This is a genomic window from Marinomonas transparens (assembly GCF_016463975.1).
Classification (GTDB): Bacteria; Pseudomonadota; Gammaproteobacteria; order Pseudomonadales; family Marinomonadaceae; genus Marinomonas; species Marinomonas transparens.
Genome location: NZ_JAEMNX010000015.1, coordinates 1 through 57,671, shown reverse-complemented (window position 1 = coordinate 57,671; position 57,671 = coordinate 1). Strand labels below are relative to the sequence as shown.

Sequence of the window (57,671 nt, the reverse complement as noted above, 5' to 3'; positions counted from 1 at the left end):
TAACGAACCTGTTAGATACTCGACAATTGAAGGTCGAAATGTCGAATTGCCAATTTCGATCTCGATTGGTCTTTGGTTCCTTACGAGTCGATGTTTACACGAATAATATGGATATTCTTACCGAACTCGGTGACTACTATAAAAGCTATGTTGAAGACACTGCTATTGAGCAAACGATTAGCGTTTATATTATTGATCAGCCTGCGGTAGAAGATGATCTAGATTGGTTAGAGGTTCCTAGAGAAGCGGGTAAGCAAGGTCGAAAAGAAGGCTATCTAGAAAGTGCTTCTGGCCGTTGGATTAAGAAGTTTAAAACCAATATGTTGATGCTACAGCGCCAGCGTGACCCTATTGTTGTAGGCCCTTGTCTCGATAACCTTGCGCAGGTTATTAACTTTATTAATAACCAGTTTATCAATGTGCATTTACGCCGTGATTGGGTATTAGGGCATGCCTCAGGTTTTAGTGTCGCAGGGCAAGTAACCGCGATTGCGGCTGGGTCTGGCGGCGGTAAATCGACCTTAATGTTGCGTTGTTTGGAAGACGCTTCAAGGCAGTTTCTGACGAATGACCGACTTCTGATGGAAGCGACGAGTGAAGGCGTCAAAGCGGTGGGGGTTGCCAAGTTGCCGAGAGTGAATCCGGGCACCTTGTTGCATTCCCATAATGATAGGTTAAAACATATTTTGCCGCTTAATGAGCAGGAAAAACTCAGTCAGTTAGCGCAGCAAGCCCTGTGGGAATTAGAGCAAAAGTACGATGTGCAGATCGAGGATGAGTATGGTGAAAATAGGGTGCAGTTACAGGGGGAATTGAAAAATTTGATCATGCTGGATTGGTCTTTGGCGTCATCTGAGCCCACTTGTTTGACCTTGGTTGATCTTGAAAAAGAGCCAGACACCATTGAGGGGTTGCGTAAACGTCCGGGGCCATTCTATCAAGACAAAGTGGGTGTATTCAGTGACTCAAATGACTGTCCGTCGGTGGCTGAATACTGCCAGATGTTGAAGACGGTGCGGGTATTTAAATTAACGGGCGCCATCGACTTTGATGTGGCGTTTGAGTTGATCAAGGGAATGGATCAGCTATGAGTCGGGTGTGCGCACTGATTCGCCATGGCGCTTATGAACAGTTGTCTAATGTACCGAGTGCTTTACAGCCTTTTCCCTTGACCGATTCGGGTGAGTTGGAAGTGCGCGAACAAGCCCGTGCTTTTGGGTGTTGGTTGCGGGAAACAGGGCAAAAACTTGACCCTGTTATTGACACCTCCACCTTGCTAAGAGCGTGGCAAACAGGGCAGATTTATCTTGAAGAGCTACAAGATTTTTTCCTTGCTAAGCCACAATTACGCAGTTTTTCAGCGCTTTGTGAGCGCAGTGTGGGGGCCGTCGCCAATTTGACGATTACTGAGATTGAGCGCGTTTTAGCGCTGGACCCACGTTTTACTACGCCGCCGAAGCATTGGAAATCCAACAGTGACTATAAGCTCCCTTTTGATGGTGCTGAGTCGCTATTAGAAGCTGGTGAGCGTGTGGCTCGCCATGTGTTGGCTTGGCGTGACAGTACGAGCCAAGGGGTTAAGTTGATCGTGGGGCATGGTGCGGCGATTCGGCATGGGGCCTTTCATCTTAATCTTATGACTATGGGGGATATTAAAGGGCTAAGTATGTTTTATGGGCATCCTGTGGTATTTGAATTTGTCGATAATCAGCCGACCCGAAAGCGATTTGGTGATTGGAAACAGCGTCACATTCTCAATATGAATCAAGATGTGCCAGATTAATCGTGCTCAAAACAATAGGTGAATCATAATCATGCAAAGTCCTCTTCCTGCTGTTTCTGTTCGTTCAGAACACGCTGATATTATTGCCCGCCTACCGAATGAGTGGGCTCCGTGGCCTGACGACAGTGGTTCGACTAATGCCATGGCCCGTGAAACAGGGCAAACCACGGCTCATCATATAAAGCGCAAGCTGAAGTGGCCAAGTCGCCCTGTGGTGTTTATTTCAGACCCCCATGCGGATGCGACGGCTTTTGAAGCGTCTTTGGTGGCGGCGGGGGTGGTGAAGAAAACCCATGATGGACTTTGCCAGTTTAAGCTCACCAAAACGGGACGACGTTCTGAAATTATCATTGGCGGAGATTGTTTGGATAAGGGGCCAAGCAACCTTTCTTTATTGCGCAGTGTGAAGCACCTTTATCGATTAGATGCCCGTGTCACCCTGTTAGCGGGCAATCATGATTTACGTTTGATCATGGGGTTGCTGGCGTTAGCGCGTCAAAAGGACATAGGTAATCAGCATTTCTTTGTGCGCATGGGTAAAAAAGTCATTCCCTTGTTTAAAGAGGTGTTCGAGCAATACTTAGCAGATACCCATTGGCAGAAGAATATTCCCAGTGAAGATGCCTGTCGAAAAGAGCTATTCCCAAGTGACAAATGGTTTGAAGAGTTTCCCTACCATGCGGCGGGTCAGTTGACCTCGGAAGGGGTTGAGCGAGAAGTGCGCAAAATGCACTCTAAAACGCACAGTTTTGAAAAAAATTGTCATGCTGCTGGTCTGAGTCTACGCCATGTGTACGCGGCTTCGTTACAGTGTCAAAAACTGTTTCTGCATAAGAAAGGCGAGTTTCATTGGTTCTATCGCAAGATGAAGCTGGTGGCGAAGCGAGGCTCGTTTTTATTTCTGCACGCGGGTTTGGATGACACCATGGGCGAGCTGTTGTTAAAAAATGGCACAGGCTATGCCAATAAGGCGTTCCATCGTAATTTGAAACATAGGGATCTGTTTGGTTTTTATTACAGCTCCATTGCCAATACCTTTCGAACCAAGTATCGAGATGCGGATCTACCCTTGACGGAGCGCGGTGTTAAAGCGGTGCATAAAGCCGGTATTCATGTGGTTGTTCAAGGCCATATTAATCGGCAAGAAGGCCAGCGAGTGACGGTGAAAAAAGGGTTGGTGCATGTGGAAGCTGACATCACATTAGACGAGCATTCCCGCCAAAATGAAGGACTGGAGGGTTTTGGTATTGGCGCCACCTTGATTAATAAGCATCAGGGCTTGATTGGGATCAGCTGTGATTATCCAACCGCCAAGGTGATGAAACCAGATGCATTACGTCAAATATATGGGTAGGTCATTATGAAATCGAAAACCGAGTTTAAACACGAAGCCCTATTAGATGCCTCTGATATTCAAGATTTGCTTAAGTCCATTTCTAAAGGATTAGGTAAGGGCAAGTTGGAGTTTAGTGATGACAAAGGCACGCTTGCCTTAGAACCACAAGGGCTATTGTATTTGAAAGTCAGTGCTTCGGAAGAAGATGACCGCCAACAGGTGGATATTAAAATCCGCTGGGAAAAACACCCGAAGAAGTTAAGTAAAGAACTGCCTAAAATAGGCAGTTGAGACGAGATAAAATGGGTTTTCGTAGCGTAAAAGCACCTAATTGGATGATGGTTAAGTGCTTTTTTAAGACATCATTCAGCCGCCATCTATATTCGTGACCATCATTGCCTGCGGTTTTCATGTAGAAAATGCTTCTTTACAGCATAAAGAATATGTCCTTGGTATTTATATCTAAAGCCATACCCCAATCATGTGCAGTAGTTTGTGATCTTTCTAGCGTTGGGCCGTAATTTGTGTCGATGCTACCCACGACAACAGGGTAACCGTCTTTTAAAGCGCTCTGTAATACCTAAGTTGATCCTCTTTGCAGTGGTCTAATAGAACCGCATACAATGACACTTTCATCTTTTTTCCATTCGAGTTGTTTTAATTGCTTGACAAGTGAGAGGGAGTCTAATTAATATCACGAATGAATAATTAATCGAATATGAATAAATATTCATTTAAGAATGAATTATAAAAATTATAAGATGATTTCTTGGAGTGATATCTATGCTGAGAAGCCAATTTGGTGCGTTGTTCTCATTAAGTGGTGTAAATGGCCCATTGGTTGGCTTGTTACTGCTTTGTGCTTTTCTTTTCTTTACGACAGAGTCGTTCTTCTCGTTACGAAGCGTCGTCAATGTTCTTGATCAAATCACCGTGTTAGGCATTCTTTCCGTTGCTTCTATCTTGTCGCTGTGTGGCATGGTGATGGGTTATTTGGCGAAAGAGATGGGCTGACTAATGGAAGCTGCGATAGCCGCTGGCTTGATTGCCTCGGGGGGAGTTGGACTGGTGTCTGGGAGAGGATTGTCTTTTTTGTGTGCCAGCCTTTGTTGCGACGTTAGCCATGATGTCTGTGGCACGCGGTTTGTCGTTTTTTTGTCTGACAGGAATAAATATTCAAATAGGAAAATAAATCCAAGAATGGTATTTGTTTGATTTAATAGGAGAATTTATGAACCCTTTTCAACTTGATATTGAGGGGCTGGAAAATAAGGCTCGCTCGATTAGGCGAAAAATAATCAGGTTAAATGCGGACAGTCCTGCTGGCGGCCATACGGGCGCGGATCTTTCGCAAGTAGAAATTGTCACGTCTTTGTATTTTCGACTGTTAAATTGCGCTCCTGATCGGGTGACGGATGATACTCGTGATATTTATATTCAATCTAAAGGTCATGCGGCGGGTGGTTATTACTGTTGCCTAGCTGAGGCGGGCTATTTTCCAGAAGACTGGTTGCCGACTTATCAACACAACGATTCTAAATTACCCGGTCATCCGGTACGCCAAAAGACCCCCGGGGTGGAATTAAATACCGGTGCGTTGGGCCATGGTCTGCCTGTTGCGGTCGGCTTGGCCTTGGCAGCGAAGCGCGATGGCAGTCCGAGAAAAGTGTATGTGTTAACCGGTGATGGCGAATTAGCCGAAGGCAGTAATTGGGAAGCGGCTTTAGTAGCGGCCCATTATAAGCTGGATAATCTTATTGTGATTAATGATAAGAACAAGCTGCAACTGGCAGGGACAACGGAATCGATTATGAGAACCGATCCACTGGACAAAAAATGGCAGGCATTTGGTTTTCATGTCGCTCAATGTGATGGCAATAATGTCGCGTCCATAGTGGAAACCTTAGAAGGACTTAAAGCGCAAGGTCAGCCCAATGTGGTGATTGCCAATACCACCAAAGGGGCTGGGGTGTCTTTTATTGCGGGTCGTCCTGAGTGGCACCATAGGGTACCAAAAGGTGAAGAAGTGGAACTTGCATTAAAGGAGCTAGCGGATGTCTAACAGTGAACATTTTGCCACTGTCATGGTGCAGTGTTTTATCGATGCGGTGAACAAAGGGGTAGATTTGGTTCCTGTGGTGGCGGATTCAACGTCGACATCGAAAATCAAACCCTTTACTGAGGCCTTTCCGGATCGCTTGGTGAATGTTGGTATTGCGGAGCAGGTGATGGTTGGTACAGCGGCTGGCTTAGCGCTTGGGGGCAAAGTTGCTGTGACCTGTAATGCGGCACCGTTTTTGATTTCCCGCAGTAACGAACAGGTGAAGGTGGATGTTTGTTATAACAATACCAATGTGAAGTTGTTTGGCCTGAATTCAGGTGCCAGTTATGGCCCGCTGGCCAGTACTCATCATTCTATTGATGATATTAGTATTATGCGTGGCTTCGGTAACATTCAAATCTTTGCTCCCGGTTGTCCCCGTGAATGTAAGCAAATTATTGACTATGCGATAACCCATGAGGGCCCTGTCTATATTCGAATGGACGGTAAGGCCTTGCCTGAATTGCATGATGAAAATTATCAATTTGTCCCAGGTGAACCCGTTTTGCTTCGTCAGGGCAAACAGGTGGTGGTTTGTGCGTTGGGTTCCGTGGTGCATGAAGCGGTGGCCGCAGCGAATACTTTGAAAGCTCAGGGCATCGAGGTGTCTGTGGTGAATGTGTCCTCTATTCGTCCTCTTAACCGAGATGCACTTGCTCACATGTTGGGTCAATCAAAGCATGTCGTTACGGTAGAAGAGCACAATGTGAATGGTGGACTGGGCAGTCTTGTGGCAGAAGTGATATCAGAGCAGGGCATCGGCGGTAAGTTGGTGCGTTTAGGGGTCAAAGACGGGGATTATGCCGCCGCTGGAGACCGCCCCTATACCCGTAAAATGCTTTCTATCGACAGCGCAGGTATTGTTGCTGTCTGCCAACGGCTAGTGAGCGAACATTGAATCGTTGGCGAGCATTGAAGATTGAACATAGTGCATAGAGTACAGAGTGCATAGGGTAAAGAGTGAGGCGGTGAATGCGTAAGGTAATTTTAGCCATAGATGAAGGCACGACGAATGTGAAGTCATTGCTGCTGGATCAGCAGGGGAATGTGATTGGTAAGGGCTCTGTGCCTTTATCGATAAGCTTCCCTTCTGCCGGTTTGGTGGAACAAGACCCCCTAGAAATGATTGAGAAGATGAAAGATTCGATTGCTTTGGCGGTGGGCTCTGTTGTTTGCGCTGAAGGCTCTATTGATTCAGCTGAAGGCTCTAACGAAGTGGCGATTGAAGCGGTAGCCATCAGTAATCAGCGGGAGTCTGTGGTGTTGTGGGAACGCAGTACTGGCAAACCTCTGACTCAGGTGATGAGCTGGCAGTGCCGCCGTTCCGAGTCCTTGTGTGAAACCTTGCGTAAAGATGATGCCTTTAGTCGTTACGTGCAGAAATCGACAGGTTTGACCCTAGACCCCATGTTTCCAGCCACAAAAGTTTCCATGGCGTTACAGCAGATTCCTGATGGTCATGCCCGAGCAGAGCGAGGGGAAATTTGCGTGGGCACCATTAATTCTTGGATGGTCTGGAACATGACCAACAATGTCTTTATTACCGATGCGTCGAACGCGTCTCGCACTCAGTTGTTTAACATTGATGAGCAAGTTTGGGACACGGCTATTTTAGATCGATTAGGCATTTCTGCCGCGACCTTACCTGACGTGGTGCCTTCTTCCCATGTGGTGGGGTTGAGTCGTGAGTTTGGAGTGCTTAAGTCAGGCATTCCTATTGCCTCACAAATTGGTGATTCCCATGCGGCTTTGTATGGCCATGGTGGTTATCAAAAGGGCGTGGTGAAAGCGACCTATGGCACAGGCAGCTCAGTGATGGCGGCGATGCCAAAATTACCCACTATTCGCAGTGAGATCAGTACCACGATTGCATGGGACGATGCGACGCTATTTTATGGGCTGGAAGGCAATATCACCCATACTGGATCCGCGATAGATTGGGTGCGACGCATGCTCGGTGTTGAGGACATGGAGGCCATGTGTGAGCTTGCCGCGCAGGCAAGCGCGGACCAGTCGGTTTTTTTTGTACCAGCTTTATCTGGGCTGGGTGCACCCTATTGGGATCTGGAGGCAACGGGGATTTTTTGCGGATTAAAAAGCGCCACTGAACGAGCGGATATGGCGCGTTCTGCTTTTGAATCGGTACTTTTTCAGGTGGCGGATGTGTTTCATGTGATCGCAGAAGAGTTGCCCGAGAAGATTGAATACCTAAGTGTCGATGGTGGTCCTACGCTCAACGATTGGCTTATGCAGGCGCAAGCTGACTTATTGGGCGTTACTATTCGACGTGGTGATGTGGCTGAAGTATCGGCTATGGGAGCGGGTTATCTTGCCGGTCTTGCGATTGGTTGGTGGCAAACGACAGAAGAGCTGGCGCAATTAGAAGGTCAGGCCACCCTGTTTACCCCCAGACAAGAGAAGCAAGCCTACTGGCAAGCTCGTTATGCGCAGTGGGCTTTGGCCGTTAAGAAGTGTCGCTTGGCCCAATAATGACAAGATGGGCAAGCTCTCTTATTTTGTTTATTTATCCTAGGGGAGGGCTGGTTCCCTAGGCTGATTTAATGACCGAGGTTCCTATTGGTCATAAGGTCTTTTAGAGAGAGTATCAAACTAGATTTAACGATTAAGCTTTGCTTTGAGTTATTTTTAAATAATGATTATCTATTTGATTTTATTGGTTTTTTATCTTTGTTAGGAAGCTTTTTATTGTCTCTAATTCGACTTAATAAAACGACTTTTTAATATTTTTCTATAATGATGTAGACATTTTTTAAGAGGTTGTATTACACTAGGTTTGCATAAATAGCACGTCTTGAATAAATATTCACTGAGGAAAATAATATGAATAAAAAAATCCTTGTTTCTGCTTTGTTTGGTTTATCTGTTGTTTTTTCTGGAGTGGCTTCTGCTAGTGGTCTGATCGCCATTATCACGCCTTCCCATGATAATCCTTTTTTTAAATCTGAGGCCATGGGGGCAAAGGCGAAAGCCGAAGCTCTAGGCTATACCACTCTCGTTGTTTCCCATGACGATGATGCGAATAAGCAAGACCAACTTATTTCCACCGCCATTGCGCGAAAAGCCAAAGCCATCATTCTCGATAATGCCGGTGCTGATGTGACCATCGGTGCTTTAGAAAAAGCCAAAGCGGCGGGTGTACCTGCCTTTCTTATTGACCGAGAAATTAATAAAACCGGTGTGGCTATCTCCCAGATCGTTTCTAACAACTATCAAGGTGCCCAGCTGGGTGCAGAGAAGTTTGTTGAGCTAATGGACGGTGAAGGCACTTATGTTGAGTTACTCGGCCGTGAATCAGATACCAATGCTAGGGTTCGTTCTCAGGGTTACCATGATGTCATTGATGACTATTCAGATATGAAAATGGTGGCTCAACAAACGGCGAATTGGAGTCAGACAGAAGCCTTTACTCGTATGGAGTCTATCCTACAGGCCAACCCTAATATCAAAGGGGTGATTTCAGGTAACGATACCATGGCGCTAGGTGCTGAAGCGGCGTTAAAAGCGGCAGGTCGTAGCGATGTGATTGTGGTCGGCTTTGACGGCAGTGATTACGTGCGTGATTCGATTTTGGCAGGCGCTAACATCAAGGCCACTGTGCTACAGCCAGCTTGGGAGCAAGCGCAAATGGCCGTTGTGCAAGCCGATAAATACATTAGAACTGGCAGTACCGGATTGGATGAAAAGCAGCTTATGGATTGTGTGCTGATCGACGAATCTAATGCGCATAAGCTAGATACTTTTGCATTGAAATAATGTCCTTCTGAAGGCAAAGGCTAAGTTGTGGCTTTTGCCTTCTTTTAATGCTTGGAAATTATCTGTGTTAAAGGATGTAGATAATGTATAAGAGTTTTGTTTCAAAAGTCTGTCAGCTAAACCTATGTCAGCTAAACACACGCCTGCTCAAAACTATTTTGCTGAGCGTGGTGTTTGCCAGCCTAACGGCTTGCCACGTTGTTGACTTGGATGAAAACGGCAAGCCTATTATTCCTATGTCGGCGGCGGATGCGGCATTATTTAAAAATATGACACCTGAGGCCATTACTGAAAAAATCTGGCCGTCCGTTAAACAGGATGCCCGTGATAAAGCGGTTGAATTATCAACAGTAGTAGAAAATGCCAAGCTAGTGAGCTTTGTACGGTTTCAAGGTGTGGTGTTAAAGCTGGATGAGTCAAAGCTAAAAAAATCGCTGATTGTCGAAAGTTCTGGCTATCAAATTGCCCTGCAAGTGGGTTCTATTATTAAAGGAAATTCGATTCGAGATGCCATGTCGTTTCTTTCTTTTGATCAGTTTAAAAACCAAATTCAATTTGCACGCTTATCAAAAGCGCTGAATAAACAATCCATTCGTCAAATTACTCAGCCCGATGCTAGTTGGGTGGGGGAAACCGTCGATGTCTTAGCCGCGGTGACTATTACGTCAAATAAGGTGACTCACGCCGTTCCTTTAGAGATTAAAAAGGAGGGCTTGTGATGGCGGTAGAAAATGAAGACGTCATCCTGAAGGCGGAAAATATCTCCATGGTATTTCCCGGCACCAAAGCCTTAGATCAGGTTGATTACCAGGTTTATCGCGGGGCGGTCAACGTCATCATTGGTGAAAATGGTGCCGGCAAGTCGACTCTAATGAAGATTATTTCTGGTGTTCAGCAGCCGTCAGAAGGTCAGCTTTATCTAAAGGGCGAAGCGATTAATATTACCAGCCCACGATTTGCCGCGCAGTGTGGCATTGGCATGGTTCACCAAGAGCTGAATTTATCTGAAAACCTAACGGTCGCCGAAAACATTTTTCTTGGTAGAGAAAAGCAAACTGGCTTAGCACCGATTGATAACCAGAGCCAAAACCAAATAACCAAAGAAGCCATGGCTCGCCTTAAACAAGACATTGACCCCACCGAGCTGGTCGCCAATTTAAAAGTCGGCCAAAAACAGTTGGTTGAAATTGCCAAATCCTTGGTCGGCAATGTGGATATCTTGATATTAGATGAACCTACCTCGGCATTGAGTAAAAAAGAGGTGAAGATTTTATTTGATGTGATTAATGATTTGACGGAGCAAGGAGTATCCATTGTTTATATTTCTCACCGTCTAGAAGAACTGATGGAAATTGGTCAGTACATTACAATTTTAAGAGACGGAAAATTTCAATCCGAGGCCTTGGTTGAAGACATCGATGTGGCTTGGATTGTCAGGGAAATGCTCGGCAGTGAACCAGTCACCAATTTTTTAAAGCCTGACCGGTCTTTTGGTGATGTGGTGTTACAAGCAAAAGGCATTACGCAGATAAATGAAGCCGAAGTCAAAGTGGTTGATGATGTGTCTTTTTCGCTTAGAGCTGGTGAGGTGGTCGGCATCTACGGTTTGATGGGGGCAGGCAGAACGGAGTTGTTTGAGTGTTTATTGGGGAAGGCGACTTACACGGGTGAGTTTTCCCTAAGCGATAACATCATCAGTGGCAAAACCAGCACACCAGAGCGCATCAAAATGGGCATAGGTATGGTGCCCGAAGATAGAAAAAAAACAGGTATTTTTCCGATCAGCTCGGTGTCAAATAATCTGACCATGTCGAGTTTATGGAAACGGCTTAAGGGGTTTGTCATCGCGGAAAGTGAAGAAAAAGAATCTGTCGCGCAAGCCATTAATGAGCTCTCTATCAAGGTGTCTTCTCCACAGGTCGAAATACAGGCACTAAGCGGTGGTAATCAGCAAAAAGTGGTGATTGGCCGGTCCTTATTAACGGGCCCGAAAGTGCTGTTGCTTGATGAGCCAACACGGGGGATCGATGTCGGCGCGAAAGGTGATGTATTTGAAATGATGGTGAAGTTGTCAGAACAAGGTATTGGTATCTTATTTTCGACGTCCGACTTAAAAGAAATTATGGCGGTTTCTGACCGAATTTTAGTCATGTCCAACGGCAAGATGACGGCAGACGTGTTGCGAAGTGAAGCGGATGAATCAAGTTTGGTTTTTGCCAGTGCTCAAGGATTTTAATGATGAACATGAATAATAAAAAAGTCTCATACAATGCCAATAATATTGGTTTGATCTTATTAAAACTGCGCACCTTTATTGCGTTATTTATCATACTGGGTTTTTTCTCTTTCACCGTGGATGGTTTTTTAGCGCCAACCAGTGTGATTATTATGATTAAACACATCTCGATTAATGCCTTTCTCGCGCTGGGTATTACCTTTGTCATCATTACCGCGGGCATTGATTTGTCGATTGGTGCGACCTTGGGTTTTTGTGGCATGGTCGCTGGGTATTTAATCTCCAAAGGACTGGTTATTGCGCCATTAGGTATAGCGATATTTCCTAGTGTTTGGGTGGTGGTGCCCGTCGTCATTATTATTGGCGGATTGATTGGCGCGTTAAACGGACTGATTATTACCCGCTATAACGTGGCGCCCTTTATTTGTACGTTGGGCACCATGTATATCATTCGTGGTGCGGCTATGCTGTTGTCGGGTGGTGAAACCTTTCCGGCGTTACAGGGCAACCCAGAATTAGGCAATACCGGCTTTGACATTATTGGAGCGGGGCACTTCCTTGGCTTACCAATCGCCATTTGGTTGATGTTCATCATGGCTGGCATTATTGCCTATATTGCTAAAAAATTGCCTTTTGGTCGCCATGTCTATGCCATAGGAGACAATGAAAAAGCCGCAGAGCTTTCGGGCATTAAGGTGAATAATGTCAAAGTTTGGGTGTATACCATTGCGGGATTATGCGCTGGGGTAGCGGGATTAGTGGTTACGTCGCAACTTGTTGCGAGTCATCCCGCGACAGGGACGGCTTTTGAAATGAATGCCATAGCGGCTGTGGTGTTGGGCGGTACTTCCTTAGCGGGGGGGCGAGGCACCATATCTGGCACGCTGATTGGCGCCTTTGTAATAGGCATTTTAGCCGATGGTTTGGTGATGATGGGAGTCAGTGAATTTTGGCAGATGGTGATTAAAGGTTTGGTGATTATTGTGGCGGTGATCATCGATCAGATGCAAAACAAGTTGCAATATAAAGCGGCCATTAGTTCTCAAAAATTGGCATCTTAATTTATAGGTTAAGCCATGAGTAAAATGATTCATAAAAATGAAAAAGAAAAGCAGAGAGGTTTATTAAATAAAAACAATAAGGCAAGAAGCAACTGCCTAAATTTTTATCACTTTTGAGTGTCCTTTGGAGAATAAAAATGAAATTAATAAAAGACAAAAAGATTTTAGTTGCCGCTGATTGGGCTGGTTTTCCGCTTAAAGAAGTTATTGTTAAGTATTTGGAAAGCAAAGGTTGGGAAGTAACAGACATTGGTGTGAAAGACCCCGATGATCCAGATGTGGAAATGTTCCATCGCATTGGTTTACGTGCAGGCTCAAAGATCACTGAAAAAGAGTTCGAGCGTGCGATTATTTTCTGTGGTACTGGTATGGGCGTTCATTTAGCTGCGGCTAAGTGTCCAGGTGTGCGTTGTGGCGTGGTGGAAAGTGTTCCTGCTGCCCGTCGTTGTGTGATTGGTAATGATGTTAACGTGTTGTCTCTGGGAGCTTGGTATGTCGCGCCAGAAATGGGTAAGGCCGCTGTTGATGCATTCTTGAGCACAAAATTTGGCGATGACCATGAATGGTGGCCGGACTTTTATGAATATCATAAAATTGCTGTGGATGAGATGGAAGCATTTGATTACGACGAATACAAAGCCAATAATTTTGAAGTGCACAAATTAGGTGACTTGACCCTAAGTCTAGTAGATAGACCTGAAGAACAGTAAGATGATAATCCCCAGCTTTTTGCTGGGCTTGTAATTGGCTGGTGGAAAAATAAGGAAGAGTTGTCAGCACTCGAAAGTGATGGAACTCTATTCCTCCCCAGACAAGGAAAATATGATTACTGGCAAAATCGTTATCAAAGGGTGGTCGTTGGCTGTTAACAAGTGTTGCTTAGGTTAATGCTTTAAGATTGCTTCTGCAGTAACCCGATCGGTAATCAACACGTCGATGTAATTTCCTGACAGCGCGCCTTTTATCGCTTCTACCTTATCTGCTCCGCCCGCTAGGGCGACGACCAGTTCACAGGCTTCTAATTGTTCTAGTGACATGCCGATGACGGGGTCGTCTTTCAACGCCATCATGGGAGTGCCGTTTTTATCATAATAATGTAAACAGATATCGCCAACGGCACCCTTGTCAGCGAATTCTTTAAGTAGTTTGGTGTCGTAATAGTTGCCAGAGTTACGTAGCAGGTTAGAAGGTTCGAGCATGCCAATGCCGACAATGGCAAGATTCACTTGATTGAACATGTCAACCACTTCGGATACCTCTTCGGTACTGAGTAGTTTGTCTTTTTCCACTAAGGATTGCTCAATACTTTGAGCGGGTAGCATATAAGCTGGACAAGACAGAATATCGGCCATGTTTTTGGTCAAAATGGTGGCTTGAATATTCCCGTTATGGCCGACACCACCAAGCAATTGAATTAGGCCTTTCGCCTTGGCTTTGGTGGCATGCATCTGGTCAACCATAGAGCGAATGGTGTCACTCCAAGAAGAAATACCAATTAGGTCACCATCGCGTAATGAGGTATCTAAATAATGGGCAGCGGAAGAGCCAATGACTCTTTTTATCTGCGCATCGCTCGGGTTGTCTTCGATATCGACCACGATCACATTGGGCACGTTAAAACGTTGTTGAATTTGGGATTCTAAGCCAATGAATACTGAAGGAGGTTGGATAACACTGATTTTTACTATGCCTTCTTTTAGGCAGCGGGTAATGGCTCGGGATACTTGAGACTGGGATAAACGCAGTGTTTTTGCGATGTCCGCTTGTTTTAAACCATCTTGGTAATACAGTGTGGCTATTTTTAACAGCAGCCTTTTTTCGTCAGCTTTTGACATTATTATGAAGTCTCTAAACAGTCGTATTTTACGTCTAATAATAGCAACGATCATACCATAAAATACGACTGTTTAACCTGATGATGTTTTAAGCCAACTGCCTAGGTGCGTTTTTACCATTTTGATGGTTGAGTAGGTTATCTATGGTGGTTTCTGCTATATGGTTTAGGGCTTCTTCGGTGAAGTAGCCTTGGTGTCCTGTGACAACGACATTGGGAAAAGTCAGCATGAGTTGGAAGACGCTGTCTTGAATAATGCGGGAGGACATGTCTTCAAAGAAAATAGCGCCTTCCTGTTCGTATACATCCAGTCCTAAGTAACCAATTTTTTTGCTATATAAGCCATCGATGGCTTCTTGGGCGTGAACCAGTGCGCCACGACTGGTGTTGATGATCATCACGCCGTCTTTCATTTTGGCTAAGCTTTTACTGTTGATTAAATGATGAGTAGAAGCATTCAAGGGGCAGTGTAAGCTAATGATGTCGCTTTCTTGGTAGAGACTTTCCAAATCTAGGTATTCACAACCTAGGTCGATGAGTTCCTGTGACGGCATGATGTCGTAGCAGATAACATGACAGCCAAAGCCTTTCATAATATGGCAAAATGCCGCGCCAATACGGCCTGTACCAACACAGCCGACGGTTTTACCTTGCAAGTTAAACCCTAACAAGCCTTCTAAGGCAAAGTTGCCCTCTTTTACCCTGTGGTAAGAGCGATGGGTTTTTCGGTTTAACGTCATAATAAGGGCAACAGCATGCTCTGCCACGGACGTTGGACTGTAATCGGGGACATGGAAAACATGAATGCCGACGGCCTTTGCCGCATAGAGGTCGACGTTATTGAAACCCGCACAGCGCAATGCAATGGTGTTGATGCCCTGTTCTTTTAGCTTGTGAATGACTTCGGAGTTTACGTCATCGTTGACAAAGCAGGACACAGCATCAAAGTCTTTTACCAAGCTGATGGTCTCCATGCTGAGACGGCTCTCGAAATAGGTCATTTCTAAATGAGTGCCATGAGCGCATGTTGATAGAGTTCTTTTATCATAGGGTTTGCATGAGAAAACAGCGATTTTCATTAAAGTCATCCAGTCCTTTATATTTCAATACTTGTTATAGCCTAAAAAGTTATAGCGTGTTTAATTGGTGTTTCATAGTTTGATATGAAACAAGAAAACAAAGGCATTTTTTGTTGTTAACGGTGAAATACAGGTGGAAAGTATTCATCGGGGGAAGTTAAGGAAGGTGTGAATAAGTCTACTAAGGCTCACAGGACGTGACCTAAAAGCCTGAATTTTTTGTTGATCACCTCGAAAATAGGCTCACTATTTAGGTTCGTTACTCGCCTCGAATAACAGGCTTTTATCCACATGCTGATGTCTATATGGATATAGGTTATTAGGGCAATGCAGGGGCATGAGGACTTGTTCACCCATTCCTTAATTTCTACTTGGTTTTAAATGGGTAAAAATTTGTTGTTTTTTCTTTTGTTTTTTCTTAATAAAGGAAAAAATATTTTCCTCTAGACTACACTTTATGCTTATAAACTATTTTCTATTACTTTAGTAATTGTTTGATTTTTATTGTTTTTCTAATATGAAGTTTGCCATTGGAGGCAACATATGAGCGGGAAGTTCTCTAAAAATATTTTCCATCCGTTGGTTTTTTTTACACTGCTTATTAGTCTGAGTCTTACAGCATTTGTAACGAATATTGTTTATCAAAGTAATACGATGCGTATTGCTAAAGCTACAGAGCATGCCTCCAAGAATGCGATGCAGGCTGTTATTTCTCGAATTCAACTTTATAAATATGGCTTAAAAGGCGCCCGAGGGGCCATTTTAATGGCAGGAGAGCATGACATAGATAGGGCTACTTTTCAGCGCTACGGTTCAGCTTTGAATATAGACACGGCATTTCCAGGAGCGAAGGGCTTTGGCTTTGTTCGTCGTGTGTCTCAGGTTAACGAGGAAGGGTTTGTTGATATTACGAGAAAAAGTGGTTGGCCGTTGTTTACCATTAAAGAGCTGTCCCCCAATATTGGTGAGCGTTACGTGATTCAGTACGTTGAGCCTATTGCCAGAAACGAGCAAAGCATAGGACTGGATATAGCGTCTGAAAAAAAACGCCGAGACGCCGCCCGTGCAGCACTGGAGAGTGGTGAAACTCGACTTAGTGCGCCTATCTTAGAAGAGCAATCGACTGGAAAACTTGAACAGTTTTTTGTGATTTTCTTGCCTATATATCGCGGCGATGTTGTACCAAGCTTGCTTGAAGAGCGGTTGGAAATGGGCTTTGGTTGGAGTTATGCGCCTTTGTCGATGGACGGGGTATTAGCGGATTTAGAGATAGATACCAGTCGTCAGCATTTCGAGCTGTTTGATATAACGGATTCAGAGGAAGGGGAACGTTTTTATACTAAGGGGCAGTTAATTACCAGAGTGTTTGAACATGCTGAAGAGTATTCTATTTTTGGCCGAAAGTGGCGAGGAGGAGTCGCCGTTTCTCCGTTGTTTATTGAAGATCTTAATTTACCTAGTATTTATAAAATTGCGGCGACAGGTGTGCTGATTAGCTTTTTGGTTACTTTTTTACTTGGGGCGATTAGAGTGAATATTACCCGCCGTCGAGAAGTAGAAACACAACAGTCTATGATAACGGCGGTGGTGGAAAGTTCTGCTGACGGTATTATCAGTAAGACGTTGGATGGCAAGATTACCAGTTGGAACCGTGGTGCTGAGCGACTTTTAGGGTTCAGTAAAGAGGAGGCGATTGGCAAGACAGTTATGGAGCTTCTGGTACCAGATTCGCTTCGTTATGAAGAAGAAAGGGTGCTTGCTAGTTTAAAGAATAAAACCGCGATTATGCCTTTTGAGACTTGGCGCAAAACCAAGTCAGGGGCTGAGATAGCGGTTGCCGTTTCCGTATCACCGATTATCAATCATTTAGGCCAAGTTGTTGGGGCTTCTAAGTCGGTTCGTGATATTTCCCATCAGAAAGAAGCCGAAGCAAAAATTCGTGAACTCAATACGAGTCTTGAGAAGCAAGTAAGAGAGAGAACGACCGAATTACGGGAGTCCAATTTACTTCTGAACAATGTTTTAGATTCGTCTTCGGAAATTGCCATTGTGGCCACAGATCTGAATGGCATTATTAAATTATTCAATTCAGGCGCTGAAAGAATGTTGGGTTATTCTTCTGAGGAAGCCATCGGTAAACTGACGCCGCTAGATTTTCATCTCCAATCTGAGGTGGAAGCTCGCCATAAAGAGTTGCAGGCGGAAACTGGACGAAGAGTGCCGGAAGGCCTCGCGACTTTATCTTATAAAGCCTATAAGAATGATTACGACCGACAAGAGTGGAGCTATGTTGCTAAGAATGGCGAGATTATTCCCGTGTCATTAGTGATTACGACCATGAAAGACTCTAGCGGTGAGATGGTGGGTGTTTTGGGCATGGCGCAGGATATCTCTGAACAGAAGGCGAGTCAGCAGGCGCTCATTTCAGCCAGAGATCAGTTGTTGATGGCGGCGCAGGTAGCACAATTGGGAATTTGGCATCTAGATTTGACGAGTCATACTTTGGAATGGAGCGATACTTTATTTGAGATCTATCATTATCCATTATCGCTAAGGGAAGAAGGTATCACCTATGAGCACTGGTACAATAGAGTCCACCCAGAAGATCGAGAGAGCGCCATATCTGCATTGAATAATGCAATAAAGGGGGTGGAAGAGTATGACCGTGTAATTCGAATTGTGTTACCGGATGACAGTGTCCGTTATCTTAAATCGGGTGCGTTTGTGGAAAGGGATGAGAATGGGAAGGCGCTTAAGGTAACCGGTATTAATCGTGATATTACCGATGAACGGAATTTAGAAACCTGGCTACGTAAAGCCAAGGACGAGGCGGATGCGGCGAGCGCGGCTAAGTCAGACTTTCTTGCTAATATGAGCCACGAAATACGCACTCCAATGAATGCGGTATTGGGCATGCTGCATCTGGTACTGCGTACGAATTTATCGAATCAGCAACATGACTATATTTCTAAAGCCCAAATCGCAGCAAAATCCTTACTGAATTTGATCAATGATATTTTGGATTTTTCTAAAGTAGATGCAGGCAAGTTAGAGCTTGACCATGCGCCGTTTGAACTGGAAGAGTTATTGTTTGAACTCTCGACTGTGTTGTCAGGCACGAATAGAGATAACGGGGTTGAGCTGGTATTTGATATTGATAAGGACATTCCCCCTTTTCTTATCGGAGATCAGATGAGGCTCTTACAGATACTGATTAATTTAAGCAGTAATGCCTTAAAGTTCACTTTAGAAGGTGTCGTTACTCTAGAGGTCAAATGCCTTGCTACTAAAGGAAATGTTGCTCGGCTTGCTGTTGCGGTGAGAGATACAGGGATTGGCATTTCGGAAGATCAGCGTGAACACATTTTTGATGTCTTCTCTCAGGCGGAATCTTCCACCGCAAGGCGTTTTGGCGGGTCAGGTCTTGGTTTAGTGATTTGTCGTCGGTTTGTTGAGTTAATGGGAGGCGAGCTGCTGGTTGAGAGTGTGGTAGGAGAAGGCAGTTGCTTTCATTTCACAATAGAGTTGCCAATTGCAGAAATGACCCAACAAAAACAACTTATTGATACACAAACAAGACGCTCCATACGTATTTTAGTCGTTGAAAGCAACAGGGTCTCACAAGCTATGTTTCTTCGTATGATCCGTACCTTGGGTTGGACTGGCGTAACGGCTGAGACTGGACAACAAGCGGTAGATCTTATACTTGCTTCACAAGCAAATGAAGAGGCGTTTGATGCGATTTTGTTGGATGCACATATGCCAAACTTTGAAGGTCTAGACGGGGTAGCATTTCTTCATGCCCAACTTGCAGAAGGTTCATGTCCCAAAATTATTATGTTGACGAATAATCCAAATGATCGTCTAAACAATAGCAATGAAACCGGTTTGTTCTCAGATTATTTGCTGAAGCCTGTCACCCTGAGTCAACTATCTGAATCTGTTTATCAGGCTGTGTCAGATGGCAAGGAGTTTGTTGCACAACTTGCCGATGGGGTTTGTGCTAAGCGCTTGGCAGGAGTGAATATCTTGTTGATAGAAGATAATGCTTTTAACCGTCAGGTCGCTGACGAATTACTGACTGCAGAAGGTGCCACGGTCACTTTGGCTGAAGGCGGCATTGAAGGCGTTGAAAAAGTATGTGAGCAACAGGAAGGGACATTTGACCTTGTGCTGATGGATATGCAGATGCCGGATATTGACGGTCTAGAAGCAACACGCAGAATTCGAAAGGATAAACGTTTTCTCCCGCTGCCAATTATTGCGATGACGGCTAATGTTTCTAATTTAGATCGTCAGCGCTGTTTGGATGCGGGTATGAATGACCACCTCGGTAAACCGTTAGATTTAGAGCTGATGGTGAAATGTATTCAGTCATACGTAAAGGTTGTGCAGACTGAGACCACCATTGAGAGTGAGAGTCAGAAGCCGCCAGTTCAGGAAGTGCTTGAACATGGAGATAAAGCCTTAACGACTGGGTCTAAAGTTGAAGAGATTCATTCCATTTTGGATCGCTTTGGTGGCAGCACGGATTTGTTGACGAGCCTTGTGGATGGTTTTGCACTTGAATCTAAAAACTTGTTAGACAGTATTAATAAAGGCGCTAAACAGAAAGATAAAGCGTTAACATTAGAGGGTCTACATACCTTAAAAGGTTCCTGTTTGACCATGGGCTTAACCGGTTTATCTAAACGTCTTTTGTCATTTGAGCAAGGCTTAATCGCATCAGAAGATCAAGCGCTCATTGAAGATTGTCTAGCGACGATTGATACTGTCGAGTTAAGTGCTCAGGTAGAAGAGGAATTGGCGATTATTATGGCTGCATTGGCTGAGGTGAGTTAAGACAGCTTGTACGAGTGATAAAAGCTTTTTGATCACCAGTACAAGATTTGTAAGAAAGGTACGAAGAAATCTACTAAGCCTCAGTCTTTCGATAAGATTTGTAGCTTTTCTAATAGCCATGTGACTTCGTCATCATCTTTTAAGCGTGATGCCATTGCCTGTTCGTATTCCATCACTCGTTTAGTTAATTTTTTAAAATAATCTTGGCCGTATTGGGTCATAAATAAGGCATAGGAACGTCGGTCATTTTTTGCTGGTCGACGTTCAATAATGTCCATGCCTTCAAGTTTATCAACCGCGGCTACCATGGCTGATCTATCATTACCTAAAGCCTGTGCAACAGCCGTTTGGGTTAATCCTGGGTTTTTTTCAACGATAACTATAACGGCAAAGAGGCCGGGACTGATGCCAAGGTCAGAGCACACTTCTGAGAACTTGGTAAAGAAGTTCATTTGGGCACGACGTAAACGATAACCAATGAGAGTGTCTAATATGCCAAAATCTACGGGAGTGTCAGTGGTTTTTTTGTCGTCAGCCATTCGAGCCTCAATCATTGTTGGTTAATACTTTTGCCATTATAGTAGAAAAACAAAAACTGTTGCACTTCTAAACTGTTGTTTTGTCTAATTAAAAGGGCTGGTTCATTGTTGATTTTTCCAGCCCTTTTCAGTTTTGTAGATCAATATCAGCTTATTAAATGCACTAATCCGAGTGTGATACCTGGGAAGAGTATCAATAACGCCACTCGAACAAAGTCCGATATTAAGAAAGGAATAACGCCTTTGAAACATTCTTTTAATTTCAGGCTGTCATCGAAGGATTTAATGATAAAGACGTTCATGCCAACAGGTGGCGTAATGAGTCCAACTTCCACCACTATGAGAGCCAAAATACCAAACCAAATACCTAAATCTACTGGCGGAATGCCAAAGTCCATGGCAATAACGATAGGGAAGTAGATAGGAATAGTCAGTAATATCATGGCTAAACTATCTAGGAAACACCCCATCACCAAGTAGGTGAGTAGCATTAGGACAAGGATGGTGTAGGCGGATAATCCAGAGTTTTGGATCAGCTCTACCCCTAGATCAGGTAACCTAGACAGAGCAATAAAGACACTAAAAAGATCCGCTCCTAAGACGATGAAAAAGATCATCGCCGCAGAAACGGCGGTACGCATTAAGCAGACCAAGAGGCCGTCCAAGCGCATTTTTCCATGGGTGAAAGCCAAAATAGCCGTCAAAATAACCCCCACAGAAGCAGCTTCTGTTGGCGTGAAAATCCCCATATAGATGCCGCCTAATACCACGAGGAAAATCCCCGTAATATGCCAGACATCTTTCGTGGATTTTATTTTTTGCGCTAAAGTCGTTTTTTCACCGCGTGGGCCTGATTCTGGGTAGATTCGAACATAGATGGCAATCGCCAGAATATAGCCTCCAGCCGCTAGAAACCCTGGCACAAAGGCAGCGATAAACATTTTCGAAATGTTTTGCTCGGTCAGTACCGCAAAAATGATTAATACCATAGAAGGTGGAATCAAAATCCCCAATGTGCCACCGGCTGCCAGCGATCCCGCAGCAAGCGCACCAGAGTATTTTAGGCGTTTCATCTCAGGTAAAGCGACTTTGCCCATGGTCGAGGCGGTTGCTAACGATGACCCGCAAATCGCCCCAAACGCTGCACAGCCAGCAATGGCCGCCATGGCAATGCCGCCACGTTGGCGACCAATCCAAGTATTACAAGTTTTGAACAGCTCGGCGGTAATGCCTGAGCGGGTGGCCAGTTCTCCCATTAGTAGGAAGAGGGGGACAACGGAGAGATCATAGCTGGAAAATTTAGAGACAGGCGCTGTACCTAAATATTCCAGTAAAGCAGGAATGCCACCAATTAAGGAATAGCCAATACCACCACAGACTAACATGGCAAGGGCAATGGGAATGCGAATACTCATGAGTATCAGCAGGACTGCCATCATGAAAAAGGCCAGTTCGATATTACTCATTATTACCTCCACGGAACGTGGTGAACAACCTATAAAGACCACATAGTCCGCAAAGAGACATGCATATGACACCCACAATGAAGGTCCACCAAGTGGGGAGTTCAAGCAGCATACTTTGCTCTAGGTAATCATATGCCTCAAAACCACTAAGGCTCATACGATAGGCAAAGGTAAAAGAAACTAGGGTGAAGATTATATTAGAAATGACCTCTAAGGTATGTAAGGTGCTCGGCTTACAGGCTGAGGTAAATAGATCCACAATGACGTGGCCCTTGCGTAGATAACATTCAGGCAAAAACAGAAAAACCGCCATGGCTAAGCCCATTTCTGTGATTTCGTAATCGCCTTCTATTGATTGACCCATGGTAGTTCGACCAATAATACTGGCGACAGTAACCGCCGCCAGTATTAACATGATAAACCCACCTGTAAGAGCAAAAATATTTGACAAGCGACCTAGGATAGATCGCTGTATGTCGGTAGTAAAACGTATCATGCTAAATTATCCAATGGCGCGTGGCTTAACGGTTTTCGTATTTCTTGATAAGCGCTCTGGTTTTATCTAATAGACGTTGTCCATCGTAGCCATCGTCGTTCATATCTTCGACCCATTTTTTGGTGACAGGCGCCATAGCTTTAACCCAACGAGCATGTTCTGCCCCTTCGATGTAATCAAAACTATTACCACGGTCGACAGCAAATTTACGGGCGTAACCTTCGTAGCTATCGAATTTTTCACCGATGTGCCCAGCTAGCGGAATGCTGGAGTTGTCATCGATGACTTTTTTCAAATCAGCAGGCAGGCTGTTATAGGATTTATTGTTCATGGAGAAAATAAAGGTATTGGTGTATAAGCCAGCGCCTTTGAATTGGGTGTGGTGTTTAACCAACTCATGGATCTTCAACGGTAATACCACTTCGAACGGTAGTACTGCGACATCAATGACGCCTTTTGATAAGGCGCTAGGCATTTGTGGAACGGGTAAAAATACCGTATTGGCGCCGACATTGCTAAAACCACCAGACATGATTTTATTTGGCGCACGAACTTTCATGCCCTTCAAGTCTTCTAATTTTTTAATGACTTTATTTCTGGAGTGGAAAGAACCCGGTGCATGGGTATGAAGGGCAATCACGTGCACATCTTTCATTTCGTCTTGCATCTCAGCTTCGGCGTATTCTTGCAGTGCCATACTAGTCGCTTTTGCAGAACCAGGAACGAAGGGCAATTCAAAGGCCGTCATTTTAGGAAAGCGTCCAGGGGTATAACCTGCGACGGTCCAAGAAAGGTCTACAATACCTTTACGAGTTTGATCAAATAATTGTGGCGGTTTGCCGCCCAATTGCATGGATGGGTAGACATCTATTTTGATACGACCATTCGATTCTGCTTCTACTTTCTCGGCCCAAGGTACAAGAAATTGCGAGTGCGCCATGGACATAGGTGGCAGCATATGATGCAGCTTAAAGGTGTATTCAGGTGCTGCGAATGCACTGAAAGACATGATTGAGCCCGCAAGTAGGGCCAGGCTAGAGAGTTTGAATTTACTCATTATTAGTCACCTTATTTTTTTTGTTATGTAAGTGTTCTATTACTCGACTCTCATTGTAGTCAATTTCAAGTTGAGTAACCTTAGATCTTTTGGAGTCATTCTATTTCTGCATAAACAGTGCAAGTTTTCAATCAAATGAATTATCAAATTTTCGCATTGCTCATTCAAAAAAAGCATGGGTGATAAATAATTTGAATTTTTAATAGTTGTAGTGTACAACAATGTGATGTTTCCCAAACATAACAATAAAAACGTAATCACAAAATATAGGTGAAGGTAAAATGAGCAAGATTATTTCTCTGGATCAGGCGGCTGAGCTAATTAAAGACGGTGATTCCGTAGCATGGTCTACTATCGGAATGTCGTTTTTTGCCGAAGCGATTGCTAAAGCGGTTGAAAAACGTTTTGTGACAACGGGTCACCCGCAACAACTTACCTTGATTCATGATTGTGGTTGCGGTGACGGTAAAGAGGCGGGCATGTCTCATTTGGCGTACCCTAATTTAGTCAAACGCTTAATTTCTGGTCATACGGGCCAAGCACCTAAAATGGCGCAAATGATTACCGATGACGCCATCGAGGCTTATCTTCTTCCACAGGGTGTATTGACCACCATGTGGCGTCAAATTGCAGGTAACAAACCCGGAGTGATTACTAAAGTCGGCATGGGCACTTATGTAGATCCACTGATTAGCGGTGGCAAAGTGACCTCTCTTGCAAAAGACGACCTGGTTAAGCGTATTAACATTGAAGATGAAGACTGGTTGCTTTATAAAACGTTTCCCCTTGATGTGGTGATTATTCGCGCGACAACGGCGGATGAAGACGGCAATCTGTCAGTCGAAGAAGAAGCCATGTTAGCGGAAATTCTACCTATGGCTCAGGCGGCCAAAAACAGCGGCGGCATTGTCATTGCCCAAGTGAAATACATTGCTGAACGTCACTCGATTCATCCCAAAGAAGTCAAAGTCCCCGGTGTTTTGGTGGACTACATTACGGTCGCGCCAGCCGAAGATCACAAGCAAACCATCACCACGACTTATAACCCAGGTTTAGCAGGCAACTCTCGAGTGCCGTTGGGCGCTTTGCCTGCTATGCCTTTTGGTGACCGCAAGGTAATTGCCCGTCGTGCGGCGATGGAACTACAGGCGGATGTGATGGTTAACCTAGGGATTGGCATGCCAGATGGTGTTGCTGCCGTCGCGGCAGAAGAAAATGTGTCTAATTTATTTACCTTGACGACTGAGTTGGGTACCTATGGCGGTATTCCTGCCTCGGGTGGTGATTTTGGTGCCGCTTGGAATGCCGATGCGATTATTGAACATGAAGCCCAATTCGACTTTTACGATGGTGGTGGTTTGGACATCGCTTTTTTAGGTTTGGCGCAAGCGGACATTAAAGGCAACCTGAATGTCAGTAAATTCGGTCCTAAAGTGGTGGGCCCCGGTGGTTTTATCAATATCTCGCAAAGTGCTAAGAAGGTAGTGTTCTGCGGTACCTTGGTAAATGGTGCTAAGTTGTCCTATGCGGATGGTAAGGTATCTGTGTTGCAAGAAGGCAAGGTACAAAAATTTGTTGAGAAGGTGGATCACATTACTTTTAGTGGTGACCTTGCCCGTGAAAATCATAAGCCTGTGGTATTTGTTACCGAGCGTTGTGTATTGGAGCTTCGTCAAGAAGGCATGGTATTAACGGAAATTGCGCCCGGTTTAGACCTAGAAAAAGATGTGCTTAGTGCCATGGCTTTCCGTCCGATTATTGCCAATGACTTGAAAACCATGCCAGCAGAGATTTTTGCCGAGCAATGGGGTGGGTTAGCACAAGCAATGACATCAGCAACACAATAAGAATAAATGAGCGAGGAATAAGTTATGGCTATTGAAAATGTTGAGATCCCTTATGGTGCCTATTGGAGTACCCCCTTTACCAAGTGGCAGGGTAGCTTACAACATTTACACTCGATGCAGTTTGCAGCCCATGTGACGAAACAAGAGTTGGCAAAGCGCAATATCGATCCATTAATTTTTGATTCTGGCGTGCTGGGCATGACAGTGAATCAGTTTCAGTCGTTTAATGGGGCACCTTGGCCTTTATATGATATTGGTGCCGTTAATACACCGGGCCATGCGGTGAATCAGGTGTGTGCAACGAGTGCGCGAGGTTTGTTTGCGGTGACTTCTGAAGTACTGGCGGGCATGGCGAATGTTGCCTTGTTGATGACCGCAGACCGTTGTTCAAATGGCCCTCATATTTATTACCCCAATGCGAAAGGCCCTTCTGGTACGTCGGAAGATCAGGTGCTTTATAACATGTTGAATGACCCCATGGGTGGCCATTCCATGATGCAAACAGGTGAGAATGTTGCCAAGCGTTTTGCCATCACCCGTGAAGAACTGGACGCAGTGACCTATCGTCGTTATGAGCAATATCAAGAGGCTCTAAAAGATGATCAGGCGTTTCAAAAGCGTTATATGACCTTGCCCTTGTCGGTACCCACCCCTAACTTCAAAAAAGAAGAGGGTGTGTTGACAGGTGATGAAGGGATCTTCCCCACCACCCCTGAAGGCTTGGCAAAGTTAAAACCTGTCGTAGAAGGTGGGGTGATTACCTACGGTAATCAAACCCATCCTGCTGATGGCAATGCCTCCATGATTGTTTGTCGCTCTGAAGACGCGGCTGAACTTTCTACTAACTCAGCGATTAAAGTGGAAGTGGTCGGTTTTGGTCAGGCCCGTGATGATCTGGCTTATATGCCGGCGGCACCGATTGAAGCGTCTAAGCGTGCCCTTGCTATTGCCGGTATAGATATTAAACAGGTAAAAGCCATCAAAACCCATAACCCATTTGCGGTGAATGACGTGGCGTTAGCCAAAGCTATGGACATTGATGTGATGGCAATGAATAACTATGGTTGTTCTTTAATCTGGGGACACCCTCAAGGTCCAACAGGCTTACGAGCAACCATCGAACTGATCGAAGAGCTCGCAATGAACGGCGGCGGTTATGGCCTATTTACTGGCTGTGCGGCAGGCGATACCGGTATGGCAGTGGTTATTAAAGTATCCGATCGATAAAAAATCCATGCCCTGTGTGTATGCACAGGGTATTTTTTTACCTGTTAAATATAGTTTAGCTTTGCATTTGTTTAGTTACGCAACTAATGTTTTGTCGGTACATTGTTACTGCTTTACGGTGCGCAATGATGTACAGCTAGGCCTATAAACATAAAAATAGAGGCAACCTTATGACAACCTATCAATTTATTAACTTTTCTGTAAATCAGGGTGTTGCACACTTGCAACTTAATCGTCCTGAAAAAAAGAACGCCATCAATGACAGCCTGTGTCTTGAAATTGAACATGTCTTTCTGAACCTTACGGATGACGTGAATGTCATCGTCCTTTCTGGTAATGGTCCTGAGTTTTGCTCTGGCTTAGATTTACGTGAGCATAAAGCTCGTGAGCCTTTTGAGGTGGTTAAGCACTCGCAAATGTGGCATCGCGTTTTTGGTCATATTCGTGAATCAGGCATTCCGGTTGTTGCGGCTATGCACGGTGCTGTAATCGGTGGTGGATTAGAGCTGGCGATTTGCGCCCATGTGCGTGTGACCGAAGAAAACACCTTTTATCGTTTACCAGAAGGCAAGCACGGCATTTTTGTAGGTGGTGGTGCTTCGGTCAATGTGTCTAATGTGATTGGTACTAGCCGGATGACAGAAATGATGTTGACTGGCCGTGATGTGGATGCGCAAGAAGGCTTGCGCATTGGTCTGGGGCATTATGTGGTTGGCGCTGGCGAGGCGTTGACTAAGGCGTTTGAATTAGCGGAAGGCATTGGTAAAAACTCCAAGTACTCTAACTGGGCGATGACCACAGGGATTAGCCGCATTAGTAACATGTCGGCACAAGAAGGCTTGTATACCGAGTCCTTGATTTGCGGTATTACACAAACCAGTGAAGAAGTGAAAGCACGTATTGATGCTTTTCTTAATCGTAAAAAATCCTAGTCAGTCCTCACAGGAGTAGCAATATGCAAATTCAAGATAAACATTTTGTTGTCACAGGTTCCGCTTCTGGTATTGGTGAGGCGGTTGCTCGTCGTCTACATGGTTTGGGTGCCAAGATCACATTAGTGGATATTAATGAGCAAGGTTTACAGCGCGTGCAAGCTGAGCTGGGTGAGCGAGTCCAAGGCGGTGTGACTGATATCGTCAGTGAAGAGTCTGCACAGGCTGCGATTGATAAAGCGGTGGCCGCGTTTGGGCCGATCAGTGGTTTGATTAACTGTGCCGGTATTCCAGGTGCTGAACGGGTTGTCGGCCGTGAAGGGCCACACCGTTTGGCGTCTTTTCAGCGGGCGATCTCTGTTAATCTAGTGGGTACCTTTAACATGATTCGCTTGGTAGCGGATCAGATGCAGCACAATGAACAAGAGGCTAACCTCGAACGTGGCGTGATTATCAATACGGCCTCGGCAGCGGCGTTTGATGGCCAAATCGGTCAGGCAGGTTATTCTGCTTCAAAAGGTGGTGTGTGCGCGATGACCTTGCCGATTGCCCGTGAACTAGCGCGTTTTGGGATTCGTGTGATGACGATTGCTCCCGGCTTGTTTAAAACCCCTATGATGGATGTGTTGCCAGAAGAAGTGCAAAAATCCTTGGGTGAGTCTGTGCCTTTCCCTCCTCGTCTTGGCGACCCGGATGAATTTGCCGCACTGGCGCAGCATATTATTGAAAACGGTATGCTAAACGGTGAAGTCATTCGTCTCGATGGTGCCATTCGTATGACGGCTAAGTAAGGAGCTTATGATGACTTACCAAGCGCCCTATAAAGATATGCAAATGCTGGTGGAGCAAGCCTATCTCCAGCACGGGCTAGATAAACAGGAGGCATTGGAAGACTTTGACATAGAGTTGGCCAATGCCGTGATGGAAGAGGCAGCTAAGTTTGCTTCCGGCGTATTAGCGCCGTTGAATCAAGTCGGTGATATTCAAGGTTGCCGTTTTGACGATGGCAAAGTCATTACTCCAGAGGGCTGGAAAGACGCTTACCAACAGTTTGCTGAATCCGGCTGGGTAGGGCTTTCTTTGCCTGAGGCGTTTGGTGGTCAAGGCTTGCCGAAATATATTTCACAACCTGTTAATGAAATGTGGTTGTCTGCAAATTTAGCCTTTGTCATGTTTCAAGCGCTTGCTCAAGGTGGTTCGGAAATATTACTGAAATTTGCGAGTGAATCATTGCAAGCCCGTTATTTGCCGAAAATTGTAGCGGGAGAATGGACGGTTGCCATGGCGCTGACGGAGCCGAATGCGGGCTCAGATCTTGGCGCCTTGACCACCAAAGCCATACCGCAGCAAGATGGCCGCTATAAGATCAAGGGACAAAAAATTTACATTACCTATGGTGATCATGATTTAACGGACAACATTGCCCATTTGGTATTGGCGAGAACGCCTGATGCCCCTGCGGGAAGCCGCGGTATTTCATTGTTTTTAGTCCCCAAGTATCGGGTTAATGAAGATGGCTCTGTTGGGGATTTCAATGATGTTCGCTGTACCGGGATTGAACACAAAATGGGCTTGCATGGCAGCCCAACCTGTTCAATAAGCTATGGTGATCAAGATGATTGTGTGGGCGAATTGCTAGGTGAAGTGAATCAAGGTTTGATGGGCATGTTCGTACTAATGAACGAAGCTCGTTTAAATACAGGGTTACAAGGAGTGGCCCTAGGTGAATTGGGTTATCAACGGGCTTTGCAATACGCACAAGAACGTACTCAAGGTAGTAACAGCAAAGGTGAACGAGTGGCTATTGTGCAGCATGGCGATGTGCAGCGTATGTTGCTTGAAATGCGTTCAGAAGTGTTTGCTCTGCGCTCGTTAGGGTATCAAATTGCTGCACAAATTGACCTAGTAGAATCGACTGGCGATAACAGCGCGAGAGATCAAGTGGCTTTACTGACGCCCATTTTTAAAGCCTTTTCCACGGAACGTGCCAATGTGATGACGGGCAATGTGGTACAAGTGTTTGGTGGGATGGGGTTTGTAGAAGAAACGGGTGTGGCGCAGTTTATGCGTGATGCACGCATTACTACTATCTATGAAGGAACCACAGGCATTCAAGCTCGTGACCTGATGTTTAGAAAAGTACGTGGTGACCAAGGACAGGCGTTGTCCGCTTTGCTGGTTAGTATAGAAAGTCTAGCCAATGAATTAGTCTCTGATGACAGTCTTGCGCACATTGCCAAGCAAGCGAATCAAGCGGTGGTGGTTGTGCGTCAGTTGATGGTTGATCAATTGCTCAATGATGCAACGGACGAGGATACCTTGCATGCTGTGTCTGTGCCTTTTCTTGAGGCAATGGGCACGCTTTGTTGTGCATGGCAATTGATGAATGCAACATCGACAGCGGCTAAAGCCAATATTGAAGATCAAGATTATTATCAAAACCTGATGGCGATGACGCAATTTTATGGCGCTTACCGATTACCGACGGCGATGGCGTCCTTGCAGACAGTGGCTTCTGCTGGAATGGGGTTAAAGGCATTTGATTTTCAACAACAATAAATGTCTGGTTTGTTTTCATGCGTCGTATTCGTTTGTAAATCGACGTTAGAATAAAAATAATTAAAGCGGTTTTAGGAGCAAAAAATGAATGTAGGATTTCACCCTATTAAGGTGGTAGCCCATCCGATTGAGGTCGCTAAATTGGCCGATGGAGTTCAGATCGTCAGCAGTCAGAAGCCGCTAGGAGACTACGCACGCTGCTGGACAGATCAGCTTGAATACTGGGCAAAGCAAGCCCCTGAGAGAGTATTTGTAGCGCAGCGTAATGCTCAAGGCGAATGGGATGAAGTGACCTATGCGGAAGCCGTGATACGTGCTCGTAAGATTGCCTCATGGTTGCTCACTCAACCGGTTTCTGTTGAACGTCCCATTGTGTTTTTATGTGGTAACAGTGTCGAGCACCTAATGTTGGCGTTGGCCGGCATGTATGTGGGCATTGCCCATGCGCCTGTGTCACCTGCCTACTCATTGGTGGCGACGGATTACACCAAGCTAAAAAATATTTTTGATATTTTAACGCCAGGGTTGATTGTCGTTGATGATTTGGCCCCCTTTGAAAAAGCAATAAAAGCGGTGTGTAGCGATACGCAGACACCCGTTGTGGTGATCAAGGGCGATACCACAGCACAGCAAATTGTCAATCCTACCATTGCTTTTCAAACCCTATGGGATACGCCTGAAAATACCGCAATCGATGCAGAAAATGCCAAAGTAGATGGGAATACCATCGCGAAAATCCTCTTTACTTCAGGTACCACAGGTGCGCCAAAAGGGGTGATTAATACCCAAAGAATGATCTGTGCGAATCAGGTGATGATTCATCAAGTGATGCAATTTTTGACGGATCAGCCGCCGATTATGGTGGACTGGTTGCCCTGGAACCATACCTTTGGTGGTAACCACAATGTTGGCATTGCCTTGTACAATGGTGGCAGTCTCTATTTGGATGATGGCAAACCAACGGAAAAACTTTTTGCTAAGACGTTAAAGAACTTAGCGGATATTGCCCCAACTGTGTATTTCAATGTCCCTAAAGGCTTTGAATTGTTGGTGCATCACCTACAAGCGGATGGGGAACTCGCGAAGAAATTTTTCTCCCGTTTGCAATTTACCTTTTTTGCGGCAGCAGGTTTAGCGCAACACATTTGGGATGATCTTGATAATTTAGCGATTCAATACACGGGCAAAAAAATCCCCATGCTAACTGGGCTTGGTTGTACTGAAACGGCACCGTCGGCGACCTTTGCTTCAGTGGAAGAATCTACCTCTGGTGTGATTGGTGTTCCTGCCCCCGGAGTGTCGATCAAATTGGTGCCAAACGAGGGTAAGTTGGAAGCGAGAGTCAAAGCCGTTACCGTGATGCCGGGGTACTGGCGTCAGCCAGAGTTAACCGCGAAAGCCTTTGATGCTGATGGCTTTTATTGTCTTGGGGATGCCTTTAAATATTTGGACGAACAACAACCCCAGCGTGGCTTTCGTTTTGATGGTCGAGTGTCGGAAAACTTCAAACTAGACAGTGGTACCTGGGTCAGTGCGGGGAATTTACGGGCGCATTTTATCAGTGCTTTCGCACCACTCGTGCAAGACGCGGTAATTTGTGGCTCTAACCGTAGCTTTATTAGTGCCATGGTGTTTCTTGATTGGGCCCATTGTCGAGCCATTTTACCGGGAAATGAAACGGTTAGTAATGAAGACTTGATTCATCATCCGTTGGTGTGCGATGCCTTCCAGCAAAAATTGAATGAATTTGCTAAGCAAGGAACAGGGGGAGCGACCTTGGTTAAGCGTATTATTTTGCAAGCCGTGCCACCGAGCATTGATGCCCATGAAATAACGGATAAGGGATCCTTGAATCAACGTGCGGTACAAGAACATCGCCAAGATCAGCTAGAACGACTTTATCAAGAACCCTTGTCAGATCGGGTAATTAGCCTTTAAAAAGAATGCTGTTAAAAAGCAGGAGAAAGAGTAATGCGTGAGTCGATGGAATTTGATGTTGTCATTGTCGGCGCAGGGCCATCTGGTTTGGCCACTGCAATACGCTTAAAGCAAGCATCGGTGAAAGCCAATCAAGAACTGAATGTTTGTGTGATAGAAAAGGGCTCCGAAGTGGGGGCGCATATATTGTCAGGTGCTGTGGTTGAACCACGCGCTTTAGAAGAGTTATTTCCAAACTGGCAAGCGTTAGGTGCTCCCTTGGCGACGGCGGTCACAAAAGATGAAGTCTATTTGCTAAAAAATGCCCAGCAGGCCAGTAAAATTCCAAATGTCTTTGTGCCAAAAACCATGCATAACCAAGGCAATTATATTGTTAGCTTGGGCAATCTTTGCCGCTGGTTAGCGGGGCAAGCAGAGGGGCTTGGTATTGAGATCTTTCCTGGTTTTGCCGCCGCAGAAGTTTTGTTCCATGATGATGGCCGAATAAAAGGCGTGGCGACAGGGGATATGGGGGTATCCGCGACGGGTGAGCAGCTTTCGACCTACATGGAAGGCATGGAGTTGCATGCCAAGTACACGGTGTTTTCTGAAGGTTGTCGTGGGCATTTGGGTAAACAACTTATTCAGCAGTTTAATTTGGATGAAAAAGCAGACCCTCAACATTACGCCTTAGGCATCAAAGAACTTTGGCAAATTCCGCCTGAAAAACATCAGCCGGGTTTGGTGATTCATGGTTCCGGTTGGCCATTAACGGGTGACAGTAGCGGTGGTTTTTTTCTTTATCATGGTGAGAATCAGCAGGTGGTGGCGGGGCTTATCACCGACCTAAACTACAAAAATCCTTGGTTGAGCCCCTACGAAGAGTTCCAGCGTCTTAAGCATCACCCTATTTTTGCACAATATCTAGAGGGCGCGGAGCGAGTTTCCTATGGTGCGAGAGCGATTGCAAAAGGCGGTTTTAATGCCTTGCCGACTATGACGCTACCGGGCGCGGTGCTAGTGGGGTGTGATGCGGGTACCTTGAACTTTGCGAAAATAAAAGGCACCCATACGGCGATGAAGTCTGGCATTATCGCGGCTGATAGTATTGTTGAAGCCTTGCTTGAATCGCTTGATGATGGCGCTTTCGACAAGCTGTTTAAAACCCAGTTTGAAAGCTCTTGGTTATATGACGAATTAAAGGCATCACGGAATTTTGGCCCTGCTATGCATAAGTTTGGCACGCTATTCGGTGGGGCTTTTAACTATCTGGATCAGAACTGGTTTGCAGGTAAGCTGCCGATTACTTTACGGGATCAAACCCATGACCATGCTGCCATGTTGACGGTGGATGAGGCCGAGAAAATCGATTATCCCAAGCCGGATGGAAAGCTGAGTTTTGATCGTCTGTCTTCAGTGTTTTTATCGAATACCAACCACGAAGAAGAGCAACCGTGCCACTTGGTATTAGCCGATGACAGTATTCCGACGGGATCGAATTGGCAAAAATTTGCAGAGCCTGCCCAGCGTTATTGTCCTGCTGGCGTGTATGAAATGATTGAATTAGAAGGCAAAGATACCTTTAAGATCAATGCACAGAATTGTTTGCACTGTAAGACGTGTGACATCAAAGACCCAGCTCAGAATATTACTTGGGTAACCCCAGAAGGGGCGGGTGGTCCAAACTATCCGAATATGTAGTGCAAAGTTACCTGAGTCGATAATCAAGAAGATAATGAAACCGAGTTTATGGTGTTATGCCATTTAGCTCGGTTTTTTTATTGATCGTCAGATTTCGTTCGACAGCAAGTGTCGATAATTTGTCTGCTACTGACCACTAAAAAGCAACAGACAATGATGGCGATGGCTGTGAGGTGGAGAATGTTGTCCAGTGAAATGCTTTCCATATCCATCCCTTTCATTGTTGTTATGCGCTGGTGAGCGCAATATTGTTGCTTTCTTCTTGATAAGCTTCCAATTCGATAGCGATGCTTTTTGAGGTAGGGGTATTACTAAATTCACCGTGACTATCTAGCGGAACCAAGGGGTTCGTTTCAGGATAATAAGCGGCGATATTGCCAGCAGGAATGCTATACGGCACCAGTTTGAAACCACTTATTTTTCGATCTACCCCATCATCCCATAAGGAACGTAGGGTGACACTTTGGCCTTCTGTAAAGCCCAACCTTTGGATGTCAGCTGGGTTGATAAAGACCACTTTACGTTCACCCTTAATGCCACGGTACCTGTCGTCCATACCATAGATGGTGGTATTGTATTGGTCATGGGAGCGCAACGTTTGCAGAACGAGCGTTTTGTCCGAGGCTAAGTCATTAGCGCGTTTCGCCAGTACAGATTCTGGTAACGGGTGGCTATGCAAAATGGCTTTGCCCGCAGGTGTTTTCCAGCTTCTCTCTCTGGCACTGTTACCAAGGTAAAAGCCACCATCTTGTTTGATGCGTTGATTGAAATCCTTAAAACCGGGAACGACCTCAGCAATGTGGTCACGAATAATATCGTAATCGCTGACCGCTTCTTCCCAATTAATGGGGAAAGAGCCTAATGTGGCTGTTGCCATACCGGCAATAATGGCTGGCTCAGATTTTTGTTCTGGGCTTAAGGGGTCAAGCACACCGCCTGAGGCATGGACCATGCTGAATGAATCTTCCACTGTGACTTTCTGTTGGCCTTTAGTCTGGTGGTCGATATCGGTACGACCAAGACAAGGTAAGATGATGGCATCGTTACCCGCAATCAAATGAGAGCGGTTTAGCTTGGTGCTGATTTGTACGGTTAACTCACATTGTTGTAGTGCGTGTTCGGTGGCTTGAGTATCTGGGGTGGCGGCGGCAAAATTGCCCCCTAAAGCGATAAAAACCCCCACCTTGCCATCGCGCATGGCACGTATGGTATCGACGACTGCCAAGCCATGTTCTTGTGGTGGTGTGAAGTTGAAATGCTTTTCCATCGCATCAAGAAAGGCTTGAGAAGGGCGCTCATTAATGCCCATGGTGCGATCCCCTTGCACATTACTGTGCCCTCGGACTGGACAAGCGCCAGCACCGGGTTTGCCAATATTGCCCCGCAGTGACAGCAAGTTAACCATTTCATGAATGGTGGCAACGGAATGGTGGTGCTGAGTAATCCCCATGGCCCAAGTGATAATGACGCTTTCGGCTTTAGCATAAACTTGTGCCGCATGGATGATGTCTTCTTTTAATAAGCCAGACTGTTTCAGAATATCTGTCCAATGTGTGTTTTTTACCTGTTCAAGGTAGTCGTCTAGTCCTTGAGTGTGCTGCTTAATAAAGTCGTGATCAAAAATCGGTTTGTTGCCTTGCTGTTGCGCTTTTTCTTCCATTTCGATGAGCACTTTGACCATGCCTCGCACCACGGCCATGTCACCACCAATATTGGGACAATAATAGCCGGTATTGGTTGGTTTTGAACCGTTGGTAAGCATTTCAATCGGCTTTTGAGGATTCTGAAAACGTTCTAAGCCTCGTTCTTTTAAGGTATTAAAGCTTAGTAATTGAGCGCCTCGCTGTACCACTTCACGTAGCGTTTCTAACATGCGTGGGTGATTGGTACCGGGGTTTTGGCCGAACACAAAGACGGCATCAGCGCGCTCAAAGTCTTCTATTTCAACCGTGCCTTTACCAATGCCAATACTGCTGGTTAAAGCATAGCCGCTGGCTTCGTGACACATGTTAGAGCAATCAGGAAAGTTATTGGTGCCATAGGCGCGGGCAAAGAGTTGATAGAGAAAAGCCGCTTCGTTACTGGCTCGTCCAGAAGTATAAAACGCCACACTATCTGGATTAGCTTGTTTTTTTAAGGTGTCGGCAATCTGGGTATAAGCTTGTTCCCATGAGATAGGCTCATAGTGATCCGTTTCGCGGTTGTATCGCATAGGCTCGGTAAGGCGACCTTGGTATTCAAGGAAGTAGTCACTTTGGGTATTTAGCCAAGCGACACTATGTTTTGCAAAGAAGGCGGCGTCGACTCTTTTTGAGGTGGCTTCCCAGTTAACGGCTTTGGCACCATTTTCACAGAAACGAATTTTAGCTGGGTCGTGTTTTTCTCCCCAAGCACAACCGGGACAATCAAACCCGTGGGGTTGGTTGGTTTTCAATAGGGTATGAATATTACGCACCGCATTTTCACTTTTGAGCCAATGCTTGGTCGTACTTTGCAATGCGCCCCAGCCGCCAGCAGGACTTTTATATGGGGTAAAAAAAGGGGTTGAAGAAGCGTTTTTCTTACTCATATTATTTTTCTCTATGGCTGGGCTGTTGCCGCATATATACGTGGTGTATCTTGCTTAGGTAAGTGAATCAATGACAGCTTATATTGCCTAGCAAGTTCAACTGCTAGAGTACTGGGGGAGGCGAGGTGAATCAATCCCGACAGCTTTGCTCTAATGGCTTTTTGAACCAGTTCAGCACTGCAACGGCTGGACATGACCACATGGTGATTATGCAAGGGGATTTGTTGCTGTAAAGCATAGCCGATCACTTTGTCTAGGGCGTTGTGCCGACCGATATCTTCCATGCAGATCAATATGTCACCTTTTGATGAAATCAACAAAGCACCATGGATGGCACCGCTTTGTTGACCGATGACCTGATGTTCGAAAAAGGATGCTCTTAAAGTTTTCAAACTGTCTTCTATTAAGGGCTCGTGATCGGGTAATGTGCCCAGAGCTGGAAATGCTTGCTCTAGGGATTCTATGCCACATAAACCGCAGCCAGTTGCCCCTAAACGCGCTTTTTGGGACTGTTTGAACTGATTGAATTGTCGAGCGCTGATTTCAAGGTTGATGGCTAAGCCTGATATACCTGAGGTTGATTGGTTGGCTTGTATTGTCATATCTCTGACGTCAGAAGCTTGTTTTATTAACCCTTCACTTAAGGCAAAGCCCAACGCAAATGCATCAAGATTGACAGGGGTCACCATCATTACCGCGTGGTTAATATTGTTGATACTAATTGCTAGGGGGATTTCTTCAACCAATAGGCTTGTTTCAATGGGAGCTGCTTGATCTATTCTTTGAAAACTGTAGATGTTGCTACTGGCAAGAGAAAAGGGGGTATCTGACATGGTCTCTAGCTCAGTTAATTTAAGAAGATATTAAGGCCTTTTATATTACTAAGAGGAAACCATATCGTCCAATGCTTCTGATGAATAGTTCAATAAGTAAGGATTTGAAACTGTCTTCAGTAATGATCAGGTGGCTTAGAGTAATTTCAAGGTGATAGCTATTTATAAAGCTAAAGAAATACCGTATTCTCCCAGCAAATTATTTTACGCTGTTTTTTTGTTGTCTTTTTGTAAGATGCAGCCTTAATAAAGTAGCGCGTGTGGTTATCCACATCGCAGGGAATCTACACACAGCAAAAGTGTGGTTCTATTTATAATATATAGAGAGTTATTTTAGGTTGGTTAACAGCATATAAAGCCTCTCTCTAGGCCACTTTTTTGTTTAAATGAGTTTGTTTTATGTCTTTAAAAACACGCCCTTCCTATTGGGGGCTTCTATCAGGGTTAGAAATTTGGCTGCTGATGGTCGCAACTGTTTTTGTTGTACTCATGTTTGTTTATCAATTGCTTGTCTCCCCGACAGCAGACCTACAAGACTATGTTTTGCCTAATAGTGCACAAGCCGTGTCACCTTTTCCAAAAGCAAAGGAGGTAGAGCTTGATGATGACCAGCTAATTAACTCGTTTGTTACTACGAACCCTCTTCATAGTATAGAAAAAGCTGTTGCTCCTGCGTCTGTTATTCATTATGAAATTAAACCTGGCAATACACTGGCGCGTATTTTTTCCCGTTTAGGCTTATCTAAGCAATCCATGTATGAAGTGCTTGAGGCTGACCAAGAATACCTTGTACTGGAGCCTTTGATTCCTGGTAATAAGTTTACTTTTGAATTAAATAGCGATGGCGAGTTGATTAAACTGACTCGGCGTATTGATCTTAGTAAAAGCATTGCTTTTGTTAGGCATGATAATGGTGGCTATAGCTATGAGGAACATGTAAAGCCAATTACCTATGTGCAGACGGCGGTGCATGGCAATATAAAAGGCAGTTTCTACCTTTCAGCCAAAAAAGTGAATTTGTCCGATAGCAATATTTTAATCATCCATAACCTATTAAAAGGTCGTTTTAACTTTAGTAGGGATCTGCGTACTGGGGATACTTTTGATTTTGTGCTAAAGGATGGCAATATCGATGGTAAAAAAATTGGTGAAACCCAGTTAGAAGCCTTACAGATGACAGTAAAGGGGAAAACCTATCATGCTTTTTTACATACAGACGGCCGCTATTATGATCAAGATGGCAAAGGTTTAACTCCTGCTTTACGTCACTGGCCAACAGCAAAACATTACCGTGTTAGTTCGCCCTTTAATGCCCATCGACTACACCCTATTACCGGCCACCCAGCCCCTCATAATGGCGTTGATTTAGCCACGCCTATAGGCACCAAAATATTAGCAACAGGGGATGGCATAGTAACCCGTGTGGCGACCCATAAGTATGCGGGTAAATATGTCGTCATTGATTATTCTGGGCCTTACAGCGCGCGTTTTTTGCATTTACAAAAAGTGTTGGTCAAAAAAGGTCAGAAAGTTAAGCGTGGTCAAGTCATTGCTTTATCTGGTAATACAGGTAGAACGACAGGGGCGCATTTGCATTATGAACTGCATGTGAAAGGTCGCCCTGTGAATCCTATGACGGCGAAAATTCCCACTGCTCAATCTGTCCCTAAGGATGAAATGGCTGATTACAGTGCGAATGTTGCTAGCTGGATTCAGATGATGGACACCAGTGCAAGTTAGGAGACCAGTAAAGGATTTAACAAGTGCTTTGTATAAACACTCCGAAAGTTCATATCCCAAGCTCACAAAATGACATGGAAAGAAAACCTTCTCTTTCCATGTTTTCATTGTTTTCCCTTATTGATTAATACGACATAAAGAAGAGCAGGCGCTGGCTATAAAGTGCTTGGTTGTATTAAGTAAGTTTTAAGCAGGAATAGAGCCTTTCATGAAGCGAAACGAGTTAAATTACTCGCATTCCATCCCTCGCAATGAGCATATTTTTAGGCAGCTTGTCTAGATGTTCCATTAACCAGCAGTCTAGTCGATGGCTTATGTGGGTAAGTATCATTTGTTTGGGCGCGAGTGTGTTGTAGGTCCACAGCGCTAGGTTGATGTCGTTGTGGTTTCTAGGAGCGTTTGGGGTCGGTGGTTCTGAGCAATCAAGAATAAGATAATCGAGCTGTTTGTTGCTTAAGAAGGCTTGGGTACTATCGGGCAAACCAACGGTATCGGTGAGATAGGCAACTGTGAGGTTATCTTTTTCGATCAAATAGCCCAAGGTGACTTTGGAATGCACTAGGGGCAATGGGGTGATGGAAAAATCGTCAAATTGCACGTTATTGAAAGGGACAAAGGGGTCTTGGAAATCTAATACGCCCGCATGTTTATAAAGGTCATCGGCGCCTTTTTCGTCATCGGGTCGGAATACGGGAATTTTTTCTGGCCTTTCGGACCAACGTAAATGAAACAAGCCTTGTACATGGTCCATATGAAAGTGGGTGAGTACAATGCGTTGTATGTCGTCGAAATCGTAACGCTCGGCCAAGTCGGTCAATCCGGCATCGATGAGCGTAATGCCAAGCTCCGTTTTAATCTCTAGGCTGCAAGGCCCACGACGGTAAGAAGCATCTTGTTTGGCTCGTACACAGGCGAGGCAATGACAACCCCAAACGGGGACTTGCCCTGCGTTACCTGAGCCGAGAATGCGGATATCCAACATGGGGTTCTCCTTGGTTACTTGTCATGCAATCGATGGTTGATATAAGCACTCAGCTGATCAACAGCATGATGGATATGAGTGTTGTTATCAATTACCTGACAATGTTCAAATAAAGCCGTTGTGGCAGCAAATTGTTCTTGGGTTCTGGCGATACGGGCTTCAATTTCGTCGAGGGATTCTCGGCCTCTTTGGATTAAACGCTGACGTAAAATTGAGTCATCCACCTTGACCAGCACAGGGATAAGTTGCTCACCGTATTGGTTTATTGCCGTGGGTAAATAGCCCCTTGAGCCGTTGACGATAACGGTCTGCCCTTGCTCTCGCCAAAGGTCTATTTCGCGTCCTATGGCATAGCGTTGTCCATTCGCTTGCCAATCTAAGGCAAATAGGCCAAGTTGCTGACGGTGCTGGAATTCCGCTTCGCTCAGTTGTATGTGGTTTTCGTTACCGGATTGCCAATCGCGACAGATGTAGCGATGGGCAATCATCAGGTTGAGCGGGGCTTGGCCTTGTTCTATTCTCTGGCGTAAAGCGGATAGAATAGAATCTTTGCCGCTGCCAGAGGCACCGATAAGGTAGAGTATTTTACTCATACTGATCCTTTTATTATGTCAGCCAGCTTAGGCATTAAAACGCCCGCTGACCATTTTTCCATACCTGTTCGATGTGAACATGATCCTCTTCCACACTGCTCCAAATTAAGTCGGCTTTATGGCCTATGGCAATCTGGCCTCTATCATGTAAACCAACGGCTTTTGCAGGGTTTAGGCTGACTAAGTTTATCGCTTGAGGAATGTCGTAATCATTGCTTTCTAGTTGGGCGATTTTAAACGCGGATTCCAACAAGCTGGCAGGGTAGTAATCGCTAGATAGGATATCCAGTACGCCAGCGGAAGCCAGCTCATGGGCGGCAATGTTGCCTGAATGAGAGCCTCCGCGAACCACATTAGGGGCGCCCATTAGAACACTCATTCCTTTGTGGTGCGCTGCTTTGGCCGCTTCTGCTGTGGTGGGGAATTCGGCAATCACCATTACCAAAGGTTAATTCTTTGCTGTATTTCAACATATCAGCAACAGAGTTGATTTTAGTGTTGTTTTTATTAACTAATAACAAACTTCAGTAACTAGGGTTACCTGTAACGTCTACCTTTTGAGCGAAAATTTGTCCGCCTGAGCGATCAACGGCTTCTAATGCTGACTTGTTGCCTAGCCAAGCGATGTCTACTTTATTAAAGCGCATTGCTTGAATGATGCCTGCGTAATCAGAGGCAAAGAATGGCTTTACTTCCATGCCCAATTTTTTAGACATATCGTTTAAAAAGGTACCCAAACCGTTTTTAAATTCTGTGATGATTCGGTAGAGATAATACCGAAGTTTATCGATTTCATGTCTTTTACATGGGCTGTAAATGGCACAGCAAGCACTGCGAAAATATGACAGCTCCAAATTGAGAAAGCATGGTGAGTTTGTGTTCTTTTACTTGTCTAGCTAAGTGACTAAGAGCTAATGCCAAATAAGGTGAGTGTTTTGAAATAGTTAAGCGAATACCTGTCTAGTGACAAAAAAAGCTGAGATTAAGTCGCGTAAAAGTGTTGAGTGTTATTAAAAAAATTATTTTTATGCTGTTTTTTATTTACCAATCAATATTTATGGTATTTGACGAAAAGCTCCATCGTTTAAAAAAGCCAGACTGCTATACTGTTTAGTATGTAAACAAAAAATCAAAATTAGGAGTACTCCTTTGTTTAATGCCGTTTTCACTCAGCTAAAAGGTCTATTTACTTGGAATGCGACGAACCGCCCTTGGCATCTAGCCTTTCTTGCGGCCATTTGTGTTGGTATTCCTGCTTTGATAGGCGCCGCTGTTGAGCAGTTTGCTTTGGCAACCTTATCCAGTTTGGGGGCGATGGTGATCTTGTATTTGCCAAAAACTAGAACCGCTCACCGTATGGTGACGCTTGCCATGTGCTCTTTTGGTTTTATGGTGTGTTTTAGTATTGGTTCTCTTGCTAGTTTTAACCCTTATGTGGCGGCTTTGGCGTTGGGGGGATTGTCGTTTGGGGCGATTGTTATTACCCGTTATTATTGCCTGCCAGCACCGGGCAGTTTCTTTTTTATTCTTGTCTCTTGCTTGGCTATTTATCTGCCCTTTAATTTAACGACATTTGCTAACAATATCGGCATGGTGGCGTTAGGGGGCATCTTATCTTGTGGTTTAGCCTTCATATATAGCTTGGCGATCGGCGCAAATGATTTACCCAGTGTCAAAATAGAAACGGATCCGCAAGTCAATGCGATTCTTCTAGAAGGGGCCTTGGTAGCGTTTTTTATTAGCTTATCTTATCTGGTGGCATTGTTCTTGGATTTACCTAATGCGCTTTGGGTGCCGATTTCTTGTGCGGCGATTTTACAAGGGGCTACTTATCGGATGATTTGGCATCGTAATATTCATCGCATTGTCGGAACCAGTATTGGCATGGGGTTGGCTTGGTGGATTTTTTCGTTGCAGCCAAATTACTGGCATTTGGCACTTTATATGATCTTGTTTCAATTTTTAGTGGAGTTATTGATCGTCAAAAACTACGGTGCCGCGGTGATCTTTATTACGCCATTGACTGTGATTATGGCTGAGTTTACCAGTATGAATATGTCCACCGATGTATTGCTGCAACACAGGTTAATCGATATTTCTATTGGCAGTGCGATTGGTATTGTCGGCGGTACTATCTTCCATAGAACGTCGTTGCTGAAGAGCATTGAGTCGAGAATGAATGCCCGTAGTTCTTTATCTGGACATAAACCTTCTTAGGTTCTGTTTACGTGGTTTTAGAGGCGCATAGCTTAGAATATGAATCTTGTTCTTTTTTATATGAAATACAGTCTTTTAAAGAGAGTATTTGCAAGGCGTTGGTTGCTTAAATCGTGTTTAAAACGTAGGCTTCTCTGTTCTGATGGTAAGTTATAAAAAAAGCTTATCAGTTCTTGTAAAGGTGCCAATGCATTGGTGAAACGGGAAACAGGTACGCATTATGTAAAGCCTGTACTGCCCCCGCAACGGTGAGTAAATGGTGTGCTTTTTTGTGCGTTCCACTGTTCTTATTAAGAATGGGAAGGGGCAGTACTTAAGAAAGAAGCATATGTAAACATTGACGAGTCCGGAGACCGGCCTTTACTGATTAGGATTGCTTGCAACTAACCATAGGTAGCAACAAGTCCGTTAATTTGAATCATACGGGTGAGTATGACATATAATTTGGAGGCACAGAGTGCATATTGAACCAGGTATTGTGGACGGCGCAAAAATTGTTTTGAGTTACGCGACTGCTTTAGGAGCTTTCGGATTGTCTGCTAAGGCATCGATTGAGATGATTAAAAAAGATGGGCTGATGTCTTTAATTGGGCGCAGTGCATTGACTACCTTCCTTGTCTTTGTTTTCTTTGAATTGTTGCCACATCAGGCGGTTGGTGTGTCAGAAGTTCACCTTATTTTAGGCTCGACGTTATTTTTGATGTTTGGTCCAGCCGCCGCTTCTATCGGCTTGTTTTTAGGATTATTGGTACAGGGCGTTTTCCTTGCTCCTTTCGACTTACCTCAATACGGCATGAACGTAACCACTTTATTGTTGCCTTTGTTTGCTATGTCTATCGTGGCACAACGCACTATTGCAGCCAATACCGCTTATGTAGACATTTCTTATAAGCAGGCTTTGCAATTGTCTTTAACTTACCAAGGTGGCATTGTCGCTTGGGTCGCGTTTTGGGCTTTCTATGGTCAAGGCTTTGGTGCAAGCAACATGGCTTCTGTTGCCACCTTTGGCATGGCTTACTTAAGTGTTGTATTGCTTGAACCTGTGATCGATCTGGCGGTACTCGCGGGTGCGAAAAGTTTCAATCGTTTCAAGCAGTCCTCTTTATTTGAAACGCGTTTGTTCCATTAATCTGAGCATTTTAGCAAGTTATTGCTAAGCAAAAAGGCCCATGCTAGTGATGGCTAGCGTGGGCCTTTTTATTCTGATTTAGCGTTTGAAAGCCAGCAGCAATACGCCGCTAGCGACCAAAGAAATACCTGCCCAGTCGCGTATAGATGGGCGCTCACCAAGAAATATAACAGCAAACATCGCCACTAATACCAAACTAAACTTATCGATAGGCGCGACCTTAGAGGCATCTCCAAGTTGTAGGGCACGAAAATAGCAGAGCCAAGAAGCGCCTGTCGCTAGAGCTGATAAGGTTAGGAACAACCAAGTTTTAGGGGAAAGTTCCAATGGATTACTCCATTTTTCAGCGTACCAGACAAAGCAAGCTAGAATGACAATAATAATGGCGGTTCGAATCAGTGTGGCGAGATCGGAATCGACATCTTGAATGCCAATCTTTGCAAAAATGGCCGTGAGTGCCGCGAACACGGCGGATAGTATGGCCCAATAAAGCCAACTTGTATCAGTTTGCATGCTTAACCTCAATAAACCATATTAGGCTGTATTTTACTGAACCAATGTTTTTTATCTATGTAATCTCCCTGAAATTTGGAAATAGGCGTATAATACCCACACATTTTTTCATGTCTTTTATAAGGTAATAACAGTATGAGTCTTCCAAATTGTCCTCAATGCAACTCAGAGTATGTGTATCAAGACCAAGATATGCTGATTTGCCCTGAGTGTGCCCATGAGTGGAACCCAAACGAAGTGGTCGTTGATGAAGACGCGCTTATCATTAAGGATGCCAATGGCACGCAGCTGCAAGAGGGCGACAAGGTAACCTTAGCAAAAGATTTGAAAGTGAAAGGATCGTCTCAGGTTTTGAAAATTGGTACTAAAGCGACGATCAAACGCTTTGTTGATGGCGACCATGACATCGACTGTAAAGTGGATGGCGCAGGCGAGATGATGTTGAAATCTCAGTTTGTGAAAAAGGCTTAAGCTTTACTACGATGAGGGTTTTAAACGGCAAATAAGGCCAGTTTAAAACCCTCTTTTAGTCTATGGCTTTAGCTAAAATTCTAGATTGGGTTTGAAAGCCCAGTTGTTGATAAAAACCTTGTGCTTCTTCATTAAATTCCATTATTTCCAGCCTAATTCCCTATGTTCATATCAATGTCCGTTTGGGTTGTCCATTAGAGAATGATGGCTTTAGACTTTTCCATAATTTTGCCCATGTTCACAAACAAAGTCGAGGAAGGCTTGGTTCGCCTTGGATAGGTAGCTGCCCTTGCGCCATGCGATGTCGAGGTCTAGCCAGATAGGTGGATCAAAGGAACGGGTGATCAGTTGATCGTCTTGTTCTACGACCATGGCGAGTAGGGTAGACACACCAAACCCCTGTTGGATGATGGATTTGATCAAGGGAATCAGGTTGGTCTCGAAGCCGATATTCGGTGTCATCTGGCACTTTTGGGCGAGCTTATCGACGATGCGTCGGTGGAAGTAACCCTCTTTGAACATGACAAGCTCTTCTTTGAAAAATCGCTCTGCTGTGATCTTGTCTAGCTCACAAAAAGGATGATCTGTGGCGACGGTCACGAGCATTTCTTCGCGAATCAGTGCTTGTGTTTCCAAGCTAGCGGGCAGAGTGTCGGCAACGATAACGCTGAGATCTAACTCACCACGTTCGAGCATCTTTTGTAATTGCCAAGTGCCACCTTCAATGACTTTTAAGCTAATGGTGGGGTATTTATGCCGAAATGCCATCAGTATCGGTGGAAAGTAATAAGACCCCATCATGCCGGGAATACCGACACGAACCTCACCTTGGCTCAGACCTTTTAATTCACTCATTTCCAATAGGGCTTCATCGGTCGCTTGAATGATTTTTTGGGCATGGAATAAAAGCTTTTTACCTTCATCCGTGAGCACAATATTACGGTCTGCCCTGTGAATTAGGGTGAGACCCAAGTCTGTTTCCAGCTTTTTAATGGCCATACTCACCGCTGGCTGAGCCACGTTTAGTTGCTCTGCCGCTTTGGTAAAACTGGCGGTTTTAGCAATCGCTATAAAATAGCGTAGAGGTTTAATGTCCATCAATAACTCTTATGAATTTGATAAGGTAGATATATTTTATTGATAAAAAGGCGGAGCGTATAGTGGCCCAATAAAGTTTGAGACCTTTGCATAGCGGTTATGCAAAGATCTCAATTTATTTAATGGCTGCAATAAAAGGTAAATTCAATGATAAGCGCAGGTAGTGCAGTATTTTGGCGAGGTACCATCGCCTTGGTGATTGGCTCTTTTATGGTATTTGCCAATGTTTATGTAACTCAACCTTTATTACCTATGATCGCTAATGAGTTTGCAATCAGTCCCCTGCAAGCCAGTGCCAGCTTTACCATTACCACTTTTACCTTGGGTATTTCCTTGCTGTTTTATGGGCCAGTGTCTGATGCCCTAGGTCGTAAAGGCATTATGCTGATGACCATGGCCGGTATTACCTTGACGACTTTTTGCTTAGCCCTAGTGCAAAGCTATGAATCTTTGCTGATGTTGCGTGCGCTACAGGGCTTTTTTCTCGCTGGCTTGCCTGCCGTTGCGGTGGCCTATTTAGGCGATGAATATACACCAGAAGCTTTAATGGTTGCCGTTGGCTTGTATATTAGCGGCAACTCATTGGGGGGCATTGGTGGCCGTTTGATCGGTGGTTTTGTGGGGGAGTGGTTAGGACGCTCCGCTACTTTTGGTGTGATGGGGGCGATTAGCCTATTGTGCTTGTTGGCATTTTTCTTTTTATTGCCGAAACCCCAACACTTTGAGCCCAAGCCATTGCGAGTGGGGCATATTCTACGGAACATGAAAAGTCATCTACAGAATCGTCGACTATTGACCAGTTATTTTATTGGGGGATTTAGCTTCTTTATTTTTATTAATCAATACAGCTATGTCACCTTCCTATTGGAAGCCGAGCCCTACAAGTTGTCGGCAAAGTATGTGGGGTTGCTGTTCCTTACGTATTTGTCTGGCACTCTGGGGTCCGCGATATCCGGTAAGTTAGCGAGACGTTGGCAGCAGCCAAGCATCATGGTGCTGGGTACTGGTATTTTCATGTTGGGCTCTTTGGTGACCCTTGGGAATTCTTTGATGGCGATTATTTGTGGATTATTGATCAATAGCTTTGGTTTCTTTCTTGGTCATTCTACCGCCAGTGCTTTTGTTAGCCGTCATGCCAAGCACTCAAAAGCCAGTGCGTCTTCGTTGTACTTGGTGTTTTATTATTTAGGCGCCAGTTTAGGGGGCTTTTATCTCGACCCTTTTTGGCAGGCCGATGGCTGGACGGGGGTGATTATGGGTTCTTGGTTGGTGCTGGGCGCTGTTATGGTCGCGGGGGTGAGTCTTATGCGTAAGGAGCGAGTCGCTTACCTTAGAACATCTTAACCCCGGTTATTGAAGGGGGCTTGATGGCTTAACTCGAAAAGGCCAGAGTATCAAGCAAGCTCTATTGGCCTTCATGAGCTTGTTCCAAGCATGGAGGTTTTAAGCACGTACAGCGCCTTCAACTAAAAGACGGTTCGCTTATTTTGCAAATAACATTTGCAGCCTTTGATATTCGGCCAGTGCGATCTTATCTGCCGCAATGTCGATAGGGTTTGCATCAAGGGGATGCCAAGTGACTTCATCGGCTTCGAGAGACAAGATATTTCCTGTCCAGCTAGTAACAACATAATAGTGAATAAGCTGAAGCTCTCCCGTTGGATGGTAAAGAGAACATAGGTAGTTATAGGCATTTGGAACAATATCGAGTTCTTCTTTTAGCTCTCGCAACAGGGTTTGTTCTCTCGTTTCCCCTTGCTCCATATGACCACCGGGAATAGCGATTAAGTTAGGGTCATGGGCTTTGTCTTTGGAACGTTTTTCTAACAGTACCCTGTTGTCTCGTAGCAAGATAAAAGACACACACTCATGAACTTGCATTGTGCTATTTCCTCAGATAATGACCAGCAAGGCATGCCATCATAGAAGTAAGCTGGATTTTAGTAAATTTTATTCGAAAAAAAGGGCGTTTTGCGTATCTCATAGAATTAACAATCGGCTATTTTATTAGGTTATGGATGGGCAAAAAAAGGATTTACTAATCTGACTTTTCCTAGGAGCATTCTCTCTTCGTCAAGACAGATAAAGTAATGACCGTCATCTGTTGATCATTCGCCTTTAGAAAGGATAATGTCACTGTCTTTCATCCTCTAATGTTGCTTATCATGCGCCTTGATAAATTCGTTTGTAAAAGTACCGAGCTCACAAAAAGTGAAGTACGGCAGAAGATTCATGCTGGGGCGCTCAGTGTGAATGGCGAGACCATCACAGATGAAGCCACACAAGTTCATGAAAACAATAGCGTCATGTTAAATGGAGTGACGCTGAGGGCTCGTGATTTTCGTTATATCCTGCTGCATAAACCCGCAGGCACGGTGTGCTCAAATATCGATGAAGCCTATCCATCCCTGTTCAATTACTTAGATCTTGATAGGGTGTCAGAGCTGCATATTGCAGGCCGCTTAGACGCGGATACAACCGGTTTGGTGTTAATTACGGATGATGGACGCTGGTCGTTTAGTATTACGCAACCTGCTAGCGAATGCCGTAAAGTTTATCGTGTGCAGTTGTCTAAAGCGTTATCTAAAGAGCGTGCAGAGGAGATCGCCTCTCAGTTCAAAAAAGGCGTGCAGCTGCAAGGCGAGAAGGCATTAACCTTGCCTGCGAGCTTAGAAGTGATGAGTGCCAACGAGGTACTTTTGACCATCACACAGGGCAAGTTTCATCAGGTTAAACGGATGTTTGCTGCGGTAGGCAATCGAGTCGCGTCACTTCATCGGGAGCAAATTGGCGCTGTGTGTCTGGATGTCGAAGTTGGGCAGTGGCGCTATTTAAGCGAGGATGAAGTACAGAGCTTTCGCTAAGGTTTTATGTAAAAAAGCCCCAGTCTGACAATGGACTGGGGCTTTAACTTTGCAAGTAGCTGAGTTGCTTATTTACGAATAACAATGCCGTGGGTTTTCACTTTATCCCCCTTGCCATTACCGCTTAATTCGACATTGTGTAGGCTAATAGAACCTTGTTCTTCTGTTTGGCTCTCATCGTCTTCTACTAACCATTGCTCAATTTTCACACCGGCTTTCTTGTTGTCAGTAGAGCGAACATTATCCAACTTGGCGTTCACTTTACCTTTACCAAGTTCGGTAAATTGAATACCGTCATCGCCGCCGTTAGTGGTAATAATATTTGATAGACTCACGTTCAGGTCACCAGCGTCTTCTTCATCAAGCTTAATGCCTTCATCGTCCGTGTAGGTGGCTGTCACATTGGTGATCGTCGCGTTAATGTTGCCCGCACCTGCTTCGTCAAAGTCTAAACCTTCGTCGCGGTTGTTTTTGATTTCAAGGTTATTGAGTACAACAACTAAGTCGCCGTCATCACCTTCATCAATATCAAAACCATCGTCTAAATCCGCTTCGTTGTAAGCGCCATTATTGATGACAGACACATTATTCATCATAGCAACAACATCACCAGCACCGGCTTCATCTAACTCAATACCGTCGCCACCGTTACCGTAAATGACTGTGTTATTGATTTCAGACGTGATGCTGCCTGCACCACGCTCATCAACACGAATGCCGTCAAAATCAATCGCGCCAGTACCGTTATTAATAAAGTGGGAATTGTTGATTTTTAAATCGATGCCAATGGCAGAACCTAAATCACCATCGTCTAACTCATTTAAATTGTCGTCTAGGTGCAAACCGTAAAGCGCAGAGTCTTCTACTTTTACGTTATTAAGCGAAACGTGAATATCATCACCTTGCGCATCAGCAGGAATGGTAATGACTATGCCGCGAGTATGGCTTTTAACAACAGATAAGTTATTGATATTAATATCCGCCGCGGTATTAAACATTAAGGTGCCATCATCCGTGCGTACGGTAGTGATTTTTTCTTTTGCGTCGTAAAACTCAGCTGATGTACCAGACTGCTCACCATTAAGAACCGCACCATTGCCTTCAATAGACAGTGTTTGCTTGCCGGTGTAGACAACCGGAGAAGTTAAGGAAATCTTCACATTCTTTTTGAAGACGATTGAAGAGATGCTGCTATCCATATTCGCTTTATTGATCGCCATCGTTAATGACGCTTCACTGTCGACTTGATCCATCGCGTAAACAGAAGAGGATGCCATGACTGAAAGCATAGCTATAGAGAGTAGTGTCTTTTTCATAAAAAATTCCAATACTTATTCGCTGATTTTAATAAGGGATAATCGAACGAAATCAGTCTATATAATGACTATGACACTATTATTGCGCTTATATTCGGATAGGAGGGCAAGCGTCTCGTTTGCTCAGTGAATTTATGCATTATTCTTAGTTTTGGCTGTCACTGACTTCATGGTGAAGCTTGCGATGTCACTTGCTAAGTCCTTAGAAAGATAATTGAAGTACGACAAAGCTGTCATAAGTTATCGATTAAAATTAACATGGTTCTCATCGGTACCTTGAATGTTTAAAGCAGAGTAAAATATGAACACAAAAATCTATAAAGAAGTGCTTTTTTTAGCCAAAGAGTTAATGAACTTTGCCAATAAAAAGGATCAAGCGAGCTTTGATGCTTATTATCAGGAACTGAAGCAAATTTGCGACGACAATGATGAGACGGATAAAGACCATCCAGTACAGTGGGAAGCACTCGGTGATTTTACGGAAGACCTGGCATTGGCGATTTCGATCTACGACAAAGCGTTACTGAAAGCGGCAGCGATTCATTCAAAAGATTACCTGTCTTCTATTGGCTTCTCGGCGGCGTTACTGAAAATAGAATTAGGCGATAAAGCAGGGGCTATTCAGTACTTGGAACAAGCCAAGATTCACAGTAATAAAATCATCGATAAAGAGCTTAAAGCCGAAATTCATGATGTATTGAAAGACCTACAAGAAGCGTAAAAAAAGAGATTACGAATGGAACGTCCTACTAAGGAACAGATCAGAGAACTCCCTTTATATGATGGGCTTAGTCTTTCCGATATTACTCTCGTGGAAAACGCAGACGATGCGGCACAAGCGTTACAAGCTCTCGTAAACGAAACTTGCCTAGGGTTTGATACCGAAAGCAAACCCATCTTCCGAAAAGGCGAAGTGAGCCCCGGCCCAACACTGATTCAACTGGCCACCGAATCAACAGCCTTTCTCTTTCCAACGCGATTTCCCATTGCGGTGACTGCCGCAAGGGAAATACTCAGCAACCCTAATATTCAAAAAGTCGGCTTCGGCATAAAAGACGACAACAGAGAACTGCGTGGCAAACTCGATATAGACATCACCAACACACAAGACTTATCGGTGACATTAAAAAGATTAACAGGGGAGAAAAATACCATAGGCGCTCGTGCTGCCGTCGCCATGGTACTCAAAGCACGCCTAGGAAAAGGCGCGCAGAAATCCAACTGGGGGGCTTATCCTTTCAGGGAAAACCAAATTTTATACGCCGCAAACGACGCCCACTCGGCGATTTGTGTTGAACTGTCATTGAATAGACTAAATATGGATTGGAAAACACCTTGAGCCTGTCAAAAATAACCTTCTTTGAACGTTTTGAAGCCGATATATTGTCTGGCAAGAAAACCATCACCATTCGTGATGAAGCGGAAAAAGACTATTCGCCCAATAGCATAGTGCAGGTCTCCACCTATGAAGATGACCGTTGGTTCTGTGCGTTGAAAATACACAGTGTCCACGCCATCACCTTTCATCAACTGTCAGACTTTCACGCCAAACAAGAAAACATGACACTGCCAGAGCTTAAAAACGTCATTCAAGACATCTACCCCAATGTAGACAATCTCTATGTGATTTCATATGAATTGGTGGATTAGGGTTATTGTTAGAGCTGCCTGACATGCATGATGAGCGGTAGATTAGCTAAGACGTGACAGGTAACACCTATGGGGGTTATTTTTAGCCCCGTTTTTAGTGTTAGCCAGTTAATAAGAAAGAACAAAATACGGCTGGTGATTTTACTTCTTTCGTATTTTAGCTAGGCAAATTCTGCCTGTTATCCAGACATTAATTGTCAAAGAGATTCGCATGATTGAAATAGATTGTTCGATTACATCCGGTGATGTCACCCTAATGGGGACGGCTTGCTTGCCTGAGGAGTGCGGCCAATTCCCAGTGGTGTTAATGATACATGGTAGTGGCCCGCTTGATCGTGATGAAAACGTGAATGGGCAAGGGCTAAATATATTCAATGCAATGGCACATTATTTAGCTGAACAGGGTATCGCTAGCGTTCGTTATGATAAGCGCGGTTGCGGTGCAAGTACGGGAAACTATTATTCTACAGGACACTTTGCGCTGGTTGATGATGCGGTTGAGTGGTGCAATGCCTTGGATGGTTTTCCGTTCTGTGATAAAAATCAAAAATACCTATTAGGGCATAGTGAAGGCTGCATTATTGCGGCACAGGCAGATATTAAGAGTCCTTCTATCGCTGGGCTTATCCTACTTTGTCCATTCATAGAATCTTTGGAAGCGATTCTTAAGCAGCAGGCTAAGGTACTACAGAAGGATGTGGATGGCCGCAAAGGCATGACAAAACTCTTCTTGCGATTATTTGGTCAACCTGTAGACCTTCAGAAGAAGCTTATTACCAAGATCAAGAATACTTCTTCGGACTCTTTCTACGCACGATTTAGAAAGGTTGAAGCGAAATGGTTTAGGGAGATATTCACAATAAATCCTGTTGAAACCTTTCAGCAGGTCACCTCGCCTATTTTGGCAATTGCTGGAGAAAAAGACCTGCAATGCAACCCCAAAGACGTTGAGGAAATCGCTCACATTGCTAATGTGGAAGTAGAGCAGCACATAATTGGTGACCTAACGCATATCCTTCGCTGCGATCAAGAAAGCGCCAGTTTTGCTAATTACCCTGGACTGATGAAAAAGTCGATAGAACCGACAGTGTTAACAATCATTTCAACCTGGTTATCTAATCAAACTGGACAAAAATAGCGGACTATCGCTTATGGTGCCCCTCGATTAAACGCGGAACGAATCAGTCCAAAACCCGCTAAGGTGAACAAGCCTGCGACTACGCCATTGATCCAACGATTCGCTTTTTGATACCAGCTCATGACACCGCTAAACGAGAAAAGTACCGAGTACAATCCATTCACAATAAAACCAACCACGACACATACAATAACGCCTGATACCAGCGCCATGGTATTGTCATTAGCGCCAAGCCCGACTGACAGCGCCGCCATCCACGCAATAACCGATTTAGGGTTCGAGATATTTAAAACCACACCTTTCATAAACCAGTTTAAATAAGACTTAGGAGCCGTATTGATTTGCAGATTTGTTTTTGTTGGGTGCATGGCATCTTTAGCCGACAAAAACGCCAACCAGATTAAGTAAAGTCCGCCGAACACTTTAAGCACCATCAACAAATACACCGAGTTTTGCAGCACAACACCAAGACCACTTGCTGCGACAATGCCCCAGAAAATCAAACCAACCGACAAACCCGCTCCGTAAATTAAACTCACCTTTCGGCCTTGGCTCATCGCTATCGTCGCATTAGCAATATTCGCCGGCCCAGGAGACGCTGCAATAACAAAAAACGCCAACGCAATACTTAACAAAGACAACATGTTTAGATCCTCTCGATGGTTGTGAATTAATTTAACGACTTTTAGTTAGTGCTTCAAATCGTAGTGCTGTTTTTCGTTAAAAAGCCAATCATTTTATATGATTGGCTTTGAGGGGAGACGGTTAAGTTTCCAGCAGGCTACTTCATTACGAAATAGGCTGAACAGCCCCCTTAAACATATGACGTAGTTTTTTTATTAATTAAATATCTTGGTTAATTTGTCTTTCATTTTTGCCTTTTTATGACCTTCATCTGAGTTGCCAATTTTCCAGTAACTGCTGATATAAATCTCATCCTTACCAACATGATGTTCTTTTTTAAAATAAGTCCGTAATTGTTGCATGCCACTAAATTCGCAAGCAGACCAAACATTCGGTTTACCTTCAAGCCAGGGCAAGGCTTTCACCGCATCAGGTAACAGAGTATTCGCCTTTTCTGGGTGTGGGTTAATCACCCATACAATCTTCATTCCTTCAGGCGCGCCGATGTCTTGTTTATCCGCTTCTTCAATTATTTCGATAACCGCATAGCCTTGAGCATCACGGGGCATTGTTTCTAAATTAACACTGATGGCTGGCAGGGCGGTCATATCACCTACAATAAAATACCAATCTTCACTTTGAGAAATACGCTTAACGAGGCCAGGGCCTGCAATCTCAATTTTTTCCCCGCTGGATACATTGGCAGCCCAAGTTGAGGCTGGGCCTTCTTCACCATTGTCCCCATGTAATACAAAATCCAAATCAAGCTCTAATACATCGGCACGAAAAGCGCGAATGGTATAGCTTCGTTTGAACTTCCCACCTTCTAAAAGAAGCTTAACGTAACCGCTTTCCATCCCTTCAGGAAATGTCATCAACTCATCTCCCCCCAAGGTAATGCGTAACATATTGGGAGAAACTTGGTGTTTCTTGATGACAGAAAGGTGTCTATTTTTAATGGTCATGGAGCGTCCAATTAATTGAGGAATAGAAAGAGGTTGATCTAAGTGTCAGAAGGAAATGACCTTCGTATTCTGGTTTTCATAAGTACCATTGAATACATAGCACCGCAAGCCGCTGAGCTTTATTGCGGAGTTTTTGCGTTTTTTATGTGAAAGTGAGGCTTACCTTGAACTTGTCTCTCGCGCTCTTCGTCAAAACTAGGCTGATGCAGCAATGGCCAAAGAGAATATGTGAGGCGAGGCCCCACTGGCGGGGCCTGCTTTTTCCTTGTAGTCAGTTACTGAAACTTGGCTTCTACAGCGACTTTAAGCTCTGCATTGAAAATACGGTAGACTCCCATCGCGTCCTGCGAGATGAAGGCAGTGGTAATTTCTGAGCCCTCCGGCCCAACGCCGGTGAAGGTGTCATACTGTTTGAAGCGGGTTAGGCATTCTGAAACTGGCTCGATCTCGAAAACGTGATTGTCGGCCATTTTAGGTGCGAAACCCAAAGGGTCACTCCAGCCATATCCAACGCCCTCGTTATAAGAGATTGTGTGTGGAATTTCAGCGACTCGATCCGGGAACTTGTAAGTGACGGTAACCTGACCACCATCGCGAATGTCGCCCACCATTCCTTGGAATGTGGTGCTCCAGCTCGGCATATTCTTAAAGTCGCTCAAGACACCCCAAACTTCAGATGCTGTGGCGTTGATGAGAACCTCGGTATGCACATGGTGCTGGTTTTCTCCCATCGTATCGACGCGATAGCCCGACAAAGGAAGTCCATCTACCGGAGCGCAATCTTTAGCAAACGCAGGCGCGATAGCCGTTGCAATCGTGATGGAAGTGAAGGCAGTAAGGTTCAATAGTTTCATCGTGTTCTTTCCTATTCAGCTATTTTCATATTTGAGGTTAGTAATTTTGACGCTGTCAGGAACATCAAGCTCGTAAGGAGCGCTAGACGACCAAACTTTATTATGTGCAGGTACGGTATTCTGTGTATTCATATTGTGACCTACTACTTATTGATATCGATAGCCAAAGGATACAGCTTAAAGCAAAATTGGCCGCTGAGTTAGAGCAATTTTCAGAAGTGTTGGCCCAAAGTGATAATGCTGACCCTGTCCCAAGCTAAAGGTTTCCCGTTTTCGGAGGACATGTCAGAGGGATTTCTTACATTGAGACATCAAGGCCCGGATCGGCTGTCCATCATTCAGTCTGTTATCAGTAAACACATAACATGTTCTGTTAAGTTTGGCATTGACCATCTTATTATGGTCGAGTGTCGGTAATTTCCTCAATATCAATGAGATCAACCTCTCTACCTAGAATGGACTTATAAGCAATAAGCTCAGAGATAGGAATAACCGGTAGTGCTACTCCCTGATAGTCGCCAGTGGTTGAGTGGTCGTAGTTAATATTTAGTTCAAACCACTCTCCGCTCGCCCCGTTGAGTATTTTTGTACCAGATGATAAGCCTATTTCTATTTTCTGCTCTTGATAAATTAACTGAAAATACTCTACATCCCATCCGTATTCGACACAGTGCTTCAATGGTTTTGATATAAAACTTTCTACCTTAGGTAATACGACCCGCGAAAGTTCTCTTGGTATATAAAGGTCAATGTCAGCGACAGGTCGTTTACCTCCATGGATAGAGGCAGCCAAACCTCCAACGATTTGATAGGGGATATCCGCTTCTTCAAGGATTTGCTTGATCCAGACTAACGCGGTTAACACCTTTTTGCTCATTCAACACCTTTTAACGACGCTTGTTTAAAATAGAGACCATAATTCTGCCAGAAGCAGCCGTCGTGGAGAAAGGGTTAGCAGGACACATATGCTAAAAGCCTTGAGTTTACTGGCTTCTTAATATGTGTGTCCCATTAAGTTCTGTTATCTTATCCAAACATGGTCTACTAGAAGCTTTCCAGCTTGTTCGACGATGCATATTTCAGCCAAAAATTCTTCATGGCTATTAGTAAACCACTGTTTCCATAATACAAATATAGAATCACTTTTGTGAATAATTGATAGAAATTCTCTTTTAGAAAATTCGCCTATCTTATTTTCCTTCCATTGTTTCAGAAGGTTCTCTTCGGTAACGATTGCTTTGAGGCGATCAGTAAAATCACGAGTATGCTTTTGGTGACTCCTCTCGCTAGAGCCTTCCATAAGGTTATCCATTAATGGATTTGCTATATTTAGTATTTCTTCATCGGTAAGCTTATCGAAGTCCATGTTTTCTACCTGTAGTGCTAACGCCTTTGTAACAGGCATTTTTTGCGTAGTGGAGTTTTGCGGTAAAGTGGCGAAGCCACCGCAAAACGAAGCGCAGCAAAAAATGTCCTGTTGACAAACTTGTTAAGTTTATTCATCTTTTGTGCGCACCCATTCGGAACCTACCGACTCACGTACAGCACTCCAGCCCGGAGGCAAATCAGCAATAGAATATAGAGTAGAGTCCAAGCTAACGATCTCGCTCATGCCCACAATCATTAGATCTTCTGATTTATTCGTTGTGCCACAAGTAAATGCCCAAGAATCGTCATCCTCGTAATGCACAACCATTAATATGGGGAATGATGCTTCCACCACCTGTTTAGTAGTAATTGCAGCTACGTTTTCAGCTTGATCAAAAGGCCAGTTCAACTCATTTTCTCCATTTGCGGCGAATGAAAAAAGAATTGCCGCAAGTAATATTATTGCTCTCATGATTACGAAAACTTAACATTTTAATAATGCGCATGCTCATTTACACTTTTTTGAAAGCCTATCAAAAACTACCTAAGTAATTTATTTAATTCACTTTTATAGCCTTATAAACAAAAGCCAAAACGGGGAAAACGAGCATGCGCGTTATTTCATTTATCCACAGCACGTTATTTTTTAGCTGAGAATCCTTATGCCTTGATACTAAAATGCTTTTTTATTTTCTACCAGTACAAAACGCGAATTCTTACTAGAAATTCTTACTAGACACGCACGTTAAAGAATTCTTACTAGACACGCACGTTAAAAACTTAACCTCATCCTCGAACAAAAACCGCATTTGTCTCAAATGGCCTCTTTCGCGCTTTTTTATACGCTAAATTAATGAACTAAAAGTAGGTTTATTGATTTTCATAAAATAACCAATCTCTTGATATAACTGGCTTTTAGAGGTGGGTGATGAGATGGACGCTCCTCATTACGGCGTCAAT

At 44.5% G+C, this 57,671-nt stretch carries 55 protein-coding genes and 1 riboswitch (1 of these 56 running past the window's edge); of the genes, 32 read left to right on the top strand and 23 right to left on the bottom strand.

Features of this window, described 5'->3' with window-relative positions; all coding sequences use genetic code 11:
* The 13 genes from I8J31_RS12965 to I8J31_RS12905 form a co-directional block, all read left to right on the top strand.
* A protein-coding gene (locus I8J31_RS12965) for an HprK-related kinase B (protein ID WP_199468999.1) crosses the window boundary here: on the top strand, positions 1 to 1,091 show its 3' portion. It extends 4 nt beyond the left edge of the window; only the last 1,091 of its 1,095 coding nucleotides appear in the window; the start codon falls outside the window, past its left edge; it ends in the stop codon at positions 1,089 to 1,091.
* Entirely contained in the window at positions 1,088 to 1,783 is a 696-nt protein-coding gene (locus tag I8J31_RS12960; RefSeq protein WP_199468998.1) for a histidine phosphatase family protein, read from the top strand. Before I8J31_RS12965 ends, I8J31_RS12960 begins: the two co-directional genes overlap by 4 nt.
* A gap of 31 nt (positions 1,784 to 1,814) precedes the next feature.
* Entirely contained in the window at positions 1,815 to 3,137 is a 1,323-nt protein-coding gene (locus I8J31_RS12955; RefSeq protein ID WP_199468997.1) for a metallophosphoesterase, read from the top strand.
* A gap of 6 nt (positions 3,138 to 3,143) precedes the next feature.
* The gene (locus I8J31_RS12950) at positions 3,144 to 3,410 is read left to right on the top strand and encodes an amphi-Trp domain-containing protein (RefSeq protein ID WP_199468996.1); all 267 of its coding nucleotides are present in this window, start codon (positions 3,144 to 3,146) and stop codon (positions 3,408 to 3,410) included.
* 492 nt (positions 3,411 to 3,902) lie between these two features.
* On the top strand, positions 3,903 to 4,133 hold the full coding sequence (locus I8J31_RS12945) for a hypothetical protein (protein WP_199468995.1): 231 nt from the start codon (positions 3,903 to 3,905) through the stop codon (positions 4,131 to 4,133).
* 217 nt (positions 4,134 to 4,350) lie between these two features.
* The gene (locus I8J31_RS12940; RefSeq protein ID WP_199468994.1) at positions 4,351 to 5,181 is read left to right on the top strand and encodes a transketolase; all 831 of its coding nucleotides are present in this window, start codon (positions 4,351 to 4,353) and stop codon (positions 5,179 to 5,181) included.
* Entirely contained in the window at positions 5,174 to 6,118 is a 945-nt protein-coding gene (locus tag I8J31_RS12935; protein ID WP_199468993.1) for a transketolase family protein, read from the top strand. The genes I8J31_RS12940 and I8J31_RS12935 overlap by 8 nt, the downstream gene beginning before the upstream one ends.
* 74 nt (positions 6,119 to 6,192) lie before the next feature.
* On the top strand, positions 6,193 to 7,710 hold the full coding sequence (locus I8J31_RS12930; RefSeq protein WP_199468992.1) for an FGGY family carbohydrate kinase: 1,518 nt from the start codon (positions 6,193 to 6,195) through the stop codon (positions 7,708 to 7,710).
* A 351-nt stretch (positions 7,711 to 8,061) separates the two neighbouring features.
* Complete coding sequence (locus tag I8J31_RS12925) at positions 8,062 to 8,994, top strand: D-ribose ABC transporter substrate-binding protein (RefSeq protein ID WP_199468991.1); 933 nt, start codon at positions 8,062 to 8,064, stop codon at positions 8,992 to 8,994.
* A gap of 83 nt (positions 8,995 to 9,077) precedes the next feature.
* Positions 9,078 to 9,713, top strand: a complete 636-nt coding sequence (locus tag I8J31_RS12920) for a DUF2291 family protein (protein WP_199468990.1) — start codon at positions 9,078 to 9,080, stop codon at positions 9,711 to 9,713.
* Positions 9,713 to 11,230 carry a sugar ABC transporter ATP-binding protein gene (locus I8J31_RS12915; protein ID WP_199468989.1) on the top strand — a complete coding sequence of 506 codons (1,518 nt, stop codon included), beginning with the start codon at positions 9,713 to 9,715 and terminating at the stop codon, positions 11,228 to 11,230. The genes I8J31_RS12920 and I8J31_RS12915 overlap by 1 nt, the downstream gene beginning before the upstream one ends.
* Positions 11,230 to 12,291, top strand: coding sequence for an ABC transporter permease (locus I8J31_RS12910; RefSeq protein WP_233402763.1), 1,062 nt, complete (start codon positions 11,230 to 11,232; stop codon positions 12,289 to 12,291). Before I8J31_RS12915 ends, I8J31_RS12910 begins: the two co-directional genes overlap by 1 nt.
* A gap of 137 nt (positions 12,292 to 12,428) precedes the next feature.
* Complete coding sequence (locus tag I8J31_RS12905) at positions 12,429 to 13,001, top strand: RpiB/LacA/LacB family sugar-phosphate isomerase (RefSeq protein ID WP_199468988.1); 573 nt, start codon at positions 12,429 to 12,431, stop codon at positions 12,999 to 13,001.
* Between the two features lie 174 nt (positions 13,002 to 13,175).
* Here I8J31_RS12905 and I8J31_RS12900 read toward each other — a convergent pair whose 3' ends face one another.
* Both I8J31_RS12900 and I8J31_RS12895 read right to left on the bottom strand, forming a co-directional pair.
* Entirely contained in the window at positions 13,176 to 14,126 is a 951-nt protein-coding gene (locus tag I8J31_RS12900) for a sugar-binding transcriptional regulator (RefSeq protein WP_199468987.1), read from the bottom strand.
* 88 nt (positions 14,127 to 14,214) lie between these two features.
* A complete protein-coding gene (locus I8J31_RS12895) occupies positions 14,215 to 15,204 on the bottom strand; it encodes a 2-hydroxyacid dehydrogenase (RefSeq protein ID WP_199468986.1) in 990 nt (329 codons plus the stop codon).
* 543 nt (positions 15,205 to 15,747) lie between these two features.
* On the opposite strand from I8J31_RS12895, the gene I8J31_RS12890 reads away from it, so the two are divergent.
* Positions 15,748 to 20,046, top strand: coding sequence for a PAS domain-containing hybrid sensor histidine kinase/response regulator (locus I8J31_RS12890; protein WP_199468985.1), 4,299 nt, complete (start codon positions 15,748 to 15,750; stop codon positions 20,044 to 20,046).
* An 80-nt stretch (positions 20,047 to 20,126) separates the two neighbouring features.
* Here the strand turns inward: I8J31_RS12890 and I8J31_RS12885 are convergent, their stop codons facing one another.
* The 4 genes from I8J31_RS12885 to I8J31_RS12870 form a co-directional block, all read right to left on the bottom strand.
* Positions 20,127 to 20,585, bottom strand: coding sequence for a MarR family winged helix-turn-helix transcriptional regulator (locus I8J31_RS12885; RefSeq protein WP_199468984.1), 459 nt, complete (start codon positions 20,583 to 20,585; stop codon positions 20,127 to 20,129).
* A 146-nt stretch (positions 20,586 to 20,731) separates the two neighbouring features.
* Positions 20,732 to 22,051, bottom strand: coding sequence for a TRAP transporter large permease (locus tag I8J31_RS12880; RefSeq protein ID WP_199468983.1), 1,320 nt, complete (start codon positions 22,049 to 22,051; stop codon positions 20,732 to 20,734).
* Entirely contained in the window at positions 22,044 to 22,547 is a 504-nt protein-coding gene (locus I8J31_RS12875; protein ID WP_199468982.1) for a TRAP transporter small permease, read from the bottom strand. The genes I8J31_RS12880 and I8J31_RS12875 overlap by 8 nt, the downstream gene beginning before the upstream one ends.
* 25 nt (positions 22,548 to 22,572) lie before the next feature.
* Positions 22,573 to 23,604: a TRAP transporter substrate-binding protein gene (locus I8J31_RS12870; protein ID WP_199468981.1), complete on the bottom strand. Its 1,032-nt coding sequence runs from the start codon at positions 23,602 to 23,604 to the stop codon at positions 22,573 to 22,575.
* Positions 23,605 to 23,885: 281 nt separating this feature from the next.
* Between I8J31_RS12870 and I8J31_RS12865 the strand changes: the two genes are divergently transcribed.
* From I8J31_RS12865 to I8J31_RS12835, 7 genes are all read left to right on the top strand, one after another.
* Positions 23,886 to 25,451 (top strand): acyl CoA:acetate/3-ketoacid CoA transferase, encoded by a 1,566-nt coding sequence (locus tag I8J31_RS12865; RefSeq protein WP_199468980.1) that lies wholly within the window; start codon positions 23,886 to 23,888, stop codon positions 25,449 to 25,451.
* Between the two features lie 24 nt (positions 25,452 to 25,475).
* Complete coding sequence (locus tag I8J31_RS12860; protein WP_199468979.1) at positions 25,476 to 26,678, top strand: thiolase family protein; 1,203 nt, start codon at positions 25,476 to 25,478, stop codon at positions 26,676 to 26,678.
* 170 nt (positions 26,679 to 26,848) lie between these two features.
* On the top strand, positions 26,849 to 27,610 hold the full coding sequence (locus tag I8J31_RS12855; protein WP_199468978.1) for a crotonase/enoyl-CoA hydratase family protein: 762 nt from the start codon (positions 26,849 to 26,851) through the stop codon (positions 27,608 to 27,610).
* A 23-nt stretch (positions 27,611 to 27,633) separates the two neighbouring features.
* A complete protein-coding gene (locus I8J31_RS12850; protein ID WP_199468977.1) occupies positions 27,634 to 28,401 on the top strand; it encodes an SDR family NAD(P)-dependent oxidoreductase in 768 nt (255 codons plus the stop codon).
* Positions 28,402 to 28,411: 10 nt separating this feature from the next.
* Complete coding sequence (locus I8J31_RS12845; RefSeq protein WP_199468976.1) at positions 28,412 to 30,169, top strand: acyl-CoA dehydrogenase family protein; 1,758 nt, start codon at positions 28,412 to 28,414, stop codon at positions 30,167 to 30,169.
* An 84-nt stretch (positions 30,170 to 30,253) separates the two neighbouring features.
* Positions 30,254 to 32,107 (top strand): feruloyl-CoA synthase, encoded by a 1,854-nt coding sequence (locus tag I8J31_RS12840; RefSeq protein WP_199468975.1) that lies wholly within the window; start codon positions 30,254 to 30,256, stop codon positions 32,105 to 32,107.
* 33 nt (positions 32,108 to 32,140) lie between these two features.
* Positions 32,141 to 33,787 carry an electron transfer flavoprotein-ubiquinone oxidoreductase gene (locus I8J31_RS12835; protein WP_199468974.1) on the top strand — a complete coding sequence of 549 codons (1,647 nt, stop codon included), beginning with the start codon at positions 32,141 to 32,143 and terminating at the stop codon, positions 33,785 to 33,787.
* A 77-nt stretch (positions 33,788 to 33,864) separates the two neighbouring features.
* Here I8J31_RS12835 and I8J31_RS21020 read toward each other — a convergent pair whose 3' ends face one another.
* Genes I8J31_RS21020 through fdhD form a run of 3 tightly spaced genes read right to left on the bottom strand, consistent with a single transcriptional unit; the run spans position 33,865 to position 37,189 of the window.
* Entirely contained in the window at positions 33,865 to 33,993 is a 129-nt protein-coding gene (locus I8J31_RS21020; protein WP_267905894.1) for a hypothetical protein, read from the bottom strand.
* A 20-nt stretch (positions 33,994 to 34,013) separates the two neighbouring features.
* Complete coding sequence (locus tag I8J31_RS12830) at positions 34,014 to 36,356, bottom strand: FdhF/YdeP family oxidoreductase (protein WP_199468973.1); 2,343 nt, start codon at positions 36,354 to 36,356, stop codon at positions 34,014 to 34,016.
* An 11-nt stretch (positions 36,357 to 36,367) separates the two neighbouring features.
* On the bottom strand, positions 36,368 to 37,189 hold the full coding sequence (fdhD, locus tag I8J31_RS12825) for a formate dehydrogenase accessory sulfurtransferase FdhD (protein WP_199468972.1): 822 nt from the start codon (positions 37,187 to 37,189) through the stop codon (positions 36,368 to 36,370).
* 399 nt (positions 37,190 to 37,588) lie between these two features.
* Between fdhD and I8J31_RS12820 the strand changes: the two genes are divergently transcribed.
* Complete coding sequence (locus I8J31_RS12820) at positions 37,589 to 38,929, top strand: peptidoglycan DD-metalloendopeptidase family protein (protein WP_199468971.1); 1,341 nt, start codon at positions 37,589 to 37,591, stop codon at positions 38,927 to 38,929.
* A 223-nt stretch (positions 38,930 to 39,152) separates the two neighbouring features.
* Here the strand turns inward: I8J31_RS12820 and phnP are convergent, their stop codons facing one another.
* The 4 genes from phnP to I8J31_RS12800 form a co-directional block, all read right to left on the bottom strand.
* Positions 39,153 to 39,911, bottom strand: coding sequence for a phosphonate metabolism protein PhnP (gene phnP, locus I8J31_RS12815; RefSeq protein WP_199468970.1), 759 nt, complete (start codon positions 39,909 to 39,911; stop codon positions 39,153 to 39,155).
* Positions 39,912 to 39,925: 14 nt separating this feature from the next.
* Positions 39,926 to 40,504, bottom strand: coding sequence for a ribose 1,5-bisphosphokinase (phnN, locus tag I8J31_RS12810; protein WP_199468969.1), 579 nt, complete (start codon positions 40,502 to 40,504; stop codon positions 39,926 to 39,928).
* Between the two features lie 34 nt (positions 40,505 to 40,538).
* A complete protein-coding gene (locus I8J31_RS12805; protein ID WP_199469070.1) occupies positions 40,539 to 40,943 on the bottom strand; it encodes an amidohydrolase family protein in 405 nt (134 codons plus the stop codon).
* An 85-nt stretch (positions 40,944 to 41,028) separates the two neighbouring features.
* A complete protein-coding gene (locus I8J31_RS12800) occupies positions 41,029 to 41,220 on the bottom strand; it encodes a PhnD/SsuA/transferrin family substrate-binding protein (protein WP_199468968.1) in 192 nt (63 codons plus the stop codon).
* Between the two features lie 433 nt (positions 41,221 to 41,653).
* Between I8J31_RS12800 and I8J31_RS12795 the strand changes: the two genes are divergently transcribed.
* Both I8J31_RS12795 and I8J31_RS12790 read left to right on the top strand, forming a co-directional pair.
* The gene (locus I8J31_RS12795) at positions 41,654 to 42,721 is read left to right on the top strand and encodes an FUSC family protein (protein WP_199468967.1); all 1,068 of its coding nucleotides are present in this window, start codon (positions 41,654 to 41,656) and stop codon (positions 42,719 to 42,721) included.
* A 162-nt stretch (positions 42,722 to 42,883) separates the two neighbouring features.
* Positions 42,884 to 43,097, top strand: a riboswitch (cobalamin riboswitch).
* Between the two features lie 81 nt (positions 43,098 to 43,178).
* Complete coding sequence (locus I8J31_RS12790; RefSeq protein ID WP_199468966.1) at positions 43,179 to 43,850, top strand: energy-coupling factor ABC transporter permease; 672 nt, start codon at positions 43,179 to 43,181, stop codon at positions 43,848 to 43,850.
* Positions 43,851 to 43,928: 78 nt separating this feature from the next.
* Here the strand turns inward: I8J31_RS12790 and I8J31_RS12785 are convergent, their stop codons facing one another.
* Positions 43,929 to 44,363: an EamA family transporter gene (locus tag I8J31_RS12785; protein WP_199468965.1), complete on the bottom strand. Its 435-nt coding sequence runs from the start codon at positions 44,361 to 44,363 to the stop codon at positions 43,929 to 43,931.
* A gap of 135 nt (positions 44,364 to 44,498) precedes the next feature.
* On the opposite strand from I8J31_RS12785, the gene I8J31_RS12780 reads away from it, so the two are divergent.
* Entirely contained in the window at positions 44,499 to 44,834 is a 336-nt protein-coding gene (locus I8J31_RS12780; RefSeq protein ID WP_199468964.1) for a zinc ribbon domain-containing protein YjdM, read from the top strand.
* A gap of 210 nt (positions 44,835 to 45,044) precedes the next feature.
* Here I8J31_RS12780 and I8J31_RS12775 read toward each other — a convergent pair whose 3' ends face one another.
* The gene (locus tag I8J31_RS12775) at positions 45,045 to 45,932 is read right to left on the bottom strand and encodes a LysR family transcriptional regulator (protein WP_199468963.1); all 888 of its coding nucleotides are present in this window, start codon (positions 45,930 to 45,932) and stop codon (positions 45,045 to 45,047) included.
* Between the two features lie 147 nt (positions 45,933 to 46,079).
* On the opposite strand from I8J31_RS12775, the gene I8J31_RS12770 reads away from it, so the two are divergent.
* Complete coding sequence (locus I8J31_RS12770; RefSeq protein WP_199468962.1) at positions 46,080 to 47,276, top strand: MFS transporter; 1,197 nt, start codon at positions 46,080 to 46,082, stop codon at positions 47,274 to 47,276.
* A 138-nt stretch (positions 47,277 to 47,414) separates the two neighbouring features.
* Here the strand turns inward: I8J31_RS12770 and I8J31_RS12765 are convergent, their stop codons facing one another.
* Entirely contained in the window at positions 47,415 to 47,813 is a 399-nt protein-coding gene (locus I8J31_RS12765) for an NUDIX hydrolase (RefSeq protein WP_199468961.1), read from the bottom strand.
* Positions 47,814 to 48,097: 284 nt separating this feature from the next.
* Here I8J31_RS12765 and I8J31_RS12760 point away from each other — a divergent pair, with 284 nt between their 5' ends.
* Entirely contained in the window at positions 48,098 to 48,796 is a 699-nt protein-coding gene (locus I8J31_RS12760) for a pseudouridine synthase (RefSeq protein ID WP_199468960.1), read from the top strand.
* A gap of 68 nt (positions 48,797 to 48,864) precedes the next feature.
* Here I8J31_RS12760 and I8J31_RS12755 read toward each other — a convergent pair whose 3' ends face one another.
* Entirely contained in the window at positions 48,865 to 50,112 is a 1,248-nt protein-coding gene (locus I8J31_RS12755; protein ID WP_199468959.1) for a hypothetical protein, read from the bottom strand.
* Positions 50,113 to 50,413: 301 nt separating this feature from the next.
* Between I8J31_RS12755 and I8J31_RS12750 the strand changes: the two genes are divergently transcribed.
* The 4 genes from I8J31_RS12750 (at position 50,414) to I8J31_RS12735 (ending at position 52,900) form a co-directional block, all read left to right on the top strand.
* A complete protein-coding gene (locus I8J31_RS12750) occupies positions 50,414 to 50,833 on the top strand; it encodes a tetratricopeptide repeat protein (protein ID WP_199468958.1) in 420 nt (139 codons plus the stop codon).
* A gap of 15 nt (positions 50,834 to 50,848) precedes the next feature.
* Positions 50,849 to 51,451: a 3'-5' exonuclease gene (locus tag I8J31_RS12745; protein WP_199468957.1), complete on the top strand. Its 603-nt coding sequence runs from the start codon at positions 50,849 to 50,851 to the stop codon at positions 51,449 to 51,451.
* On the top strand, positions 51,448 to 51,762 hold the full coding sequence (gene yqfB, locus I8J31_RS12740; protein ID WP_199468956.1) for a N(4)-acetylcytidine aminohydrolase: 315 nt from the start codon (positions 51,448 to 51,450) through the stop codon (positions 51,760 to 51,762). The genes I8J31_RS12745 and yqfB overlap by 4 nt, the downstream gene beginning before the upstream one ends.
* 211 nt (positions 51,763 to 51,973) lie before the next feature.
* Positions 51,974 to 52,900 (top strand): alpha/beta hydrolase, encoded by a 927-nt coding sequence (locus I8J31_RS12735; RefSeq protein ID WP_199468955.1) that lies wholly within the window; start codon positions 51,974 to 51,976, stop codon positions 52,898 to 52,900.
* An 11-nt stretch (positions 52,901 to 52,911) separates the two neighbouring features.
* On the opposite strand, the gene I8J31_RS12730 is transcribed toward I8J31_RS12735, so the two are convergent.
* From I8J31_RS12730 to I8J31_RS12720, 3 genes are all read right to left on the bottom strand, one after another.
* Positions 52,912 to 53,544 carry a LysE family translocator gene (locus I8J31_RS12730; protein ID WP_199468954.1) on the bottom strand — a complete coding sequence of 211 codons (633 nt, stop codon included), beginning with the start codon at positions 53,542 to 53,544 and terminating at the stop codon, positions 52,912 to 52,914.
* 195 nt (positions 53,545 to 53,739) lie between these two features.
* On the bottom strand, positions 53,740 to 54,489 hold the full coding sequence (locus I8J31_RS12725; RefSeq protein ID WP_199468953.1) for a siderophore-interacting protein: 750 nt from the start codon (positions 54,487 to 54,489) through the stop codon (positions 53,740 to 53,742).
* 275 nt (positions 54,490 to 54,764) lie between these two features.
* Entirely contained in the window at positions 54,765 to 55,343 is a 579-nt protein-coding gene (locus I8J31_RS12720) for an SRPBCC family protein (protein WP_199468952.1), read from the bottom strand.
* A gap of 122 nt (positions 55,344 to 55,465) precedes the next feature.
* Between I8J31_RS12720 and I8J31_RS12715 the strand changes: the two genes are divergently transcribed.
* A complete protein-coding gene (locus I8J31_RS12715) occupies positions 55,466 to 55,603 on the top strand; it encodes a hypothetical protein (RefSeq protein ID WP_199468951.1) in 138 nt (45 codons plus the stop codon).
* Between the two features lie 137 nt (positions 55,604 to 55,740).
* On the opposite strand, the gene I8J31_RS12710 is transcribed toward I8J31_RS12715, so the two are convergent.
* The 3 genes from I8J31_RS12710 to I8J31_RS12700 all read right to left on the bottom strand — a co-directional run bounded on the left by I8J31_RS12710 (position 55,741) and on the right by I8J31_RS12700 (position 57,183).
* Entirely contained in the window at positions 55,741 to 56,220 is a 480-nt protein-coding gene (locus I8J31_RS12710; RefSeq protein ID WP_199468950.1) for a MazG-related protein, read from the bottom strand.
* Between the two features lie 144 nt (positions 56,221 to 56,364).
* On the bottom strand, positions 56,365 to 56,709 hold the full coding sequence (locus I8J31_RS12705; protein ID WP_199468949.1) for a hypothetical protein: 345 nt from the start codon (positions 56,707 to 56,709) through the stop codon (positions 56,365 to 56,367).
* Positions 56,710 to 56,838: 129 nt separating this feature from the next.
* Positions 56,839 to 57,183, bottom strand: coding sequence for a hypothetical protein (locus I8J31_RS12700; protein WP_199468948.1), 345 nt, complete (start codon positions 57,181 to 57,183; stop codon positions 56,839 to 56,841).
* Between the last annotated feature and the right edge of the window lie 488 nt (positions 57,184 to 57,671).

Bases quoted from the DNA above. Each gene is read 5' to 3' on its own strand.
- I8J31_RS12750 (WP_199468958.1), top strand. From the start codon at position 50,414: ATGAACACAAAAATCTATAAAGAAGTGCTTTTTTTAGCCAAAGAGTTA.
- I8J31_RS12885 (WP_199468984.1), bottom strand. From the start codon at position 20,585: ATGGCTGACGACAAAAAAACCACTGACACTCCCGTAGATTTTGGCATA.
- I8J31_RS12840 (WP_199468975.1), top strand. From the start codon at position 30,254: ATGAATGTAGGATTTCACCCTATTAAGGTGGTAGCCCATCCGATTGAG.
- I8J31_RS12755 (WP_199468959.1), bottom strand. From the start codon at position 50,112: ATGAAAAAGACACTACTCTCTATAGCTATGCTTTCAGTCATGGCATCC.
- I8J31_RS12700 (WP_199468948.1), bottom strand. From the start codon at position 57,183: ATGAGAGCAATAATATTACTTGCGGCAATTCTTTTTTCATTCGCCGCA.
- I8J31_RS12745 (WP_199468957.1), top strand. From the start codon at position 50,849: ATGGAACGTCCTACTAAGGAACAGATCAGAGAACTCCCTTTATATGAT.
- I8J31_RS12890 (WP_199468985.1), top strand. From the start codon at position 15,748: ATGAGCGGGAAGTTCTCTAAAAATATTTTCCATCCGTTGGTTTTTTTT.
- fdhD (WP_199468972.1), bottom strand. From the start codon at position 37,189: ATGTCAGATACCCCCTTTTCTCTTGCCAGTAGCAACATCTACAGTTTT.
- I8J31_RS12935 (WP_199468993.1), top strand. From the start codon at position 5,174: ATGTCTAACAGTGAACATTTTGCCACTGTCATGGTGCAGTGTTTTATC.
- I8J31_RS12800 (WP_199468968.1), bottom strand. From the start codon at position 41,220: ATGTCTAAAAAATTGGGCATGGAAGTAAAGCCATTCTTTGCCTCTGAT.
- I8J31_RS12735 (WP_199468955.1), top strand. From the start codon at position 51,974: ATGATTGAAATAGATTGTTCGATTACATCCGGTGATGTCACCCTAATG.
- I8J31_RS12940 (WP_199468994.1), top strand. From the start codon at position 4,351: ATGAACCCTTTTCAACTTGATATTGAGGGGCTGGAAAATAAGGCTCGC.
- I8J31_RS12925 (WP_199468991.1), top strand. From the start codon at position 8,062: ATGAATAAAAAAATCCTTGTTTCTGCTTTGTTTGGTTTATCTGTTGTT.
- I8J31_RS12860 (WP_199468979.1), top strand. From the start codon at position 25,476: ATGGCTATTGAAAATGTTGAGATCCCTTATGGTGCCTATTGGAGTACC.
- I8J31_RS12765 (WP_199468961.1), bottom strand. From the start codon at position 47,813: ATGCAAGTTCATGAGTGTGTGTCTTTTATCTTGCTACGAGACAACAGG.
- I8J31_RS12875 (WP_199468982.1), bottom strand. From the start codon at position 22,547: ATGATACGTTTTACTACCGACATACAGCGATCTATCCTAGGTCGCTTG.
- I8J31_RS12910 (WP_233402763.1), top strand. From the start codon at position 11,230: ATGATGAACATGAATAATAAAAAAGTCTCATACAATGCCAATAATATT.
- I8J31_RS12900 (WP_199468987.1), bottom strand. From the start codon at position 14,126: ATGTCAAAAGCTGACGAAAAAAGGCTGCTGTTAAAAATAGCCACACTG.
- I8J31_RS12945 (WP_199468995.1), top strand. From the start codon at position 3,903: ATGCTGAGAAGCCAATTTGGTGCGTTGTTCTCATTAAGTGGTGTAAAT.
- I8J31_RS12710 (WP_199468950.1), bottom strand. From the start codon at position 56,220: ATGAGCAAAAAGGTGTTAACCGCGTTAGTCTGGATCAAGCAAATCCTT.
- I8J31_RS12915 (WP_199468989.1), top strand. From the start codon at position 9,713: ATGGCGGTAGAAAATGAAGACGTCATCCTGAAGGCGGAAAATATCTCC.
- I8J31_RS12880 (WP_199468983.1), bottom strand. From the start codon at position 22,051: ATGAGTAATATCGAACTGGCCTTTTTCATGATGGCAGTCCTGCTGATA.
- I8J31_RS12820 (WP_199468971.1), top strand. From the start codon at position 37,589: ATGTCTTTAAAAACACGCCCTTCCTATTGGGGGCTTCTATCAGGGTTA.
- I8J31_RS12855 (WP_199468978.1), top strand. From the start codon at position 26,849: ATGACAACCTATCAATTTATTAACTTTTCTGTAAATCAGGGTGTTGCA.
- I8J31_RS12785 (WP_199468965.1), bottom strand. From the start codon at position 44,363: ATGCAAACTGATACAAGTTGGCTTTATTGGGCCATACTATCCGCCGTG.
- I8J31_RS12835 (WP_199468974.1), top strand. From the start codon at position 32,141: ATGCGTGAGTCGATGGAATTTGATGTTGTCATTGTCGGCGCAGGGCCA.
- I8J31_RS12760 (WP_199468960.1), top strand. From the start codon at position 48,098: ATGCGCCTTGATAAATTCGTTTGTAAAAGTACCGAGCTCACAAAAAGT.
- I8J31_RS12725 (WP_199468953.1), bottom strand. From the start codon at position 54,489: ATGACCATTAAAAATAGACACCTTTCTGTCATCAAGAAACACCAAGTT.
- I8J31_RS12865 (WP_199468980.1), top strand. From the start codon at position 23,886: ATGAGCAAGATTATTTCTCTGGATCAGGCGGCTGAGCTAATTAAAGAC.
- I8J31_RS12955 (WP_199468997.1), top strand. From the start codon at position 1,815: ATGCAAAGTCCTCTTCCTGCTGTTTCTGTTCGTTCAGAACACGCTGAT.
- I8J31_RS12930 (WP_199468992.1), top strand. From the start codon at position 6,193: ATGCGTAAGGTAATTTTAGCCATAGATGAAGGCACGACGAATGTGAAG.
- I8J31_RS12920 (WP_199468990.1), top strand. From the start codon at position 9,078: ATGTATAAGAGTTTTGTTTCAAAAGTCTGTCAGCTAAACCTATGTCAG.
- I8J31_RS12950 (WP_199468996.1), top strand. From the start codon at position 3,144: ATGAAATCGAAAACCGAGTTTAAACACGAAGCCCTATTAGATGCCTCT.
- I8J31_RS12770 (WP_199468962.1), top strand. From the start codon at position 46,080: ATGATAAGCGCAGGTAGTGCAGTATTTTGGCGAGGTACCATCGCCTTG.
- I8J31_RS12775 (WP_199468963.1), bottom strand. From the start codon at position 45,932: ATGGACATTAAACCTCTACGCTATTTTATAGCGATTGCTAAAACCGCC.
- phnN (WP_199468969.1), bottom strand. From the start codon at position 40,504: ATGAGTAAAATACTCTACCTTATCGGTGCCTCTGGCAGCGGCAAAGAT.
- I8J31_RS12850 (WP_199468977.1), top strand. From the start codon at position 27,634: ATGCAAATTCAAGATAAACATTTTGTTGTCACAGGTTCCGCTTCTGGT.
- I8J31_RS12705 (WP_199468949.1), bottom strand. From the start codon at position 56,709: ATGGACTTCGATAAGCTTACCGATGAAGAAATACTAAATATAGCAAAT.
- I8J31_RS12780 (WP_199468964.1), top strand. From the start codon at position 44,499: ATGAGTCTTCCAAATTGTCCTCAATGCAACTCAGAGTATGTGTATCAA.
- I8J31_RS12830 (WP_199468973.1), bottom strand. From the start codon at position 36,356: ATGAGTAAGAAAAACGCTTCTTCAACCCCTTTTTTTACCCCATATAAA.
- I8J31_RS12720 (WP_199468952.1), bottom strand. From the start codon at position 55,343: ATGAAACTATTGAACCTTACTGCCTTCACTTCCATCACGATTGCAACG.
- I8J31_RS12870 (WP_199468981.1), bottom strand. From the start codon at position 23,604: ATGAGTAAATTCAAACTCTCTAGCCTGGCCCTACTTGCGGGCTCAATC.
- I8J31_RS12960 (WP_199468998.1), top strand. From the start codon at position 1,088: ATGAGTCGGGTGTGCGCACTGATTCGCCATGGCGCTTATGAACAGTTG.
- I8J31_RS12905 (WP_199468988.1), top strand. From the start codon at position 12,429: ATGAAATTAATAAAAGACAAAAAGATTTTAGTTGCCGCTGATTGGGCT.
- I8J31_RS12805 (WP_199469070.1), bottom strand. From the start codon at position 40,943: ATGGTGATTGCCGAATTCCCCACCACAGCAGAAGCGGCCAAAGCAGCG.
- I8J31_RS12730 (WP_199468954.1), bottom strand. From the start codon at position 53,544: ATGTTGTCTTTGTTAAGTATTGCGTTGGCGTTTTTTGTTATTGCAGCG.
- I8J31_RS21020 (WP_267905894.1), bottom strand. From the start codon at position 33,993: ATGGAAAGCATTTCACTGGACAACATTCTCCACCTCACAGCCATCGCC.
- I8J31_RS12845 (WP_199468976.1), top strand. From the start codon at position 28,412: ATGACTTACCAAGCGCCCTATAAAGATATGCAAATGCTGGTGGAGCAA.
- I8J31_RS12895 (WP_199468986.1), bottom strand. From the start codon at position 15,204: ATGAAAATCGCTGTTTTCTCATGCAAACCCTATGATAAAAGAACTCTA.
- phnP (WP_199468970.1), bottom strand. From the start codon at position 39,911: ATGTTGGATATCCGCATTCTCGGCTCAGGTAACGCAGGGCAAGTCCCC.